This is a genomic window from Bacillus sp. FJAT-22090 (genome assembly GCF_007676755.1).
GTDB lineage: Bacteria > Bacillota > Bacilli > Bacillales_A > Planococcaceae > Psychrobacillus.
The window spans coordinates 1-57,671 of the sequence record NZ_VEBK01000018.1 but is presented as its reverse complement, the minus strand read 5'-3'; the positions used below and the strand labels follow the sequence as shown (position 1 = coordinate 57,671).

46 protein-coding genes and 1 pseudogene are annotated in these 57,671 nt (G+C 38.7%); 8 read left to right on the top strand and 39 right to left on the bottom strand.

The annotated features are described in order from the left end of the window. Nucleotides 1-312: 312 nt before the first annotated feature. Together FS486_RS17690 and FS486_RS17685 are read left to right on the top strand one after the other, a co-directional pair. Nucleotides 313-2,007, top strand: a complete 1,695-nt coding sequence (locus tag FS486_RS17690; protein WP_144513394.1) for a methyl-accepting chemotaxis protein — start codon at nt 313-315, stop codon at nt 2,005-2,007. Between the two features lie 838 nt (nt 2,008-2,845). Then, entirely contained in the window at nt 2,846-3,967 is a 1,122-nt protein-coding gene (locus FS486_RS17685) for a Fic family protein (RefSeq protein WP_260858149.1), read from the top strand. A gap of 135 nt (nt 3,968-4,102) precedes the next feature. On the opposite strand, the gene FS486_RS17680 is transcribed toward FS486_RS17685, so the two are convergent. The 6 genes from FS486_RS17680 to FS486_RS17660 form a co-directional block, all read right to left on the bottom strand. Further along, nucleotides 4,103-5,059 carry an Rpn family recombination-promoting nuclease/putative transposase gene (locus FS486_RS17680; protein ID WP_260858148.1) on the bottom strand — a complete coding sequence of 319 codons (957 nt, stop codon included), beginning with the start codon at nt 5,057-5,059 and terminating at the stop codon, nt 4,103-4,105. Between the two features lie 463 nt (nt 5,060-5,522). Further along, nucleotides 5,523-6,173: a hypothetical protein gene (locus FS486_RS17675; RefSeq protein ID WP_144513390.1), complete on the bottom strand. Its 651-nt coding sequence runs from the start codon at nt 6,171-6,173 to the stop codon at nt 5,523-5,525. 109 nt (nt 6,174-6,282) lie between these two features. Beyond that, a complete protein-coding gene (locus tag FS486_RS20345; protein ID WP_222122605.1) occupies nt 6,283-6,807 on the bottom strand; it encodes a hypothetical protein in 525 nt (174 codons plus the stop codon). A 291-nt stretch (nt 6,808-7,098) separates the two neighbouring features. Beyond that, nucleotides 7,099-7,356 (bottom strand): endonuclease NucS domain-containing protein, encoded by a 258-nt coding sequence (locus FS486_RS20340; protein ID WP_222122604.1) that lies wholly within the window; start codon nt 7,354-7,356, stop codon nt 7,099-7,101. Nucleotides 7,357-7,738: 382 nt separating this feature from the next. After that, nucleotides 7,739-8,512 (bottom strand): creatininase family protein, encoded by a 774-nt coding sequence (locus tag FS486_RS17665; protein ID WP_144513388.1) that lies wholly within the window; start codon nt 8,510-8,512, stop codon nt 7,739-7,741. A 14-nt stretch (nt 8,513-8,526) separates the two neighbouring features. After that, nucleotides 8,527-9,945, bottom strand: coding sequence for a purine-cytosine permease family protein (locus FS486_RS17660; protein WP_144513386.1), 1,419 nt, complete (start codon nt 9,943-9,945; stop codon nt 8,527-8,529). A 305-nt stretch (nt 9,946-10,250) separates the two neighbouring features. Between FS486_RS17660 and FS486_RS17655 the strand changes: the two genes are divergently transcribed. From FS486_RS17655 to FS486_RS17645, 3 genes are all read left to right on the top strand, one after another. Then, nucleotides 10,251-10,568, top strand: coding sequence for a hypothetical protein (locus tag FS486_RS17655; RefSeq protein ID WP_144513384.1), 318 nt, complete (start codon nt 10,251-10,253; stop codon nt 10,566-10,568). A 157-nt stretch (nt 10,569-10,725) separates the two neighbouring features. Continuing rightward, nucleotides 10,726-11,850, top strand: coding sequence for an IS4 family transposase (locus FS486_RS17650; RefSeq protein ID WP_144513382.1), 1,125 nt, complete (start codon nt 10,726-10,728; stop codon nt 11,848-11,850). A 914-nt stretch (nt 11,851-12,764) separates the two neighbouring features. Then, nucleotides 12,765-13,049 carry an RloB domain-containing protein gene (locus tag FS486_RS17645; protein ID WP_144513380.1) on the top strand — a complete coding sequence of 95 codons (285 nt, stop codon included), beginning with the start codon at nt 12,765-12,767 and terminating at the stop codon, nt 13,047-13,049. Here the strand turns inward: FS486_RS17645 and FS486_RS17640 are convergent. The 9 genes from FS486_RS17640 to FS486_RS17600 form a co-directional block, all read right to left on the bottom strand. Next, the gene (locus tag FS486_RS17640) at nt 13,046-13,246 is read right to left on the bottom strand and encodes a M20 family metallo-hydrolase (RefSeq protein WP_144513378.1); all 201 of its coding nucleotides are present in this window, start codon (nt 13,244-13,246) and stop codon (nt 13,046-13,048) included. The genes FS486_RS17645 and FS486_RS17640 overlap by 4 nt on opposite strands. Nucleotides 13,247-13,559: 313 nt before the next feature. Beyond that, nucleotides 13,560-14,831, bottom strand: coding sequence for a M20/M25/M40 family metallo-hydrolase (locus FS486_RS17635; protein WP_260858147.1), 1,272 nt, complete (start codon nt 14,829-14,831; stop codon nt 13,560-13,562). Between the two features lie 69 nt (nt 14,832-14,900). Further along, nucleotides 14,901-16,307: a serine hydrolase domain-containing protein gene (locus FS486_RS17630; protein ID WP_144513376.1), complete on the bottom strand. Its 1,407-nt coding sequence runs from the start codon at nt 16,305-16,307 to the stop codon at nt 14,901-14,903. A gap of 21 nt (nt 16,308-16,328) precedes the next feature. Further along, nucleotides 16,329-17,324 carry an ABC transporter ATP-binding protein gene (locus FS486_RS17625; RefSeq protein ID WP_144513374.1) on the bottom strand — a complete coding sequence of 332 codons (996 nt, stop codon included), beginning with the start codon at nt 17,322-17,324 and terminating at the stop codon, nt 16,329-16,331. Continuing rightward, nucleotides 17,308-18,321 (bottom strand): ABC transporter ATP-binding protein, encoded by a 1,014-nt coding sequence (locus FS486_RS17620; protein WP_144513372.1) that lies wholly within the window; start codon nt 18,319-18,321, stop codon nt 17,308-17,310. Before FS486_RS17620 ends, FS486_RS17625 begins: the two co-directional genes overlap by 17 nt. Before the next feature lie 17 nt (nt 18,322-18,338). Then, nucleotides 18,339-19,244 (bottom strand): ABC transporter permease, encoded by a 906-nt coding sequence (locus FS486_RS17615; RefSeq protein WP_144513370.1) that lies wholly within the window; start codon nt 19,242-19,244, stop codon nt 18,339-18,341. A gap of 11 nt (nt 19,245-19,255) precedes the next feature. Continuing rightward, nucleotides 19,256-20,206, bottom strand: a complete 951-nt coding sequence (gene nikB, locus FS486_RS17610) for a nickel ABC transporter permease (protein ID WP_144513368.1) — start codon at nt 20,204-20,206, stop codon at nt 19,256-19,258. A 120-nt stretch (nt 20,207-20,326) separates the two neighbouring features. Continuing rightward, nucleotides 20,327-21,892 (bottom strand): ABC transporter substrate-binding protein, encoded by a 1,566-nt coding sequence (locus FS486_RS17605; RefSeq protein WP_144513366.1) that lies wholly within the window; start codon nt 21,890-21,892, stop codon nt 20,327-20,329. Between the two features lie 24 nt (nt 21,893-21,916). After that, complete coding sequence (locus tag FS486_RS17600; RefSeq protein ID WP_144513364.1) at nt 21,917-23,212, bottom strand: CapA family protein; 1,296 nt, start codon at nt 23,210-23,212, stop codon at nt 21,917-21,919. A 380-nt stretch (nt 23,213-23,592) separates the two neighbouring features. Here FS486_RS17600 and FS486_RS17595 point away from each other — a divergent pair, with 380 nt between their 5' ends. Continuing rightward, nucleotides 23,593-24,486, top strand: coding sequence for a LysR family transcriptional regulator (locus FS486_RS17595; protein ID WP_186321505.1), 894 nt, complete (start codon nt 23,593-23,595; stop codon nt 24,484-24,486). A 327-nt stretch (nt 24,487-24,813) separates the two neighbouring features. Here the strand turns inward: FS486_RS17595 and FS486_RS20735 are convergent, their stop codons facing one another. From FS486_RS20735 to FS486_RS20335, 4 genes are all read right to left on the bottom strand, one after another. After that, nucleotides 24,814-24,972: a transposase gene (locus FS486_RS20735; protein WP_144513360.1), complete on the bottom strand. Its 159-nt coding sequence runs from the start codon at nt 24,970-24,972 to the stop codon at nt 24,814-24,816. Continuing rightward, nucleotides 24,973-25,485 (bottom strand): transposase, encoded by a 513-nt coding sequence (locus tag FS486_RS17585; protein ID WP_144513358.1) that lies wholly within the window; start codon nt 25,483-25,485, stop codon nt 24,973-24,975. A 391-nt stretch (nt 25,486-25,876) separates the two neighbouring features. Then, on the bottom strand, nt 25,877-28,129 hold the full coding sequence (locus FS486_RS17580; protein WP_144513356.1) for a hypothetical protein: 2,253 nt from the start codon (nt 28,127-28,129) through the stop codon (nt 25,877-25,879). Nucleotides 28,130-28,971: 842 nt separating this feature from the next. Next, complete coding sequence (locus FS486_RS20335) at nt 28,972-29,082, bottom strand: putative holin-like toxin (RefSeq protein WP_260858146.1); 111 nt, start codon at nt 29,080-29,082, stop codon at nt 28,972-28,974. A 370-nt stretch (nt 29,083-29,452) separates the two neighbouring features. On the opposite strand from FS486_RS20335, the pseudogene FS486_RS17575 reads away from it, so the two are divergent. Beyond that, a pseudogene (locus tag FS486_RS17575) lies at nt 29,453-31,021 on the top strand (YifB family Mg chelatase-like AAA ATPase); the annotation flags it as partial. Nucleotides 31,022-31,180: 159 nt separating this feature from the next. Next, nucleotides 31,181-31,288, top strand: coding sequence for a hypothetical protein (locus FS486_RS20730; RefSeq protein ID WP_144513352.1), 108 nt, complete (start codon nt 31,181-31,183; stop codon nt 31,286-31,288). A gap of 593 nt (nt 31,289-31,881) precedes the next feature. Here the strand turns inward: FS486_RS20730 and ltrA are convergent. The 20 genes from ltrA to FS486_RS17470 form a co-directional block, all read right to left on the bottom strand. After that, nucleotides 31,882-33,210, bottom strand: coding sequence for a group II intron reverse transcriptase/maturase (ltrA, locus tag FS486_RS17565; protein WP_144513350.1), 1,329 nt, complete (start codon nt 33,208-33,210; stop codon nt 31,882-31,884). Nucleotides 33,211-34,155: 945 nt separating this feature from the next. Further along, on the bottom strand, nt 34,156-34,290 hold the full coding sequence (locus FS486_RS20510) for a hypothetical protein (RefSeq protein WP_260858145.1): 135 nt from the start codon (nt 34,288-34,290) through the stop codon (nt 34,156-34,158). Next, nucleotides 34,287-34,628, bottom strand: a complete 342-nt coding sequence (locus tag FS486_RS17555; RefSeq protein ID WP_186321503.1) for an Rpn family recombination-promoting nuclease/putative transposase — start codon at nt 34,626-34,628, stop codon at nt 34,287-34,289. Before FS486_RS17555 ends, FS486_RS20510 begins: the two co-directional genes overlap by 4 nt. 232 nt (nt 34,629-34,860) lie before the next feature. After that, nucleotides 34,861-37,965 carry a hypothetical protein gene (locus FS486_RS17550; RefSeq protein WP_144513347.1) on the bottom strand — a complete coding sequence of 1,035 codons (3,105 nt, stop codon included), beginning with the start codon at nt 37,963-37,965 and terminating at the stop codon, nt 34,861-34,863. A 573-nt stretch (nt 37,966-38,538) separates the two neighbouring features. Continuing rightward, on the bottom strand, nt 38,539-39,417 hold the full coding sequence (locus tag FS486_RS17545; protein ID WP_144513346.1) for an ROK family protein: 879 nt from the start codon (nt 39,415-39,417) through the stop codon (nt 38,539-38,541). 123 nt (nt 39,418-39,540) lie between these two features. After that, nucleotides 39,541-40,161, bottom strand: a complete 621-nt coding sequence (locus FS486_RS17540; RefSeq protein WP_144513344.1) for a LutC/YkgG family protein — start codon at nt 40,159-40,161, stop codon at nt 39,541-39,543. Beyond that, nucleotides 40,158-41,582, bottom strand: a complete 1,425-nt coding sequence (locus tag FS486_RS17535; protein ID WP_144513342.1) for a LutB/LldF family L-lactate oxidation iron-sulfur protein — start codon at nt 41,580-41,582, stop codon at nt 40,158-40,160. Before FS486_RS17535 ends, FS486_RS17540 begins: the two co-directional genes overlap by 4 nt. A 2-nt stretch (nt 41,583-41,584) precedes the next feature. Further along, complete coding sequence (locus FS486_RS17530; protein ID WP_144513340.1) at nt 41,585-42,310, bottom strand: (Fe-S)-binding protein; 726 nt, start codon at nt 42,308-42,310, stop codon at nt 41,585-41,587. A 212-nt stretch (nt 42,311-42,522) separates the two neighbouring features. After that, on the bottom strand, nt 42,523-44,571 hold the full coding sequence (locus FS486_RS17525) for a bifunctional aldolase/short-chain dehydrogenase (protein WP_144513338.1): 2,049 nt from the start codon (nt 44,569-44,571) through the stop codon (nt 42,523-42,525). Next, nucleotides 44,568-46,163, bottom strand: a complete 1,596-nt coding sequence (locus tag FS486_RS17520) for a ribulokinase (RefSeq protein WP_260858144.1) — start codon at nt 46,161-46,163, stop codon at nt 44,568-44,570. The genes FS486_RS17525 and FS486_RS17520 overlap by 4 nt, the downstream gene beginning before the upstream one ends. Before the next feature lie 14 nt (nt 46,164-46,177). Then, nucleotides 46,178-47,962, bottom strand: coding sequence for an L-fucose isomerase (locus tag FS486_RS17515; protein WP_144513336.1), 1,785 nt, complete (start codon nt 47,960-47,962; stop codon nt 46,178-46,180). Between the two features lie 15 nt (nt 47,963-47,977). Continuing rightward, nucleotides 47,978-49,414 carry a rhamnulokinase gene (locus FS486_RS17510; protein ID WP_144513334.1) on the bottom strand — a complete coding sequence of 479 codons (1,437 nt, stop codon included), beginning with the start codon at nt 49,412-49,414 and terminating at the stop codon, nt 47,978-47,980. A gap of 12 nt (nt 49,415-49,426) precedes the next feature. After that, nucleotides 49,427-50,068, bottom strand: coding sequence for a class II aldolase/adducin family protein (locus FS486_RS17505; protein WP_144513332.1), 642 nt, complete (start codon nt 50,066-50,068; stop codon nt 49,427-49,429). Nucleotides 50,069-50,400: 332 nt separating this feature from the next. Continuing rightward, complete coding sequence (locus FS486_RS17500; RefSeq protein ID WP_144513330.1) at nt 50,401-51,402, bottom strand: Gfo/Idh/MocA family protein; 1,002 nt, start codon at nt 51,400-51,402, stop codon at nt 50,401-50,403. An 85-nt stretch (nt 51,403-51,487) separates the two neighbouring features. Continuing rightward, nucleotides 51,488-52,471, bottom strand: coding sequence for an ABC transporter substrate-binding protein (locus FS486_RS17495; RefSeq protein WP_144513328.1), 984 nt, complete (start codon nt 52,469-52,471; stop codon nt 51,488-51,490). 56 nt (nt 52,472-52,527) lie between these two features. After that, nucleotides 52,528-53,514: an ABC transporter permease gene (locus FS486_RS17490; protein ID WP_144513326.1), complete on the bottom strand. Its 987-nt coding sequence runs from the start codon at nt 53,512-53,514 to the stop codon at nt 52,528-52,530. Nucleotides 53,515-53,532: 18 nt separating this feature from the next. Then, nucleotides 53,533-55,035 (bottom strand): sugar ABC transporter ATP-binding protein, encoded by a 1,503-nt coding sequence (locus tag FS486_RS17485; protein ID WP_144513324.1) that lies wholly within the window; start codon nt 55,033-55,035, stop codon nt 53,533-53,535. Nucleotides 55,036-55,174: 139 nt separating this feature from the next. Beyond that, complete coding sequence (locus tag FS486_RS17480) at nt 55,175-55,942, bottom strand: DeoR/GlpR family DNA-binding transcription regulator (RefSeq protein ID WP_144513323.1); 768 nt, start codon at nt 55,940-55,942, stop codon at nt 55,175-55,177. A gap of 18 nt (nt 55,943-55,960) precedes the next feature. Further along, nucleotides 55,961-56,386, bottom strand: coding sequence for an RbsD/FucU family protein (locus FS486_RS17475; protein WP_144513321.1), 426 nt, complete (start codon nt 56,384-56,386; stop codon nt 55,961-55,963). A gap of 155 nt (nt 56,387-56,541) precedes the next feature. Beyond that, nucleotides 56,542-57,504 carry a nuclease-related domain-containing protein gene (locus FS486_RS17470; RefSeq protein ID WP_186321502.1) on the bottom strand — a complete coding sequence of 321 codons (963 nt, stop codon included), beginning with the start codon at nt 57,502-57,504 and terminating at the stop codon, nt 56,542-56,544. Between the last annotated feature and the right edge of the window lie 167 nt (nt 57,505-57,671).

Here is a 57,671-nt window from a genome sequence, read left to right as displayed (position 1 = left end):
GTGTGAGTGGGTATTTTGGAAGTTCTGTGATTGGTACTTCTTATTTACCATGAAAACAATGGTTTTTAACTTTGTTGTCTATCTATTTAACATAGTAGGGACATAATAATTACTTGCTCAATAGTGAAGTTTCTCCTATAATCATATAGTAAAATGAACCTAAAAATGATTACTTTTGGATAGTAGTTTGTAATTACACCCATCTCTTTATCATCAGGAATCTATTACTAGTATTAAAATATTATTTTTATCTTCTTTTACAACTTTGTTTTAAGGAACAAATTAAATATAAAGCATATCGAGGTGTTTTTAGTGAATTGGACAATTAACAAAAAATTGCTAGGGGGATTTTCTGCGGTTCTACTATTGCTACTTATTACAATTAGTATTAGTTACATACAAATCACAAAGTTAGACGATTCGTATACAGACCTATTGCAAGATAAGGCAATGAAAGCAGTCGAAATAAGGGAATTACAAGTGGCGGTTAAACAAGAGATGATCGCCATGCGTGGATATTTAATTGTAGGGGATGACAAAGCTTTTCAAGACCATACACATGCAGCTTCGGACTATAAAGAAGCCTATAGTTTATTACTTCCAAAATTTAAATTACCGGAAGCAATTAAAATGTTGGAGGGTATTAATCAGGCCCATGATGAATATCTTCAGTTCTCAGAGAAAGTATTTGACCTTAAAAAGCAACAGCAAAACAAGGAATATGAAGCACTAGTCTCTACAGAGGGAAGGGATATAGTAGGTAAATTAGATGCTGAGGTAACTAAACTTTCAGAGTTTCAGAATAACCTATTAGAAAAAGGGAATGTTGCAAACAAAGAAAAAGTTCAAAGCATTACCCTTCTTGTTTTAATTATTGGTATAGTGTCCGTATTGATAGGAATTGCTATTGCACTATTTATAGGAAGGCTAATTTCTAAGCCTATCGTCTTATTAGCAACCTCTGCAAAAAGGATGGCTGATGGAGACCTTACTGTGAATAAAGTATCGGTTAAAAATAAAGATGAAGTTGGCGACTTGGTCGATTCCTTTAATCTCATGGCTAAAAACCTTCGAATGGTCATTGAGCAAGTTAGCACAAATGCCGAGCATGTCGCGTCATCTGCTGAAGAGTTGACGGCAAGCGCTGAACAAACTTCTCTTGCGACTGAACAGATTGCAACGTCCATTCAGGATATTGCAAGTGGATCAGAGACACAAGTGGTAGGAGCCAATGAATCTTCTTCAGCGATGAAAGAAATGGCAACTGGAATCCAACAAGTTGCGGAAACCTCTTCCTCTGTGTCAGAATCAGCAATCGAAACAAATAAAGAAGCAAATTTAGGAAATGAATCCCTTCAACAAATGATTCATCAAATGAACAAGATTGACGCTGCTGTTTCAGATTCTGCTATAGGCATAAAAAAGTTAGGTGAGCTTTCTAAAGAAATCGGCAATATAATTGGCGTTATAACTGGGATAGCTGATCAAACAAATCTTTTGGCCCTAAATGCAGCGATTGAAGCTGCTCGTGCTGGGGAACATGGGAAAGGATTTGCGGTTGTTGCAGATGAGGTGAGAAAACTCGCTGAACAATCCAAGGAATCTGCAGATCAAATCGCCGGATTAATCACCCAGACACAAGAAGATACAACGAAAGCTATACAAGTGATGGAAGTGGGCACGAAAGAAGTTGCTGCTGGTAAACAACTCGTAGATGAAACAGGAGAACGCTTTGAAAAGATTCTACTCTCCATTGAACAGGTTACCGCTCAAATTCAAGAAGTATCCGCTATTTCAGAAGAAATGTCCGCAAGCGCAGAAGAGGTTAATGCATCTATAGAAGAAATGGCTTCTATCGCTCAATACTCAGCTGAAAACACTCAAAATGTCGCTTCCGCTTCAGAGGAACAGCTTGCTTCTATGGAAGAAATCACGGCTTCAGCTAATAGTTTATCTAAAATGGCTGAAGATTTACAGGCGATTGTTAGACAGTTTAAGTTGAACTAGGATTTTAATAGTAGAACTTTGTGGTCTAAATGTATTCTGATGACTCCGCTATGATCGGAGTCATCTTTTTTTAATTTTATTTCATTTTCATAGAGGATTTAGAGCTTTACATCTAGGAAAAACTTCTCATAATTTCTTTAAAATATGCATAGAACACCTTTGAACTAATTCGGTACATAGGATGATACATTTCAATGAAAAGCATATCGTTATGCCTTCCTACTCTGACTCTAGAATCGCATGTAGTTATCTCGAATCCTAATAAAAATCGTGTAGGTACCCATCAGGGACTTTGATTGAATAGATGAGATTTTAAGTAAAATGTGGATATAGTTTTTAAAAAGCCAATCTGTATGTTTCATACAAATCGGCTTGATTGTTAGGTTGGTCTCATTTTATCTCTAATTTCTTCTACATGTATGTTTCATTAATTTTTCGAATGGGACATTGCTATTTACACAAGTTCCTCCATATCGTTCTCTTTAAATATCCTTGCATTTTTCGTTGATACAATAATAAATAGGGAATAACTAGTATCTCTTATACATAAATTCATATGTAATAACATAACAAGCTCTCAAACAGTTCGATTTTCTTCTATTAATATATGTACCTACATATGGGGAAATTATTTTATTCCTTTCAATTTAACCCTTAAAATTTCAATCAATTGTACTGGTCCACTTAGTTAGGTGGTTAATAGTTAATTTAAGAGTACAACATACTTTTAAGAGTGCATATTGTATATTTCACTCTTAACATGTTAATGTTAATAATTATAAGATCAATTTTAACTGTTTTCACATCTAATTTTTAGGAGGCGGACAATATTAGTGCAGTGCAAGGAGTCAAAAAGTTACCTATCTCGATCAAACAAACGGATGCCTATGAATTATTTATGAAACTAGCTGATATATCAGGGAAAATTGGTCGACTAGATGAAAAGTTTAAACGTTCTATTTTAAGAAGTGATTTCATTAATACACTTGCATTAAAGGAATCCGTTCAATCCACCCGTATTGAAGGTACTCAAGTTACCTTTACAGATATGGTTGAACAGACACATAAAGCAAACCCTAAATGGGAGCATATTGAAGTTAACAATTATCAGCAAGCTTTGATTTCAGGACATGAGCGTATTCGTAATGGTTACCCTATTACAACTCGCCTTATATTAGAACTTCACAGTAATTTAATGGAGGGTGCACGCGGTACAAACGTTGCAAATGGGGAGTTTCGTAAAATTCAAAACTTCATCGGACCAACGAACAAAATAGAAGATGCCGTTTATATTCCTGTTGGTGCAAATGAAATTGAATCGTACATGGAAAACTGGGAAACTTTTGCAAATAAGCATCCCTACGGTGAAAAACTGCCAGTAGAACATCTTAATAAAAATGAAATTATTTTAGATGAGGATAGTCATCCACTCTTGAAAGTTGCCATACTGCATGCTCAATTTGAATCCATTCATCCATTCTTGGATGGAAATGGTCGTCTAGGGCGCATTTTATTAACACTATATATGGTTCAATCTAAACTCGTTTCTAGTCCCATTTTCTTTGTAAGTGAAGAGTTAGAAAAGCAGCGTTCACGTTATTATCATTTGTTGAATGGAGTCAGAGGTCAAAAACCAGACTGGAGTAGCTGGTTAAAATTCTTTTTAAATGCTTCTGATCGAATGGTTGATAAGTTGACTGACCTACTTGATCGTGCAGAATTAGTTGCAACTGTAGGTCTTAAGAAATGTGAAAGATCAATTCAAAAGGATGTATACTTATTTACTTTTAGAGAACCCAATACAACAGCTGTTCAAGTCTCTGCCCGTTTCAACATTGCAGCCTCAACAGCCCGCAATGTATTAAATGAGTTAGATGAGCTAGGATTAATTTTCAAGGATACTAGCCAAAAACGTAACATTGAATATTATAACTACGATGTATTAGATTTGTTAAATTAGATTTCCTGCTTCAATGAGGGGTGCCAGGTTCTCAAACAATAGAAAAGTCTCTTAATCGATTTCCCGATCAAGAAACTTCCCCATCCTCACAACGAAGCTTTCTCAAATCAAATTGTCAAATTGTTTTATAACCTGTTACTCAGTCCCATTTTTTTCTTTAAGCGATGCTACATGCTCCACTGATAATCCCGTCGCTTTAGAGATATCCTGAATTCCCATCTTCATTTCTAATAGATTACACGCCGTGTTCTCATTAGCAGTTTGAGTGCCTTGTTCTACACCTTTTTCTAGAGCTACTTGTTCTCGTATTTTCGCCTCTTTAACAGCTGCTTCTTCATCCATGACCTGTTTTAAACGTGTCCTATATGCCAAGAGACCATCTGGTGTAGAACTTAACTCTTCCCAGCTTGTGAATGCACCAAGTAAATGTTCATCCTTCATGGCGATTTCCTCCAATTCTTTATAGATATCTTCATATACCTGCCCTTTGCGATGGTCGACAATACCGAGCAATAATAACCAACGAGCTAATACATCATTCAAAGGATCTAATCGTTCATCTTTCCAGTGTTGAAGCAACTTCGGTATCTCGATAAAATGGAACTCCATCATATCATCCATTCGAAACTTTTCCTCATCCTCATATAAATGATACGTTGTATGAAATAAATCCGTTTTCGGAAACAAAATGAAATTTAAAATATTTACGGTAATGGTAGCATTTAATTCAATGTAACTCATACTTTTGATAAGTTGATCGCTATATAGTTGTGACCAATAATAAATGGATCGTTTAACCATATCGTATTTATTGGTAAATTGAATTTCCACATTTACTTGTTGATTGTCCTGTGTTTGAACTAAAAGATCTAATCGTGATTGCTTATCGCCATAATATTCTCCACCAATTTCTACATTTTTAAATGTAATTTCTTTTACGTTATCTCGACCGGTACGTTTTAATATCGCATTTAGAAACACAACCGTAATTGCTTTATTCTTCTCACTACCAAACAATTGTTTGAATGCATAATCAATTTTTAAATCCATAAGCTTTTCTAATGGAATACGCTTTAATGCTTTTCTATTCAAGCGCTTCACCTCAAACTGCTTCAATTTATTATACCATTTTTTCTAAAAAGACTTTGAGTATTCTATTCCGTTTCAGTAACATGGAAAACCATTACAAGGTCTTTGGAAAATATACCTGTATTTTGTAGCTCAGAATATTCATTTGGCAAAGCGAGCATTCGCTTCTACAACTCCTTCTAGCTTAAAAGAATCATTAGAGGAAGTAAAATGTCTAAAAAAGCGAACTATGGCATTTTGAAGGTCAAAAAATGACAAAAAATATGCAGAATTCATTTTTGAAAGCAAAAACGTGCTTAAAATTTAATTATTACAAAATGAATCATTACAAAATAAAAAAAGAATAGAAAAGCCTCCTAATCGACTACTCGATCAGGAGACTTTCTATATTCCTTCAAACCCCGTCCTTAAACCTAGCTTTCTCAAACTAAGTTATCAGAATTGTTTTAGAACCTGGTACCCCAGATTATTTATACCCCAATGCAATCATAGTTTCTTTAAAATATGCATAGAACACCTTCGGACTAATTCGGTACATAGGATGATACATTTCAACGAAAAGCATATCGTTATACCTTCCTACTCTAGCTCCAGAATCGCATGTGGTTATCTCGAATCCTAGCAATTCTTGAACGATTGAAAATGTACCTCCACAAATAACAACATTGGGACCTATTATTTCAATTTCTTTCAGCCAAAGTTCTTTGTTTGCAATTGCATGTGCTTTTATTATTTCCATATCGCTTTCTCCAGATCCGCCTGTCTTTTTTAGGTTTGTCATTGCGATATTCAGTAATCCTTCTATTATATTTGCCTCTTTCATATAGGTTAATTTCTCATATGCGGGAAAACCTTGAAGTAAACCGAAGCTCCAAAGCCCTACCGTTTCCCAAATGCGATAAAACTTCATTCTTTCTATTTGATCTTTCATGAGTTGAACTAAAGACCAATTCTCCAGTTGTTCCATATCATTAACTTCTTTTAATAGAAATAAAATTCTCACATCACAGCTAGCAAACATATCCTCATCCACAACACCGCCAGAAACAAAATGTCCGGGATGTTTTTGGTTCCAATCATTATACAGAACTTCTAGTTTTTCATTTATAGTCTTCATATTTGGCTCCTTTGTTAACCTAGTTATCGTCCAAATGGGAATTCATTACTTCCTATTAATATTTGAAAATATTCCCCACTCTTGCTAGACAGCTAGCTTCAATATATCTCTAATGAAGTCCAAAAAACTCAGATACTTTATCAATTGTGTATTGGTTTCTTAACTTATACGCGCTATTCTGGTTAGCCATTAAACCTTTTTCCCAATATGCGTCCCCTTGCAAAGTATGCTTTTCCCACTCTATCTTTACGACATACTCACATTTTTCAGTGTCGTCTTCGTCATGTAGCATATTTGGAGCTTTTAAACTTAATTCTGATATTCTTTTTGGCTCATCATTAATAATGAATGTAATATCTTTTATTGGTTTGGCAGTTTCAATGACTTTTCCTATTCCTACATATCCACTTTTCGGTATCATACAAAACACTCTTGCACCGACAAATAACTGATTTAATGTCCGACTATACCACTGGCCATTCCCAGCCGATATAAATCCGTATTTAACAGCGTCCTCCCACTTTCTGTACTTTCCTTCTTCAAAGTTAACGACAAAATCTTGATTGTTCCACTTTTCTTTTTTACTAGCTACTTTAGTATTGCTAGATTTTCCTTCCACAATATTTGGATCCAACAACCAGCTTCTAGTAATATACTCCTGATCCCCATCTTTAAAATATCGAAAGAACACCGCATTAATTGGAACATCATAATTGTTCGAAAGGTAATTTATGATTCTTTCCGTTTCTCTATCCAATTGAGAAGAGACAATCATAATTTGATGTGATTCATTTATCTTCTCTGGTAAAGGACTTTCAAACTTCTCCGCAAACGCTACTTCTAATTGACTTCCGTTTTTTTCCTCATAGATTTTTAGTATACGATCATATGAAAGATTTTGTACCCATGATGCATAATCTAATGCTTATGCTACAACATCTCTTGGTGTCTGATTTTTCTTTAACTCAATAATATAAAGATTCCCTTCTTCATCAATTGTTAGCATATCTATAAACTTTCCGTAATCCGTTTGAATCTGATTACCAATCAGTAAAAAATCTTCTGAAAGAATGGATAGATCTTTCACCAGTGTTTCCTCGAGTTTACGTTCCGATTCTATTGGTGAAAATGTCACTTTTTTAATAGAATCGTTTATTTTCCATATTCCGACTTCAATTGGCATACCACATTATCCCCTTTCCCATTCCAAAACTTGATCCATGCATCCACTATCAAGGCGACAACCATAGTGGATTACATAACTTTATTCCTTATATACTTGATCTCCAAACAATTTCCTAATTATTATATCGGTAAACTAATCTTTACTTACACAGGGACCTTATAACAGTGAATTATATTTTTTAAGAGTGCATTTCAACTATTTTCAAATTTATAAGAATATAATCTGTTTAATAATAAAAAAGGTCAAATAATGCTCACCTATTGAGTGGCATTATTTGACCTTTTTATGTGTTTTACATTTTGGCAAGTCTAACAAGTTAGCTTTTTCAACCATATTATTAAAACCTATTTAAAACTAATTTTTAATAAGAAGGGAAAAGTTACTTCCTATAATCGTATTTCCACTCCGTTTTTTCCAACTCTGTTATTAACCCAACTAAATAATCAACAACAATGTCCAACATTTTTTCTCCCTTTTCCACAGTTGCTTTAGTAGGATCTCCAATTGCACCAGTTCTTGTTATTTCCTTAATATCGAATATGACTGATGCATGTTTGCTCAAATTAATCATATCGTGAGGAATTTCACAAATAGCATCCTCCATATTTACCAATTCTGGTCGAACCGCCATCGTGATAGAAGTTTCTCCTTCGCCCCCATGCCCTAATCCATTCCAAACCTCAAAATCATCCTTCATCTTCTCTCCTGTGATTTCCCACCAAGCAGGAATATAAATAATGGATGCTTCTCTAAATTTATTCTTCACGTTTCGGGCTGCAACCTCTAAAGCTGGTATATTTCCATCATGACCATTTAATATAAGGATATGTTGAATACCATGATTTATTAAGCTTGTAAAAATATCTTCCGCAATCGAAACAGTAGTCGTATATTGTAAAGAAACGGTTAATGGAAAATGATCATAATGAATGGATGTTCCAAACGGTATACCTGGCACGACCACCGTTCTTTCTAATCGTTCTGCAGTTCTTTTAGCTATTTCAGTTGGCACAAAAATATCAGGACCAAGCGGCAAATGCCATCCATGACTCTCGCATGCACCAAACATTGTAATAGCACTATCAATTTCTTTTTTAGCTAATTTCTCTTTTATCTCTTTTGCGGTAAATTCATTCAAAAATACTTTTTTCACAAAATCAGCCCCTTCTACAGTCTTTGCAATGTAGGTTTATCGAATTTCCCATCGTTTGTCACTTTATAGATAATCGGATATAAAATCATTGTTATGACCAATGCCACAAATCCTGAAGGCAATCCGAATGGCGATGAAATACCGTACTCAAATGTTAATCCTAAAATTGCACCTATAATAAATGAAATAATACCGGCAAGTCTATACTTAGGCTGAGAATTCAATTGGTCTAGATCATATTTCCTTTTCTTCACTATAAAATAATCTGCAATGAGGGGACCCGCAAGAGGTAGAAACGCCGCTCCTAATATAGTAATGAAATTAGCAAAGAATATTTGATAGAAGGCTAGAGATCCAATAATAGTTCCTAGTACCCCTACTACTAAAACAATTTTTCTTCGATCAACCTTTTTATCATAAGACGAAATAACGGGACCTACATAAAGAGAATTACAATACAGCTCTGCATTATTTGTAGTCCAGAGCGATGTTGTCCATGCTAAAACGCCAATAATGGCTAAAATAATTCCTTTATCCACCATCCACTCGACATAGTTAAACTGACCTACTGATACTGCCCCTATATAGCCAACAATATTTAGTAACGGATTAGTTAAAACAAAACAAGCAAAGGCGCATACAATGACTGCCTTAACGGACTTATTGAATCGGAATAGGTCGACCCCCATCACAACTCCTGCGATCCAACTTCCCATAACAATAGTTATCGCGCTTCCAAGACTTAAGCCATCTATTTTGTTCGCTTCCGAAAGAAAAGCCTCTAGCCCCCCACCTTCTTTCAACATACCAAAACCAACAATTAAAGCGATAACTAAAATAATAGGAGCAACAGGAATTGCAACTGCTTCAATTGCTTTCATGCCTTTATATGCTGTAATTGTGAAAACAACGCCGAAAACCATACAGGCAAGAAAGTTCTCCAATGTAATAGGTGGTATCCCTTCATAACCTAATGATGCTGGATTCAGTACGGTAATGCCTGATGGATTTCCTATAAACGAAGCCCAAATTTGCCCAACCATCCCTGTAATACTAGCAAACCAACCAAGCGTTAAAAGTGCCATTACAACAAGAGGAATATTACTACCTAATAGACCATACGAATATCTACTGATTAGAGCTAGGCTTAAACCAGTTTTTTGCGCCATTATTCCAAGAAGCGTAGTCAATATCATCAAAGTTCCCATGCCCAAACCTATTGCCCATAAAGCCATTCCCGGAGAGACACCTGGTTGGCCACCAAATCCCGCTAACACTCCTCCAACAAATAGGCCTGTCACCACATACCCGAATCCAACCCATACCATTACCTGTTTCCATGTTGGTCTGCGTGCTGAATGTGGAACGGCGGTAAGCATATACTCATCGTCTTCGATTGGCTTATCAACATCTAGATCTACACGACCCGTCATTTAATACCTCCTTCTTTTTATATATTTGAAACTTCGGTATTTAACAAAAGGAAATCAAATCCCCTTATTAATATATTTGGGAATATAAAAAATATGCTTTTGTTCCTTCTAGCATGTAGATTTGTATTATTTCCGCTAAAAACAGTTAATCTTCAATGGGAAAGAAAATAAAAAATCCTGCATCGCTCTGCAGGATTTTTTATTTGTTATTGTGGAGTTACTTCTTTTTCCAATCAAGTCTGGATTTTCTTTTTTGAATACGTCTTTCTGGACGAATAGACTTTGTCAAGCGTATGTTCAAAGAGATGAATACTTATTTCCTAGATGAACCAGAGTATATCGAAGGGATAAATTCAGTACAGGTCATTTTGAAGAACAATATTCTTATGCGAAGAATACGTAGGCATGAAAGAATTACTACTTTGATTTCAAAGGAATGGAAATCATTGTCAAAAGAAGAACAAACGGCACTTGAATATATCTATAGTAGAGGACAAATCACAACTAAACAGTTATCATCTCTAATAAATAAAGGAACTACTTCTTCTAAAAAAATATTACAGCAATTATGTGAAAAAGGAATTTTGGAATTAATACGAACATCTAAAAATGACCCAAATTAATATTATATATATAAAACAAACCACTAGCGTCGCATTAAAATAATTTAACACAAAGTTTTAATCTGAATTTTCTGCAATATTATTTCTCCATAAAAAAATCCTTTATAATGGTTTGGTGGTAGTAACCTATCCAAATCCACTAAAAAGGATCAATCTCATGGATAAGATTACAGGAAAAACTTCATTTGAACAATGGTTTTCTCCAATTTCCGACGAATTATTTGCGGAACAAGTGAAAAACCTCCATTTAGACTGCTATACAAAGAAACTTCATATGGCTTCGTTTATGAAATTACTGTTATTTGCACAACTTCATGAAACAGAGAGTTTGCGCGCTTTAAGTGATTGTGTATTTTCGGAAGAACTGCAACACACAACGAACCTAGATTCCATCAGTTTTTCTCAACTAGGTCGTCGTTTAAATCAAGTACCGACAGATTTCTTTCAAACTATCTTTCTTGATTTAGTTGCTCAAATTCACACGAAGACAGATTTTGAAACAAGGCGAAAAACAACCACACCACTTAAAATCATTGATTCGAGCACCTTACCGCTAAATTTAACGAATCACAAGTGGGCGAAATTCCGAAAAACCAAATCAGGCGTCAAGCTTCACTTACGGCTAGTGTTCATGGAAAAAGGGTGTTCCTACCCTGATAAAGCAGTTCTGACGAATGCGGTCGAACATGATCGTGGTCAGTTAGAAGTGCTCGTTGACGACAAGGAATGCATGTACGTATTTGACCGTGGTTACCTGGATTACGAACGTTTTGAGCGTATGACAGATGAAGGTTATTTCTTCGTCTCCCGCTTGCGTAAAAACGCCGTCACACGTCTACTGGAGACATTCCAATTACCGGAAAATTCATCTGTAATATCGGATGAAATAGTGGTCATCGGTACGATTCAAAATCGCGCGGAAAACGTTTTTCGTTTGATCAAAGTACTCGATTCCAAAGGGAATGAACTTCATTTACTAACGAATCGCTTTGATTTGAGTGCGGATGAAATTGCTGAATTGTACAAATCACGCTGGGCTATCGAACTATTTTTTAAATGGATGAAACAACATCTGAACATTAAAAAGTTCTACGGTTACAGTGAGCAAGCCGTATACAACCAAGTATATATCGCGATGATTGTCTACTGTTTGAATGTACTCGCTCAGTTAAACACCCAAAGCAAGCGAACGTACTTACAAATTAGTCGATACTTAAAAGCAGCTTTATGGAAGCCAGCAAAAATCTGGTTACGCAAAATCACCGGAAAGACGGTACCGTAAAGTTATCTAGTCACTGTCGCCCCCGCCTTAGGACATAGTCAAAAAATGGATGTATACTACCTATACTTGAGTGTCTTCGTTTTTATTCAAAATTAAGAAAAATAAATAACGGAGTATTCGGAATCGATTTATGCGACGCTAGTGAAAACAAACGAATAATATTTAAGGTCCACAAGATATAACCTCTCCTGTGGACTTTTTTATAGGAAAATTAGAAACAATTTTGCACTTGAGGTCCTCACTTTTACGCTTGAGGTTCGCACACAAATAAGAATGATCTTAATTTAGAAAACGAGGATTTATAGCCTTTTAAAGCATATTTACTTAAATATGCTTGCAAATTTACCATCCAAGGTTCTCAATTTTGCACTTGAGGTCCTCACTTTTACGCTTGAGGTTCGCACACAAATAAGAATGACCTTTTTCTAGAAAACGAGGATTTATAGCCTTTTAAAGCATATTTACTTAAATATGCTTGCAATTTACCAGCCAAGGTTCTCAATTTTGAACTTGAGGTCCTCACTTTTACGCTTGAGGTTCGCACACAAATAAGAATGACCTTTTTAGAAAACGAGGATTTATAGCCTTTTAAAGCATATTTACCAGCCAAGGTTCTCAATTTTGAACTTGAGGTCCTCACTTTCATCAGAGGATTATGAAAATTATCAAAAAGAAATAATTATGAATTCCAATGGGATAAACTTAATATAAGGTAGGAGGAAATAAGTTGTTAATAGCTGAAATAAAGATTTTTCAAAAACTGTCTAGGATAAAGAAAAGTCCCCTAATCGATTAAGAGACTTTCCCCATCCTCACTGTAGTTAGGAAAGATAGCTCCATCCAAAATGAGTATTTTCAAGGGAAATTTGAAGCAATCCCATTTATTCAAGAATAACTTTGTGGTGGTGAGTTGAATGAGTTCGGATAATTTATTTAAAAAGAATAAGCTAAAAAGAACACTTGCGACAAAACAATTAGCACCTTCCGAACACAAAATTCAACTAGCCTATTCCATTGAAAGCTTTGAGTTATGGTACATCCTGCATTTTGAATTTTTAAATGTAGCGCTTGATCGCAATCAATATATAAATAAATTAAAAAGATATCTTGGGAAATATGAAAAAAATGATCCGAAAGTTTATGATAAAATTCATCAAGCGGGCGGAAGTGAGAAGCAGGCATCCTTCAATTATTGTTAGTTCTTGATTATTCCCAGAACTCCTAGTACCCCGTCAAAGTGTCTTCCATTTGGAACACTATCAACACGGGAGCCTGACATAACAGCTGGAAGTTCATCTTGTTTTCTAGCCATTCTACTTATAACATATCCCGCGCCATCTTCCTTGACTGTAAGTCCAGCTTTCCTCATCCATTGCTTGATCATTTCTTTTGCCATTCTCTCTTAATCAGAATAGCCTAGTCGACATGATCCCATTTCTATAGTTAATCCAATCTTTGCTATATCCAAAAGTCTTGATGCTAGTCTTTTTTCCTTAACTCCCGAATGATCCAAATGAAGATTATAATCTTATAAAAGGAGTTCTTCTATTAACTTATTAACATAAGCCATATCTCCTCCCCAAGAGTTTAATAAAACACTAGAGTCTATTCACATGAGTGTAATTATCCATGAACTTGTTCCGAGAAAAACGGAAATTCCTCCTAAGATGTAAAAAGTCTTGGAAGAGTTTTTATTATGGTGAAATTTCTTAACCTTTGATTTTAGTAAGTAGCGGTTCTGTAATCCCTTTCACTCCAAGAAGCCCCAATACTGTTAAAAGTAATTTCTGTACTCCAAAATACGCATCTGTTGGGTCATAATATTCATTTAACGTATGATATCCACCTGAGTCTCCACCGCCATAAAGGGTGACTGCTGGAATTCCAAGATAAATTGGAATATTTGAATCGGTACTAACTGCACCTGTTAGGGTTGGGTCAATTTCTAATGCTAATGATGCTGCGGCCGATGTTTGTACGATGATTGAATCAGGACTTTGCAAGCCGGCTGGGCGATCCCCTACTTTTACTGCATCTACAGTAATATCATCTAACTGATTCCAGCGTTGATTCTCTTCCTCAGCAGCTAATTTAATAATACTTAGTAATTTCTCTTCTAAATTTACTAACTCTTTCTGACCATTAGAGCGTATATCAACAATCATCTCACATTCTTCAGCGATGGTATTCACGGAAGTTCCCCCGCTGATAACACCAACATTAAAGGTTGTTTTTGGATTAGAAGGGATCTGAATATTTGCGAGTTTACTAATTGCTCTACCCATTGCATTAATAGGGCTTGGTGTTCCAAAGTTGCCGAAACTATGACCACCCGGGCCCCGATAAGTTATTTTATATCTTTTACTGCCAGTTCCAAGATAAGTAATCCGACTAGGTTCTCCAGGTTCAACAGATATAAACCCATCAATATCATCCCTATTTTCGAATAAAGCCTTTACTCCTCGTAAATCCCCAAGCCCTTCCTCTCCAACAGTAGCACCGATAATCAAATCACCTTTTGTTTGTATATTAGCCTGATTCAAGGCTCTTGTAAGGGAAAGAACTGACGCCAATCCTCTCCCATCATCAGCAATGCCAGGCGCAAATATTTTACCATTCATCCTTTTTGCCTTCGTATCTGTTCCTGCAGGAAAAACAGTATCCAAATGAGCACAAATAACTAGTTTCGGACCATCTCCACTACCTGGGCGAACCCCAAATACATTCCCTATTTCATCTATCGTAATACTGTGAATATTAAGATTTTCTAGTTTTTCTTTATAATACAGCCCTCTGTTTTCCTCAAAAAAGGTTGGTGCCTCTATAGCTGTAAGTTCAATTTGCTCGTCAGTAGTATAGTCATTATCATTTTTCAAAAAGGAAAGTCCACTTTCTACTTGGGAGTTGGCAAGCAGTGTTTTATATACTGCTTTAACTGAATCAGAAATAATTGATTTTTCCATAACTTGTTCTTCAAACATTAGCTAATCCTCCAAGCAATCTATTATTTTTTTCTAAGCATGCTTCTAACGGCATTATTTTTACTATCTTTAAATGCGAGATATTGTCTTTGGGATAAAGCGGTTGCCTTTGAATAACCCTATAACTTCCCCTATATCATCAGTAATAAACTTTATTCTTTCACCCCCGGGGGTCATAAAGCTATCTATCGTATAAGGCCTCAAACGGAATAGATTCCTTTGCACCTTCATCTGGATGCCATTATCACACGGTAAGACCTCAGCGTTTTGTCCCTCATCAGATAGATACATACCTATGAAAGAATTTAATTGTTCTTCGGAAATTTTGTATTCTGCAAATTCCCTATCGGTTACATCAGGAAGCTGAAGTCCGTGGTTTAATGATGTAACGGCCAGTTTCTCTGCATCAGCTTCCGCTATATTAATAAGAACAGAAACAGTGATGTCTTGTTCTTTAGCGACCTTAATATGGGAAGAAACGCCCTTAATGCTGCCACCATGCCCAAAAATTCTCATTCCCGAAAGACAATCCACTTTTAAGCCATACCCATAACGGTCACCCGTCGGCATTGTCGCTTGAGCTGAAGTCATCTTTTGTACACTAGCTTTAGAGACAATTCTTTCTCCTTTTACTGTTCCATCAAGGCGGAAAACATCTAAATACTTCATTAAATCAGAACTAGATGTTTTAAGAGACCCATTTGAATAAATATCCCCTACATCCCACCATGCTGGTGAGTGGAAAACAGTATCATCTTCTCTTCTGTATGAATAGAGCTCTGTAACATTCTCTATATTCTTTAGGTCGGATGTTAAGAAAAAGGAACGATTCATCCCTAAAGGCTGTAACGTATTTTTCTGTACATATGTAATGAAGGTCTCTCCACTAGCCCTCTCAATTATTTCTTGAAGTAATGCATAACTTTCATTTGAGTAATTAAACATTGAACCGGGGGGACCAAGTAGTGAATATTCCGCCTCGCTCATAACCCCCATTAATTCTATTACGGTTCTAACCCTTTTATAATTAGATAATAGAGACAATCTATCAGATAGGTACTCTCCGTGCGGATCATCCAAAATACTATTTGCTCTTGCACAGTTAACTGCACTCATCCCTGGTAAACCGCTAGTATGTGAGAGCAAATGATGGACTTTTATTTTTTCCCTAAATTGATTGTTAGGCAGTTTGAGTTCAGGTAACCACCGAATGATTTGATCATCAACTGAGAGCTTTCCTGCATCCTCTAGTTGCATAACGGCTAGAGCCGTTAATGACTTTGTGATAGAAGCAACTCCGAAAACAGTGTCCCCATTGACCGGAAGCTTATTTTCAACATCGCGGTAACCATAATATTTTTCAAAAATTGGATGGCCATTTTGCGACATAATCAAAGCCATCCCAGGAATATTAGCCTGCACACATTTATCATTAAGCACCTTATCAAGTGTGGATACTATCTGTTCTGGTATCATTTTATCTGTATCTCCTTTAAATTAATTGTATAAATGACAAGCAACAAAATGTTGTGGTGACACTTCCCTTTTAACAGGAACCTCTTGTTTACACACATCTTTTACATACGGACAGCGTGTATGAAAAACGCATCCCGAAGGTAAATTAAGAGGAGAGGGAACCTCACCCTTTAGAATAATACGTTCCTTCTTAAACTCTGAATTTGTACGCGGAATGGCTGATAACAAGGCTTCAGTATAAGGATGAAGTGGCTTTGCATATAGGGCCTCCGTTTTTGCTACCTCTACCATATTACCCAAGTACATGACACCTACACGGTCAGAAATATGGCGTACAACACTAAGGTCATGAGAAATGAAAAGGTATGATAGGTTTAATTCGGCCTGTAATCCCTGTAATAAATTGAGGATTTGCGACTGAATAGATACATCAAGAGCAGAAACAGGCTCGTCACAAACAACTATTTTCGGATTGACAATTAATGCTCGAGCCAACCCAATACGCTGTTTTTGTCCACCAGAGAACTCATGTGGGTAACGATAATAATGGTCTACCTGCAATCCAACTTTGTATAAAATATCCATTACCTTTTCGGTACGTTCCTTTTTATTACCAATACCATGAATGATTAAAGGTTCTTCTAAAATTGAACCAATTCTTTTCTTAGGATTTAATGAGGAATATGGATCTTGGAAGACCATTTGTAATTCCTGTCGCATATTATTAAATGACTTCGATGGCAATCTAAAAACATCATTGTTTTTATATATTGCTTTTCCTTCCGTTGGTTCCGTAAGTCGTAAAATTGTTCTTCCTAATGTGCTTTTCCCACACCCAGATTCTCCTACCAACCCAAACGTTTCACCTTCAAACAGTTCAAAAGAAACATCATTGACGGCTTTAACATTTCCTTTTGTCCCTCCTAAAAATCCTAGAGAGCTTTTTACTGGAAAGTGTTTCTTTAATCCTTGGATTTGAAGAATAGGTTGCTTTTCGTTTTTAGTTTGTATTGACATATTCTCCCTCCTTTATTTCGGCAATTTTCTCATAGTGCCAGCATCGAACCTTTTGGTCACCTTTATATTGCTCGAGGTCAGGGGCCTGGTTCCTACATAATTCATCAGCAAACTGGCAACGTGGTGCAAAACGACAGCCCTTAGGTACATTATTTAAAGATGGGACCATTCCCTCGATTGTGAATAACTTCTGTGAACGATCCCCCTCAAGTTGAGGAATAGATTTTATTAATCCTTTCGTGTATGGATGAAGTGGATTTGAGAACAAACTCTTTGTATCAGCCTCTTCAACTATTTGTCCAAGATACATAACGACAACCCTTGTACATATTTCAGATACAACACCCAGGTCGTGGGTGATAAAAATAATCCCCATACCCATTTCTTTATTCATTTGCATGATTAAATCTAAAATCTGAGCTTGTATAGTTACATCTAAAGCAGTTGTGGGCTCATCCGCAATCAATAATTTCGGCTGACAAATTAGAGCGATAGCAATCAAAATGCGTTGTCTCATTCCACCAGATAACTGGTGAGGATATTCATTTATTCTCTTCTCTGGGGATGGAATTCCCGTCATTTTTAACATTTCAATCGCTTTTTTGTAAGCTTCCTTTTTGGAGACCTTTTGATGTAAAAGAATGGTTTCAACAATCTGATCGCCTACCGTATAAACAGGGTCAAGCGCACTCATTGGATCTTGGAATATCATCGAAATTTCATTTCCACGAATTTTTTGCATTCCGTTTTCCGTTAAATTTAATAAGTTTTTACCGTTAAAATTGATTTCACCTTCATATTGAACTGCCTCTTTTTCATCATATAGTTTAAGAATAGATTGAGCAGTAGCACTTTTACCGCATCCTGACTCACCAACTACACCTAATATCTCATTCTCGTTAACGTTAAAGGAAATTCCATCTATTGCTGTGACACGCCCACGTTCAGTATAGAAATGGGTCTTTAATTCTTTTAACTCTAAAGTAGGTTTAGCCATATCGTTCCCCCTCTCAATTATTTCTTCTTTTTACCGCCTTTAATATGCGGATCTAATAAGTCACGTAATCCATCACCTAATAGGTTTAATCCAAGGACTGATAAAACAATCATAATCCCCGAAAAAATAACCATCCAAGGTGTATTAAATATAACCATTTTTCCATCGTATAAAATATTCCCCCAACTTGGATCAGGTGTTGGTACTCCTGCCCCTAAGAAGCTTAGTGATGCTTCATTAATGATGGCATCAGCAAATATAAAAGTAGCCTGTACAATCATTGGGGATAGTATATTCGGTGTAATATGCCGCCATATAATACGAAATGTGCTTGCCCCCTGTGCCCTCATTGCTTCAATATACGTTTCTTCTTTTATTACTAAGGCTGCTGAACGCACAACTCTAGCAATATATGGTGTGAATACAATAGTAAGGGCCAATATGACATTTCCAGTTTTAGGTCCTAATGCCGCCATTAAAGCAATAGCCAATAAGATGCTCGGAAAAGCCATTAAACCATCCATTATTCGCATTAATATACCATCTAAATATCGAAAATAACTTGCACATAACCCAATAACCAATCCAATAATGGATGATATGATGGAGACCGATAACCCAATTCCCATCGAAACTTTCGCTCCATGTACAATTCGAGTAAACAAATCCCGACCATACTCATCTGTTCCCAAAAAATGCTCTGCACTAGGTCCTTGAAGCTTGTTAATTGGTTCCATTTGATATGAGGTATACGGTGTAAACAATGGTCCGAGAAGGGTTAGTGCTATTAGGAAGACTAAAATAATACTTCCTATAACAATAAGCTTATTTGATTGGAACTTTCGGAAGAATAGATTTCGCTGTTCCTTTTTTAAAGTATGTTTTACCTTTGCTCTTTCTATATTTACCTGGCCAATTTCCATCTTCATCCCCCTTATTTCTGTTCTAATCGAACCCTTGGATCAACGAACCCATATAATAAATCCACAACAAAGTTAATGAAAACAAAAGTAACCGTTGCAAACAACACTGTTCCTTGAATAATAGGCAAGTCCCGACGTTCTACTGAATTAATAATCAATTGACCTATTCCTGGGATGTTAAAAATAGTCTCTATTACTACTGCACCGGTAATAAGGCCACCTAAACTTTGTCCAATAACAGTTAATATAGGCAATAGGGCATTTCTTAGCGCATGTTTATATAACACTTGTCTTTCCTTAGAACCCTTGGCTCGTGAAGCTTTTATAAAATCCTTTTTTAATACATCTAACATAGATGATCTCGTCATCCGTGCTAGAAGTGCAGCCTGCATGGCCCCTAAAGCAAATGCTGGCATAATTAGATATTTAAAATAATTCAATAAACCATTATTGAGTGATTGATACCCCGCTACTGGTAACCACTGCAATTTAACGGCAAATATAAGCATCAAAAATAGACCCAACAAAAAACTAGGTACCGATATTCCCAATAATGAAACTCCCATAAATGATTGATCTATTAAGGATCCTCGATGCTTTGCTGCCATAACCCCTATTGGGATAGCAATTAGGATACAAATAACCTGGGCTATTGCAGCAAGAGTCAATGTGGGACCCAGATGGTCAAAAATCGCTTCCATGACGGGTTGCTTCAAAAAATAAGATATTCCTAGGTCCCCCTGAAGTGCGGCTATAATCCAGTTTATGTATTGTTGATATAAAGGAACATTAAGTCCTAATTCCTCTTTTAATCTTTCAATTTGTTCCGTCGATGCCTCTGGGCCAAGCATTACTGTAGCTGGATCCCCTGGAGTTAAATGAATTATAAAAAAAACAATCGTGGAAACAATAAACAATATAGGAATAAGTGAAACAAATCGCTTTAATAAATAAATTCTCAATAAAGACCCTCCCCATTATTTAATAAAGCTGATGCCCCTAAATTTACCTTAAAGTAATGAAGAAGGGCATCAGCTTAGGTATCCAAAGATTATCAGTATCCTTTATTTCCTAAAACATGATTATTTAGAGACCTTTGTATTCCATAATATTGCGCCATTTAGAACGGTGAATCCGTCTACCTTATTCGTTGTAGCTGCAATATGATTGAATTCTCCAATTTGTGTAATTGGTAAATAATCCTCCCATGCTAAACGCTGGGCTTCGTCCCAATATGTCTTTGCTTCTTCCTGAGAGGTAGCACGTTCACTCTTTACTAATAACTCGGAAATTTTCGGATCTGCCCCATAACCTGGTCTATCCACTCCTAAAGTAGAAAGTTGGGAAGGAGATGTAACAAGTGTTATTCCGAAAGTTACCATGTCGTAATTTGATGGGTCTTTCATAAGGCCAGAATAAGAAGCCCAATCAACTGTTTGAAGCTTTATATTCATACCTATTTTTTCCAATTGTTCCTTTATAACTACAGCACCCTTGTATTGATAAGCATCATCACGAGTAGTTAAAAATTTAATTTCTTCGCCATTATATCCAGCTTCTTTCAATAATTCTTTGGCTTTTTCTGGATTTGCTTGATTATACATTTCTTTACCCGCGTCACTATACCATTCAGGTTGGGATTCACTCATATATCCAGAATTCGCTTTGTATAAATCCTCATTACCAAATGCAACTTCTAGAATCTCCTGTGCATTTATTGCAGCATTAACTGCATGTCTCATTTTGTTATCTGCAAAAGCTCCTTGTTTTTTGTTATAGGCTAGGATTGTGTTTCCAATTGGGTAAACATAAACATTTTCATTTTTGCTACTTTTTAATTGTTCATAGTTGTTCGTGTCCATTGCGAGACCGACATCGTATTGTCCTGTTTGCAGGCCCGATAGTCGTGTTGATGGATCGGTAACAATATCAAAGTATAAGTCATCGACTAATGCTTCCTTTTTACCAGCTAATCCATCAGCAGGAGTGTCTACAGATTTATAATCTTCATACTTCTTTAAGTGAATATATTGGTCTTGTTTCCATTCAACATATTGGAATGGTCCAGTTCCAATGAACTCTGTAACACCTTCTGGTTTTGCTGAATCAATAATTTCTTTTGGCATTATTGCCGGGAATTGTTTATGTGTAGCCATTACACCTAATGTTCCTAATGCCGGTTCCTCTAACACCAATTCAACTGTGTATTCATCAACCTCTTTAAATATCGCATTATCACCCATAACATTTCGGGCGGCATCATAAAGTTGTATCCAGCGATTCATAGAAGCTACTACGTCTTCCGCTTTCAGTTCTTTTCCATTTTGAAATGTCACGCCTTTTCTTAGGTTGAAAGTATACAATCTACCATCTTCGCTCATATCCACAGATTCAGCTAACATTGGTACTGGCTGGAATTCTGAATTTAATGTAACAAGTGTCTCGAAGACATGTCTCATGACAATCTTTGTCGGCGATCCCGTAATCATCTGTGGATCAAGTGTAGTTGGCTGTGCCTCCAAGGCAACCCTTAATACATCTTTATATTCTTTAGTTCCAGATGTTTGTGTGCCTTCATTACTGCTGCATCCTGCAAGTGCAAAGGCTAAGATTAACGTTAGCACCAATATCCCAATTTTATTTTTCATTTCGTCTTCTCCTTTTCCTTAATCTCAAATAGTGATTTTCCCGATACCGTTATCAATTTTTATTTCAGTTCCAAATGGTTTAGACAATTCTTGTAACTTTGCTAATATGTTGGTATCATCTGTAAGAGCTGGCCACCCTCTTTGATAGCGTGAAAGCCCGTATCCTAATTCAACCGGATACAGTTCAATTTCACTTAACTTTCCATCCACCATCTTCCACACCGGGACAAAGGACGACCAAATTTTAGGGTTAGTTCCAAATCCCCTGGTCTCATTTTTACTTCGAACATCTAATGCATCCGCAACACTATGTGTATTGGTTAATCCATACTTTTCATAAAAATCAGCTGGCAAGTGGGTAACTGTTTCGTTTTGGAAGATAAAGTTACCTAGGCTATAAAAAATCGGTCTTTCTTTATAAATTTCTATTCCTCGAACAATATGTGGCCCATGGCCAATCACAGAATGGGCCCCTTCATCAATACATCTTCTAGAGAAAGCGGTTAAAAATTCTGCTGGCTGACTTAAATCCTTCCCTTGCATCTCATGGGCATGGATACTAACCAATACATAATCTGCCTGCCGACTAGCCTCCCGGATAGATCTACTGATTCGCTCTAAATCTACTTTGGAAGGAGTAGTACTTTCTCCCTCATGGACACCCTCTTTAAAATAATGTCCGCCAAAGTAAAATAATTCGTCATCTTCCTCCACAATAAACCCATCTTTAACTGACAAATCATACTCAGCATTAATGTTTACAGCTTCAGCAATAGACTTAAGTTGTTTCATTTTTTCGGAAGTAACTGTGTAAATCGTATGATAACGCAAAGGATTTACACCTGGTCTTCCCATCATATCTGGACGTTCATTACCGGCTATCCAGGATTCATGGAAACTCGAGGTAACTGATATCAATGCCACTCTTCCAGAAGCTGTTTCTAAATATCTTGGTTCACTTGCTTTTGCTAAATTTTTGCCCGCTCCTGCATGAATGAATCCATACTGATTTAAACTTCTCTCAGTTGCGTGCAACCCACCAAAAGAGTAGTCCAATGTATGATTGTTTGCCCATGCTACTAAATTAAATCCATAGTCCTTTAGGTCCTCTAAAACGGTTGGTTCAGCAATAGCCCATGTCCCCCCGCTAACAGCACCAGGTTCTCCTTCAAAGTTATGGGTTGTCACCTCTAAATTCGTAAATCGCACATCTGTATTCTTCAAAAGAGAAGACAGTTCTTGAAATGGCCCATCTTTTGAAGGCAGCCGCCTTGTGATAAAACTATCACCTGTCGCAGAAAATACTATTTGTTTATTCAAAATAATCACCCTTTTCAAAGATTAATAAATGGACCCTACTTCAACTTCATTCCCATTTACGCACATTAGCTTCTAAAACAGTTTTAATAGAATACATACTCTAAGATAAAATACTTATTTAATAACCCCCTACTCCCGATTTTGAATTATCAAATTAAAAAGGTATTTCAATACTCCTTGTAGAGGTCTTTGTGCCAAGAAGTCACCATTAAATTTAGGTAATAGTGAGGTTAATACACTACGCAATTTAATATTATTGAATTTTTCAACTCTTTTGAATTCAACTATTATATTAATTAAATTTAGTGTAAACTATTTCGTAAATCAAATTAATCTTTGTAATAATGCTTATAAACAAATTTTATATTAGGGGGATTACTGTGAATACTGAGCAAGTTGAGGCGTTCTTATATGTTGCTATTACGTCAAGTTTTAGCAAAGCTGGAGATATTCTATACACGACACAACCAACAATAAGTTCACGGATTAAATCTTTAGAGAGTTTATTAAATTGCCAGCTCTTTGACAGAGGAAATAGTATTTCGTTAACAGAGGAAGGTGTGGCTTTTCTACCACATGCAAAACAGGTGCTTCATCATTTGCAAGCAGGGAAATACGCAGTTCAACGAAAGAACTTTGAATCGGGTGGTCTGATTGATATTTCGGCAGTTTTTACTGGTGCTATCAACTTGCTCCCGAATTTAATAAAAGAATTTAATATAGATTATCCTGATACGAAAGTAAACGTACGGACAGGACATTCAAATCAAATTTTAGATATGGTGTTAAATAATCAATCGTCCTTCGGCATCTCAAGGTCTATTTATCATCCGAAAATTGAAACGATACATTTATTTAATGATCAAATGGTTCTAGCGATATATCCTGACCATCCTTTCAAATCACAAAAGACCATTACAATAAAGGATTTAACAAACGAAAAATTCATTCAATATGCTAGAAAAACAAAGGATTGGGCTCTTGTTCAAAATGCTTTTGATCGCTTAAATTCTTTACAAAATATTGTTATTGAAATTGATAATATTGAGGTTGCTAAGCAAATGGTTAAAAACAAAATAGGGATTGCTATTTTACCAAGATCGGCTATTAAAGAGGAACTCACAAGAGGCTGCCTTACGGAATTAATAGTATCTGATCTACCAGACATCCAAACGAATTATGATTTAATTTTCCTAAAGGATAAAACCTTTGATAGTATAACTGACACTTTTTTTAATTTTATATTGAAACAAGGCAGTGACTATCCGCAATAATGCTTTGTCAAAATACCAGCTTCGTTAGTTTTAGTGAAAGGTTTCACAATTTCCTTACAATTTGAATTCACTAATATTTTTTGCGAGTTATAGTCCTGCTAATAATAGTCATCCTGAATTATTCATAGAAACTTAAATCAACTAATTTTTCATGGAAAATCAACACGAAACACCTTTCGATTTTTGTTAGTAACTTTTTATGTAGTGTAAGTTTCGCATTCACACATAAGGTAAATATCCATTATCTTACTTGTTGTCATAAAAAGTGCGCACTAAAACGAGGGACTATCATTCTGTTTTTTTCGGATTGTTTTTCAATATATAGGGTTAGCCAAACCGGGGAAGTGCTTGTATTCTTCTGAGTGCTTCAAAAAATTCCTTTTGATAAACACAATGACTGGATAATTTAAAAGTTAGATAGCGTCCGGAACTAATGACTTTCCCTGCTACTTTTATGAATTGTAATCGGATGAATAGGTTACACAATCATTCGTCCTCGTCGTCCCGCCAAATCGCTTGGGCCTTTTTTCTAAGAAGTAGTAGTGCTGCGGCTTCAGCCAATGCCTTCTCCTTCTTTTGAAGATCTTTTTCTAACGCTTTTGCACGTTTCTGCTCTTCTTTTAACTGACCATTCAACTGCTTGGATTGATCAAATACCTGTCCATTTGCTTGAAGACAGACGTTTTTCCATGCTTCAATCTGCTCTCGATATAGCCCTTTTTTGCGGCAATATTCCGCAAACTCCACCTCATTCATCGCAAATGTTTCCATCCCAATTAAAAATTTATCTTGGCTGTTCCATTTGTCGCTTGTTTGTCCATTGCCGGGTGTTGGATTGCCCGCTCTCCGCGCTTCCTTCCGCCACTTATATAGCGTTACCTCGGAAATACCTTCTGCTTTGGAGATTTGAGCTACCGCTTCATTATTCGGTGGCATCATACGTCTAATGATTTCTGTTTTTCGTTCTTGAGTGTAGCGTGTTCCATGTTGTCTTGTCATATCGATCGACCTCCGTGTAGTTTACTTAATCATATCACGTTAGCCACGTACGACATCTATCCTAACAGAGGGTGAAATGTTCAAACTTACTTATAAAAACTAAACTTAAAAACGCAAAAGAAGAATCCATTTTGATCAATCTTTTTTCAAAATGGATTCTTCTTATTAATCGTAAAATAAAGATTTACGAGGTGTTTTCTCAAACTTTATTTCAAAGTTTTACATATATACAAATACAAAGTTTGATTATATATAATCAAACTCAAAACCTCTAAATATAAAGTCTGGTTTTATTTTATTATACTATTTACCCTATATTAATAGAATCATTAGTTGTGCTTTTTATATTAGGATTAAAAGTGTTCACAATAGCAGATAGATTACCCTCCACTCAATAACCTGTAATCACATCTCTTGCATTAGTTTGTAGGTTTAACCCATATTCATTGGTAATACCTTCAACAGAAACGACGTTTAATGTTCCAGTTAGCTTACCGTCTTTTCCTTTGTCTAAAATCGTACCAACAGCCTTGTACTTATCTTTTTGATCGAACGTAAGAGTAAAACCATTTTTCACTGTTTTGATGTACGTTTCTCTTTGGTTATTTGTTAACTTGACCTTTGTTCCATCAGAATCTTTTACAATAATCGAAGCTTGCTTGGAAACATTCACTTGGTCTTGAGCTAGAGTCGAACCATTTTTGTATTTAATGGGAGCTATTGTAAAGGTTATTGCTTCGTTGGCTAGGTTATTATCATCACTTGTTCCTTCACTAATATTCGCAAGTTCAAATGGTCCCTCTATTACCCTTAGTGTCGTTACACCCCAACCAACATAGGCGGGAATGGCCATACCTGCATTTTGTTGAACTAATGAAAAATCCGTCATTGCATTTTGCTCTATGTCTGTAGTAAATGTCCAGGTTCCATTCGATTTCACTTTTGTTTTTCCAAGAGATACTCCTGCATTTTTGAACAAGTATATCTCATAGTTTGGTTGACCTGTGCCAAATAACTCGATTTTATTTCCATCCATGCGATATCCAGATGTTCCAGGTATGGTTGAAAATTTGGAATCTAGGTTCATCGAAGCAACAACTTTATTACTTAAAATGTTGAATGAAGAGGCAGACGAAGGGTTATAGGTTCCATTTACAACGTCTTCTCTGTCCAATGCAGCCTTAAACGAATCAAAAGAGACATAATCCCCTTCATTTCGGAAATTATCGACATTCCCTTTCATATTATATTTTACCCCGTCAGTTGTGACGAAGTAGTTGTTATAACTGTCTATGAAATGCACTGTTTTTTTGGAGATGGTACCTGCTTTGGCAGCTACATAAAAATTCAAAGAACTAGAAGTTTGAGTTTCTATCACTTTGTTTTTCTCCATTTTGTTAAATGAAATGTACTTATCTAGCACTGCTGTATTTAGGTCTTTAGCTGTAAATAAAATCGTAACTGCACCATTTTTATCTGGAGTTACATTAACTGATTTTGCTCCAACCGTATTATTTGCTGCTCCATTCACCGACACTAACTTCAAACCAGCGGGAATATCAACACGAATTGTCGCTTTAGAAGGCTGCCCATTCGAATCATAAAAAATTGCTGCTAAGGCAATCACTTCAGAAGTTTCTTTATGTTGAATTGTTTTATCACCTACATAAATAGGCACAACACTTCCAGGAACAGTAAATCTAACCGTATTTGTTTTATATCTCAACGTATAAGTCGATCCCGGTACTTGATTGGACGTAGTTAAGGTAATCGTTAGCCCATCTTTACTTAATGAAGCGTTCGTTACCGTTAAACCATTATCAATAGTAAATTCAGAAGCTTTGACTGAAGAAATGGACCTGTTAAGTTTAATAGACAAAGTAGTGTTATTTACTATCGAACTTGAGATAATTTGTAATGGCAAAGATGAATTAATACCATTTACCCTAGATTGCAGAGCATTTTCCCATCGTAAGGCATTTGCATTAAGAATTGCTTGAGCTTCATATACTTTACTAGCTGCCTCCGAATAGTTCCCCCTTCTCATATCTGCTTCAGCACTTTTCACTAACATATGAACGGTTACATCATTTTTCAATTCAACGATTAACTTTTCTGCTGGTCCTTTTACTGCATTACGGATTCTATCGCGAGTTGATTGACCATATACACGATCCAACAAAATTGTTTGTTTACGAAATTCTGCTGTCATTTCGTGATACATCTTTTCAACCTGGTCTAAGTTATTAGAGTTAACCGCTTTCGAAAGTGCTGTCGTCTTAGAATGGATTTTCGTACTTGCCGTAATTGCATCAAGATATGCTTGAGCTCGTTGAATTTGAACTTTCGTATCTACCAATTGGGCTTCATACCTCAATTTATCAGAAAAGCTCAGCCCATTTAGAGCTACTTCCACTTTTGCAATTGCCATTTTTGCATTGTTAAATTGTTCCCATGGCTGGGTCACTCCATCTGCAGAACCCTCTACAGAAATTGCCCACTTTAAAACATTTCCTGCATTTTGCACGTCCATCATAAATTGGTCTATATTTGTTGCAGCATACCCTTGTTGACTCGGAGTAGTTGCAGCAATCACAGATAATGCCACCATTGATGAAACTGCAATTTTACTAGTTTTTGCCATAAACTTTCCCTCCCTTTTCCGCTAACAATCTTTGTTAGCATATGTATACATGGAGCAATTTTATGTTTATATGTTTAATGGAAAACAAAAAATCCCTTACCTGAATTTCGATTAAGGGATTGGTGATACAAAATAAGCTGACTGTATTGAGAAAAAGGTTCTGGTATATTTGAACACCCCTTAATCTAAGGTACCAGGTTCTAACACAATTCTAATGAGTTTTGGTGCCAGGCACACAAACGACTCTGACAATATAGTTTGAAAAGCTAGATTGTGAGGCTTTTCTATTTGTATACAGGTTCCTAGTTTTGCTGTCCTCTAGCGTTGAGTCTAGGTGCCAATGTTTCGGCACCAAGGTACCCAGTCAATACTGACAACGCGGTTTAAGAAAACTAGGTGAGAAGTTTAGGGACCGCCTAGCACCAAGTTTCGATTAGTCACACAAAACGTTCATCAAAATTATTTAAAAATGGGCTAATACATCATTCCAGGGATCTAAACGTTTTTCTTTCCAGTGCCAGGAACCCGAGTAATATTCCAACCAATCTAGTTGTTTTTGTAGTTTGTTCAAGATTGATTTTAAAACTTGTTTGTGTATCTGGTACCGTTCACAAAAATACCGGTGTTAATACTTTGTCGAGAAAAACTTGACACATACGGGAAACGTTTTTATATGTATTTTTCGTATGAGTGTGATAAACTTGACATATACTAAAAAAAGACTGAGCGTCGGCTAAACGCTCAGTCAAAGCAACTAACATACCGCTTTAAGAGCGGTTGACCACGTTGTTAGAGTGTTTCTAAAAAAGTAACTACCCTGCACTTTTGGCGAGCGGAGGGGGTTACTTTTTTCTATTGGTGTATAAAGCAATCATGGCAACAACTGCTGTTGCCGTTGTTACTAGGAATACACCAAATTGAAATAGCATATTCATTGCTTCGTAAGTCACCATATATAACACCCCCTTTCTCAAGGGAGTGCCAACCGCCCATCCGCTATATGTAGCTGCTCTAATAAGTTTACCATTTTCAGAAACAATAATCGACAGAAAGTGACAGCCCCTATTTTAATCTGGGGTACTAGGTTCTAAAAAAATCCGACAATATAGTTTAAAAAAGCTGATTGTGAGGATGAAGAAAGTCTCTTGATCGAGAAATCGATTAAGGGGCTTTTCTTTTTGTATCCATTCTAAAAAATTCGAAATTTTAATTTTAAGCCCATTTTTACATTTAAAATTGAATTTTGGATATACTTTTGGCCACCAAAATAACATTGTTCGATTTTAGGGACATTTTACTTCTTGTAATGATTCTTTTAAGCTAGAAGAAAAGGAAGTGATTTGTTTGGTAGAACAAGTGATGAGTGTTGGATTGGAAGGGATGAAAGGGCATCGAGTTGTTATTGAGGCAAATGTGCGAGATGAAAAAGAAGCATGTATTATCATTGGGTTGCCAGATGCTCCGATGAAGGAGTCGAAGGAACGTATATTGAGTTGTTTACATACACTTGGGATCGATGTGTCGATGAAAAAGATTACCATTCATCTATCCCCAGCAGATAAACGCAAAACGGGCACAGGCCATGATTGTGCAATGCTTATTGCTGTGTTACAAAAAACAATGCTTGAATCAATTCCAGTTGGTAAAAATACATGTTTTTTATCTGGACTTTCTCTAACCGGAAATCTTGTTCCATTCCACGGATTGATACCCGCTATTCAACAGGCGGTTTTACTTGGGTTCGAGCGAATTATTTTGCCACCTATTGATATTGGATTTTTGGAAAAAATAGATGCTGTTGAATTTGTGCCTATTCACACCGTTACAGAGTTGATAAACTATCTATGTGGGCAACAAGTATTGGATTTGCCAAAAGAGGTGTTCATTTTGTCAAATGACTATCCCAAGCAAGAAACCTCGGATATATATACAGACTTTGCAAGTATTCGTGGACATAGAGAAGTAAAACGAGCGCTGGAAATAGCAGCAGCTGGCAGTCACCATGTATTATTAAATGGTCCGCCTGGTTGCGGTAAAACAATGCTCGCAGATGCTTTTCAAACGATTTTACCAGATTTATCGAATAGTGAAATGTTAGAAACCTATGGAATCTATCATCTCGCGAAAGAAAGTCGGGGATTTTCCAAAAGACCCCCTTACCGCCATCCACATCACTCCGCGTCTGCAGTTTCCCTCGTCGGTGGAGGAACATTTCCAAAACCCGGAGAGATTTCGCTTGCTCATAAAGGGGTATTATTTTTAGATGAGTTAGGTGAGTTTTCTAGAAAAGCATTAGATATGTTGCGGCAGCCGATGGAAACGGGAGAAGTTACCATCAATCGAGTAAGGCAATCTGTTACATATCCCTCTTCTTTTACATTAATTGCTGCGACCAATCCATGTCCTTGTGGCTATTACGGATCGAACGAGCGCTATTGTACCTGTACGTCACTCCAAGTGAAAGCTTACCAATTAAAAGCTTCTGGACCTCTCCTAGATCGAATCGATATTATGATGACTTTACAAAGTGTTGGACTTACGGAATCCGGAATGGAGGAAACTTCAGAGGTGATTCGAAAACGTGTGGAACAAGCAAGATGGATGCAAAAAGAGCGGTATACAGAAGGTGGATTGAATGGAAATGTACCGTTTGCTCTTCTACTGAAAACATCTATGATAACTGATGAAAAAATGGGAAAGTTACAGACCATCTGTTTTGAAGAGAAATGGAGCAACCGGACACAAGCAAAACTTATTCGACTTTCTCGGACAATTGCAGATTTATCCGGCGAAACTAAAATAAGTGACAGCTCTATAGAAGAGGCTATAAAATGGAAACGAATAGCTAGCAGTATCCAAAATACAACCAATGAGAGAACACACAATGGTTAGAAGAAAAAGAAACTGGCATCCAAATGGCTTTTATCATATCATTATGCGTGGAAACAATCGCCAAAATATATTTAATGGGGAAAAAGACGTAAAGGAATACTATCGTAATTAAATTTTGTCTATGACAAATATCCCTTTGAAATAGCCGCCTTCTGTATTATGACAAATCATATCCACCTTTTACTACGATCACCTATCGTCCCTCTGGGGAAACTAATGACACCTATTAACAGAAGATATAGCGACTATTATCGCAAAAAAACATAATTACACAGGACAAATCTATGAAAACCGCTATTACTCGAAAGAAATCATCGATCCGATTGGATTACTAAACGTGAGTAGCTACATCCATCGCAATCCCATCGAAACAAAAAATCCAATGGTACAAGCTTTAGAGCACTATCCGTACTCGTCCTACCCATACTATTTTCACAACATAAAAAGCCCACACCCTTTTCTAAACCTACAACTACTACCTTCCCTAATGCTGGTGGGAGGAGAAAAGACAGCACAAGCATACGCAAAATATTGTATGGAGTGTGAAGAAACAGCAAAATTCAACAAACCATAATTGGACCATAAAGTATTGTCAAAAACACGTATATCTAGTGGAATACAAAAAGTCCTGTAGACATCACTCCACAGGGCTTACTTTATTTATATATAAAAAGAAAAGCCCCCCAATCGATTTCTCGATAAAGAGACTTTTCTCATTCTGGCAATCTAGCCTTCTCAAACTATATTATCAGAATTGTATTAGGTCGAGTAGGTTGGGTCCTCTCACATTTAAGATTGGACTCCTTCCCCTCACAGAACCGTGCTGGCGCTATTACGCACACGGCTCTTCCAGTTATTATTTACTGAATATAGCTAATCTCTTTTCTCAAATCATAAATATTCACTTTTACCGTTGGTATGGGGAGTGGATTTTTATTCAGAAACAGTTGAAACTTCTCCCAATTGAAGGATTTCTTTTGGCTCCGTTTGTTCAACCATTTAAAGAGAAGTCTACGAATTTTATCCTTGAAATTACTCACATGGGGTGTATTGTCCGTAATGCAGTAATAGTTGTAGTATCCTTTGAGCGAACGAATGAATCTATCCATAATAATCTGCGTACTTTCATGTCTATTTGCTCTTAACCATTCCTTGCTTTGTTTTAGCTTTGCTTGGAACTTCTTTCTGCTAGTTTTACGCTTCACTCGGAATTGTCCACTTTGACTTTTACCGCAGTAATGAGTAAATCCCAAGAAGTCGAACGTGGGAGGTTTTCCTTTGCCTACTTTCTTTGAGTTAGCCTCTGCAAATTTTCCGAAAGGAATGATTTTAGTTTTATCTTCAGCTATTTCAAGATTAAATTCCTTCAACCTTTCTTTTAGTTCTAGATAAAACCTATCTGCATCACTTCTTAGCTGGAAACAACAGACAAAATCATCCGCATATCTTACGATATAGGCTTGTCCTTTACATTCTTTGCGGATTTTCTTTTCAAACCACAAGTCAAGAACATAATGGAGATAAATATTCGCTAGAATTGGAGAAACTACGTTACCCTGTGGAGTCCCGGTCTCTGTTTTGAACTTCTTTCCTTCTTCCATGTACCCTCCCTTTAGGAATCTACCAATTATTCTTAGTAGATTTGGGTCATTAATACGGTGATTTAGGAACTTCATCATCCATTTGTGGTCAACGTTATCAAAGAAGCCTTTAATGTCTGCGTCTACTACATAATTGACATATTTATGTTCTATGTAGTGGTTCAGCACTTTCAGTGCATCATGACAGTTTCGCTTCGGTCTGAATCCAAATGAGCAGTCAAGGAAGTCATTTTCGTAGATGGCATTTAGAATTTTAGTTATTGCCTTCTGAACAATCTTATCTTCATGTTCTGGGATGCCTAATGGTCTTTTCTTGTCTGAACCTACCTTTGGAATATACATTCTTTTTACCGGGACTGGTCGATAACTTTTCTGTTTCAACCTACCTATTAAGTCTCGAATATTTTCTTCTAGACTTTCTTGATATTGCTCTTTGGTTGTTCCATTGATTCCCGTTGCCTTCTTGTTAGGCAGTTCATGATGGCATCGTATTAATGATTCTTCATTTAATAAATGCACTAGGGATGTGAACTTCATTTTTGGTTGGGATTTAGCTAACTCCGCTATCCTCGTTAGTTTTGTTTCCATTTAATATTTCTACCTCCGTGTGTAGTAAATGTTTCCCTATTGAGGGCAATAACTGGTGAGAGCCTTTCCTCCATCGGCATTACCCAACTTCATCGGTACTACGCTCTCATCCGACTTCCTAACAGGCGTTTGGTTTCCTCACTTTGTATCGCTTGTACGCCATACTCTTCAGAAAAAAAATGAAAAGACCCATTAGGATCTCCCGAGTTGCCGTAACATATCAATGTCTAACGTGCCATGGTCACCGACTCCGGAGAGGCTTCTATTATCTTGCCTTATCGATAATAGAAATTTTGCTTTCTGCACAGGTTAACGCATCAGCCCTCTCAAATTGGGTATTTCGGAGCTCAATCCCTTCAGCCTTTGGCTTACGGCCCATCATCTAACTGTCTACGCTTAAAGATAGAAGTTACCCCCTATCCTCCAAGACTCGCTACGAGTGACTGGCTAGTTCTTGCTCGACGGGATTCACACCCGTTATATGTTACGACCTAGGCTCGGTCGCTCAACCTGGTACCCCAGATTAAGTAGCTACATCCATCGCAATCCCATCGAAACAAAAAATCCAATGGTACAAGCTTTAGAGCACTATCCGTACTCGTCCTACCCATACTATTTTCACAACATAAACAGCCCACACCCTTTTCTAAGCCTGCAACTTCTACCTTCCCTAATGCCGGGGGGAGGAGAGAAGACAGCACAAGCATACGCAAAATATTGTATGGAGTGTGAAGAAGCAACAAAATTTAACAAAACATAATTGGACCATAAAGTATTGTCAAAAACGCGTATATCTAGTGGAATACAAAAAGTCCTGTAGACATCACTCCACAGGGCTTACTTTATTTATATATAAAAAGAAAAGCCCCCCAATCGATTTCTCGATCAAGAGACTTTCCTCATTCTTACAACCTAGCTTTCTCAAACCATATTGTCAGAACTGTTTTAGAACCTGGTACCCCAGATTTCTTCTTCATCCATGACCTGTTTTAAACGTGTCCTATATGCCAAGAGACCATCTGGTGTAGAACTTAACTCTTCCCAGCTTGTGAATGCACCAAGTAAATATTCATCCTTCATGGCGATTTCCTCCAATTCTTTATCCCTTTGCGATGGTCGACAATACCGAGCAATAATAACCAACGAACTAATACATCATTCCAAGGATCTAATCGTTCTTCTTTCCCGTGTTGAAGCAACTTCGGTATCTCGATAAAATGGAACTCCATCATATCATCCATTCGAAACTTTTCCTCATCTTTATATAAATGATACGTTGTGTGAAATAAGTCTGTTTTCGAAAACAAATCGAAATTTAAAATATTTACGGTAATGGTTGCATTTAATTCAATGTAACTCATACTCTTGATAAGTTGATCGCTATATAGTTGTGACCAATCGATATAATATTGAACCAATTGTATAGTATATTGTTATTCCCATGGGTCAATTTCAATAAGCTTGTCTATTGCTTCTTTTGAAATACAATGTGTTTTTAATTTCCAATTTATATTTAAAAAGAAAAGTCCCCCAATCGATTTCTCGATCAAGAGACTTTCACCATCCGCACAATCTAGTTTTCTAAAACTAAATTATCAGAATGCTTCATTACTTCGTACGCCAGATTAATTTTAAATCTAATACTTAAAGTTATTTAGAAATAGTTGTTCCACCAGTTTTTGCCTTAAGTACTAGGTTATCTTGGTTAGTAATACCTTGCACGTCAACAATAACATGAGAGTTTGTTACATTAAAGAAGCTAGCTGGAAGAGTAGTATTACCTACAGGTTTCACATCAACAACTTTAACCGTACGTCCATTAACACTATCCACAGTTAATTCCGCTTTATTAGCACCATGTTGAATAGTAATAGTTGCTTTTTTAACATCTTTAATATCATTATTAGGTAATGCGTTAAAGTTAGTGAAGTCAAATACAAGTGTATCTCCTAAACCAATTCTACCATCAGCACCAGTACCAGGGTTTACAGTTGTACCAGCGTTTACTACTGCATTAAGTGCACTTACTAACGCAGCTTGATTAGCAGTTGTTACCACTGTTTGTTGTAATGTGTTAATTACTGGTTTAGCTCCATTAGTTGAATCCTTGAATACCACATCTTTAGCAGCAGTAATCTCATTAGTTAAGCCTGTTTCATCTACCGATGTTCCAGCATTAGTATCTTGAGCTACACGGGCAGCTTCTAGGTTTCCTAGAACTGTAACCAATTGTGAATAAGTTGTGTCGATATCTTTTAGTAAGTCGGATGCTGCTTTAACATCAGCAGTTGCTTTAGCAAAGTCAACAGAATTTAAAAGATGTAATTGAGCTTTTGCTTCATCAGCTGGTGTAACTACTGCTCCAGTTACAAGTGTACTACCATCTAAAGTTGCATCATTAGGTGTCAGACCAGCAGCAATACGTTTCGCCACTAATGTAACTGTTGCAGGAGTTGTTGCAGTAACTAAACCATTTTTTACATTTGAAACAGATAGTTTAGCTGCATCTGCTAGATTTTTATAATCAGAACCGGCTGCAATACCATATGTTTTAGTTAATGAGTCTGATAAAGTTTTTAAGTTCTCAATAGCAACTGCATTATTATTATAGAATGCTTTTTCTCCCGCTGTAGCTGAAGGAGCATCTTTAGCGGCAATAATTTTATCATATAAATTAGTTACAACAGCTGTTTGAACATCAGAAACTAATTTACCGCCAGTAACAACTGTAGTTGCAGGGTCAGCTGATTTCGTAGCTAAAGTAGCAGCATCGATATTAGCTGTCTGAGCTACAGTTGTTAAAGCAGCTTTAGCTTGCTCAGCTTGTGAAACTAGTGCTGCCAATGAAGAAGTAGGATTTTGTGAACCTGCAACTCCACCATCAATTAATCTAGCTGAAGCAAGTTCATATTTACCAACATAAAGTGTTAACTCATCTACTACTTCACCTTTTGAAATTGTTCCAGTTGGAGCAACTTGAACGATTGTAAATTCTTGAGTACCGTTCGCTAAGCTACGTACGTCTACAGCAAATGTCCCATCAGAATTAGCAACAGATTTACCTAGGATTTGTGATCTGCTAGTGTCGTTTTTAGCGAATACATATACAGTATACCCTGGGTTTGCTTTACCTTTTGCAGTGTAAGTAGAACCTTCATGAGTAATTTTTCCGTTAGCAACGCCAGAAACTACTTCATTTGAGTTATCAGTGATGTTGAATGTAGAAATACCTTTTGCAACATAGTTCACTGTAATTTTATCTTTATGAGAAACAGCGTTAGCGAATGCAGATTCATCTGCGCCTCTGCCCTCGATGTAGAATAAGCTATTAGTTTGAACTTTAAATGCTCTTTGCAATTGATTGCTGAATAAGATTTTGTTTGTTTTATCGTAAGAATCTTTATTAGCATCAATAGTCAATTTGTACTCGTTATCAGAAGCTTCTGGATAGAAAGTAGTTGTAGATAATTCTTCAGTACCAGCTGAGTATTTAACAGTTGGTTTTACTTCATCATATCCACCGTTGTTAGTGATAACAAAGTCTAAAACTCCATCAATACCAACGTTTACTGTAGCTTCTTTTCCAGACCATTTTACTAATTCAGCGCTAGAAATTTGAGTTGAACCCGTATTGTTTAATTTAATAGTTACTTCACCAGTGAATGGTGTACCATCAGTATTAGTCATTTTTACTGAGTATGCACGTGAAGTACTAGCTAGTACATTTAAATCAGCTTTTTTAGCTTCAACAAATGCATCATTAGGAGTGCTGTTTACTTGATACTTAATTTTTGTTGCTTCGCCTTTGTAGTATAAAGTATATTCTACATCTTCAGTGAAACCAGTTGTTTGTAATGTAACTGTTTTCCCTTCTAATTTAGCAGATTGAACTGTTACATCGTTACCCTTTGTAGCAACAAATACGAAGTGGTTAGCTGCAACTGAATCTGGAACTTTTGATAATTCAACTACTACTTTAGAATCATCACCTTTAACTGCAGACACAGAAAGTGGTGTTAATGGTAGAGCTGCTGCTACGTCAGAAGCACTTTTTTCAAGTTCTTTTTTCCAATGGAATGTAGCATCTTTAAGATTTAAAAGTGCAGTTGCTTTTGCTAATTGTTCAGCAGCTTCTGCGATTTTTCCATCTTTTGTTAAAGCTGATGCTTTGTCTAAATGCATTTTAACTGTTACGTCATTTGCATATTCACGTACAGATTTTTCGATTGGTGCTTTGTATAATCTAAGAATTTCAGTACGAGTTGATTCACCATATACACGGTAGTTAAGAATTGTTTGTTTACGGAATTCTTCAGTTACCACGTGATAAGCTTTTTCAACTGCATCTAAATCACCTGATGCAACTGCTGCATTGAATGTAGCGTTTTTATCAATGATTTTGTTACCAGAAGTAATTGCATCAATGTATGCCATAGCACGGCTGATTTGAGTTTTCACATCTACTAATTTAGCTTGTGCACTTAGTTTGTCTGCTGCTGCAAGTCCAGAAATTGCTTTTTCTGCTGCTGCTAATGCTTTTTTAGCTGCATTGTATTCTGCAGTTGGAATTGTTTTGTAATCAGCAGTACCTTCTTGTGAGATAGCCCATTTTAATACTGTACCTGCATTTTGTGCGTCTGTTACTACTTGGTTTACATTTGATGCTGCGTCAGCTTGGTGTGCTGGTGCTGCTGCAACGAATGCTGAAGCTGCTACTGCAGTTGAAGCTGCAATTTTGATAGCTTTTTTCTTCATAAACTTGTGATCTCCCTTCGCTTGTGTGTTGCAATTTTTGTAGTGTGTAACGCCGGTCGCTTGATAGCGTCCAATATCATCACCCTAACTAATATATGAGTATACAAAACTCTTATGCTAAAATCAACTAAAAACCTAAAAGATTACCAGTTAATTTTTGAGGATGATGTTTTGAAAGCACCAAGGACTCTATTACATATTCCATATTACAGGAATATTACTTTTCGTGCCACCTTTTTTTCTGAATAATTATTACTATTTTTAGAATGATAGATTTGCCGTATTTATTTTTTCGTTAAAATTGATTTTCTCTTATAATTTTCTATTAATTTAGATGTACAGAGTATTTTTGTTTATTAAATTAATTTTTTTTTATTTTCTTGTTGTTAATGCGTGCATTTTTTAAAATTTATGTTATGATGTACAGTATAGAAGGTTACTTATAGATGTGTAACGCCGTAAACTTGTTTGTACATTCATTAGTGTGCAGCCTTCTACTTCCTTCGTTTTATCGCTCAAGAAAAGAAGCATCTGAACATCGGATGCTTCTTTTCTTATTTTAACGCCTTCTGCTTAAGCAGAAGGCGTTTTTTCTATTTGCGCCGCAAACACAAGCCCTCCGACTAGCCCTGCGTTGTCCCCTAGTGCTGGTAAAACAATTGTATCATCGAGGTTAGCGAGTGCTTGATAGTATGCGTAGCCGTTTAGCTGTGCCTTTATATGTTGTTTTATTTTCGGGAGAAGCTGGGGTTGCTTCATGACTCCACCACCGATGATGATGCGGTCGGGTGCGTGGGCTAGCATCATTTGGTAGACTCCCTGTGCGATATAGTTTGCTTCTATCTCCCATGCTGGATGGTCTGCTGGGAGATTTTTTGCGTTCGCGTTCCATCTCTTTTCGATTGCTGGGCCGGATGCTAATCCCTCGAAGCAGTCGGTGTGGAATGGACAGTTGCTTGGTGCTGTGTCATCCGTTGTTCTTTTGATCCAGACATGGCCCATTTCAGGATGTTGAGCATTGGGCAGGAATTGTTTGTTTACGACTACACCACCACCGATTCCTGTTCCTATTGTAATGTATAAGACTGTACGGTCTTGTTTACCGCTACCGTGTACTGCTTCCCCTAGTGCTGCTACGTTGACGTCGCTTTGCAGTTCGATGGGGATTTTTAAGTTATCTTTTAGCGTTTTTAGAAACGGAAAGAAGCGCCATGCTAGTTTTGGAGTGTCTAGTATGGTGCCGTATAGCTCACTGTTTCTATCGACATTTACTGGTCCAAAAGCGCCGATTCCAATTGCTTTTACTCGATTCTCTATGAAGAAGTTGGTGAGCTGCTGCATGTTTTCTGTCGGTGTTGTTGTTGGGAATTGTGCTTGTTTTATTATATTGCCGTGTTCGTCACCGATTGCGCAGTTCATTTTTGTACCACCAGCTTCGATGGATCCTAGCATTTGAATACCTCCCTTTTAATTGAGTAGAAAAGTTGTATATTATAGATAAATTGACTCATCGTTGATTTTGTTAAACCTTTTTGCCATATTAAGCTTTGATTACCACGTAAACAAAACTTAATATTATTTTTCATTACCAATAATGACATATATTGTGCGTAATGGTCCATGTACGCCGACTACTAGATAGCTTTCGATGTCGGCAGAGTTGCTTGGACCGGTTATATAATTTACACAGGAGGGGATAGGTTTTCCTTGTTTTACTCGTTCATGTAGGTCTCGCATGCTTTCTCTTAGGCGTGGGACAATTACTTCTACCGGGATGAGTACAATATGGACTTCAGGGAGAAGGCTGACGGACCTTCCTTTGTTATTTTCGTTAAGGAGCACTACTGTGCCGGATTCTGCTAGTGCTTGGTCGCAGTAGGTGATACCATATTTTGCTTGTTCGGCGTTTGGGATGTTTTGACTGCCTAAGCTTGGGTTCCATTTGGTTGTGTTTTCGTTGAGCCAGGTTTCTAGTGTATCGGTTGCTCCATTTATGGATGATAGTATTTCATTTGCTGGAGTTCCTTCTATTAAACTATTTAATGTGTTTATTAGATCCGATGAGGTTGTTTCGATGATTTCTGCTCGGATTAGTTTGGCCGATTCAATAAACACTTGTTTTAGAGAATTCGTTTCGATTGCAGAGTATACATTGGAGACGGGAAGTTCGATTTGTTTTCTTTCTAGTTTGTTCATTTGCCTTCCTCTCTTTCTTTCATCCAGTCACGGAAACGGCTTTGTTTTGGTGTTGGGAAGTCTCGGCTGTTCGTCCATTCTTTTAGGAGTCCTGGGCCGTTTGAGATCGTTTGTTTGTTTTTTAATAGCATTTTGAGACTGACTGCTGCCATTTTGGAGCCACCTGTATATACGGCGTTGGTGGATGCACCGAAGCCAAATGCTTTCATCACGAGACGTTCACTGATTGGTGCTTTTCCTTCTGTTTCTACGATTTTTTGGCGATGTTTTAATAATAGATTGTGTAAAGGTATTTTCACTGGACAGACGTCTGTGCAAGCTCCGCAAAGCGTGGATGCGTATGGTAAGTCTTTATGTTCTTCGTAACCATCGAGTAGTGGTGTAAGTACTGCTCCAACCGGGCCCGGGTAAATAGAGCCGTAAGAGTGACCTCCGATATGTCGGTAAACTGGGCAGACGTTTAAACAAGCCCCACAGCGGATGCATTGTAGAATTTCTTGAAAGTCTGTACCGAGTATTTTCGAGCGTCCATTGTCTACGATCACGACGTGTAATTCCTCTGGTCCATCTACTTCCTCTTGCTTTTTTGGTCCAGTGAGTAACGTGAGATAGCTTGTGAGGCGCTGCCCGACGGATGCTCTCGTGAGAAGGCTGACCATCACGTCTAAGTCTTCGAATGTCGGTACGAGCCGCTCCATTCCCATTACGGTAATTTGAGTTTTAGGGATGGTTGTGACTAAGCGGGCATTTCCTTCATTTGTAACGAGACAAATAGTACCACTTTCGGCCACTCCGAAGTTACACCCTGTGATACCTACTTCCGCTTCTAGAAACTTTTTTCTTAATGTGTAGCGTGCGTGTTTGGCGAGTTCGTCTGGATCGGCGGATTTCGTGTAGCCGAGTTTTTCGACGAAGACATCTCGGATTTGTTCTTTCTTTTTATGTAATGCGGGTACGACGATATGTGACGGTGGGTCGTGATCATCGATTTGCAGAATGTATTCTCCTAGGTCTGTTTCGACTACCTCGCAGCCTATTGCTTCAAGTGCTTGGTTTAGGCTGATTTCTTCGGTGACCATCGATTTGGATTTAACGATTTTCTTGGCGTTCTTTTTTTGTACGACCTGTTGAATGTATTGTGTAGCTTCTTTATCGTCTTTTGCGAAGAAGACATGACCACCGCTTTTTGTTACTTGCTTGCTGAATTGCTCTAAGTAGTGTGCGAGGTTATCTATTGTGTGTTTGCGGATTTCTTGTCCAGCTTCTCTCCATTTTTCCCATTCGCCGAGTTGTTCGGTTGCGAGGTTTCTTCGTGCACCAAGACCGTCTTGTGCGCCGGAGACGGCTTTTCGCATGAAATCATTTTGGAGTTCGGATTCTAGACGTTTTTTGAATGGTCCTTGTTTTATTTTGATGGACATTGTTATTCCTCCATTCCTCGATTTAATACTTCGGCAATGTGAAGCACTTGGACGGGTTGGTTTTCTCGTGATAGTCGACCACCTATATTCATAAGGCAGCCACAGTCTGCTCCTATTAAGTAATCGACGTCTTCGTTCATGATGTTGGTTACTTTTTCTTTTACCATTTCTGCAGAGATATCCCCCATTTTGACGGAGAATGTGCCCCCGAAGCCGCAGCATTGTTCCTGTCCTTTTAGTGGTTTTATTTCTAAGTTCTCGACGTTGTTTAGAAGTGTTTTTGGCTCTTCTTTTGCTTTAAGTAGTCGAGTCATATGGCAGGATGTGTGGAATACGGCTTTTCCTGATAGTGATGTGTCTACTTTCGTGACGCCGAGCACATGGACGATGAATTGGGTGAGTTCGTAAGTTTTGTCTGCTACTTGTTTAGCGATTGTGTGCCATTTGGGATCATCTTGGAAAATATGTTCATATTCTTTTAGCATGAGTGCGCATGAGCCGGATGGTGTGACGATGTATTCGGCGTGTTGGAACGTTTCGAGTAAGTGTTTCATCGCTGGTTTTGCTTCTTGTACATAGCCGCTGTTGTAGGCAGGTTGGCCACAACAGATTTGGCCGGTTGGATAGTCAATTTCGCAGCCTAGTTTTTCTAGTAGCTCCACGGTGGCGATGCCGACGTTTGGCTGGAATAGGTCGACTAGGCATGTGGAGAATAGGGTTACGCGCATGTTCTTTCATCCTTTCTGAAAAAAGTCGCTTCTGGTTGGAAGCGACTTTTTTTGTGGTTTGGTGGACTCGTGAGCCTGTTTGGGGGACTCACGTGTTGCTTTGGGTAACTCGGCGTCCTGTTTGGGGAACTCACGAGTTGCTTTGGGTAACTCGGCATCCTGTTTGGGGAACTCACGAGTTGCTTTGGGTAACTCGGCGTTCTATTTTTGTCTTATCTCGTAAAGGCTGCGGCTACTCCGCCGTCTACTGTTAGCATGCAGCCAGTTGTTTTGGTTGCTTTGGATGATGCGAAGAAGGCGATTGCTTCGGCTATGTCCCTTGGATAGATGTTTTCTTTTAGAACGGTACGTTGGCGGTAGTGTTCTTCTAGTTCATCTGGTTCGATGCCGTAAGCGGTTGCTCGTTCTTCGCGCCATTTGGACCCCCAGATGGCAGAGCCTTGGAGGACTGCGTCTGGCAGTACTGAGTTTGCACGGATGCCGAAGTCTCCACCTTCTGTAGCGATGCAGCGTGCCAGATGGACTTCAAGTGCTTTTACTGCGCTGTATGCAGATGCATTTTTGCCGGCATAGATGGAGTTTTTGGAACCAATGAATATCATGCTGCCACCTGTGCCTTGGGTTTTCATCAGTTTGAATGCTTCTCTAGAGACGAGGAAGTATCCTGTTCCAAGTACGTTCATATTGAGATTCCATTCTTTTAATGTTGTTTCTTCGAATGGACTAGATGTTGCTAAACCCGCGTTATTTACGAGTATGTCTACTCCTCCGTATGTGCGGGTTACTTGTTGGAATGCAGAAATGATTTGCTCTTCACTTGTCACGTCCATTTGCACTGCGGTAGCTCTACCTTCGCCGTAAGCTGAGTTTATTTCACTCGCTACTTTTTCTGCGCCTTCTAGGTTTAAGTCTGCAAGGACGACATGGGCTCCCTGGGATGCTAGTAAGCGGCATGTTTCGCTTCCGATTCCCCCTGCTCCTCCAGTGATGAATGCCACTTTTCTAGAAAACTCGGCTTCTTTTGGAGCAAGTGATAGTTTATAGAGCTCTAGCGGCCAATATTCAATGGCGAATGATTCTGCCGCAGAAAGGGATGTGAATCCTCCTAATGCATTTGAACCCTTCATAACAGCGATTGCTCGGTGGTATAGCGCTCCGCTTATAAGAGCAGATGCTTTGTCTTTTCCTGTGTTGATCATACCGATTCCAGGAATTAAAATGACTCGTGGTGATGGGTTGAACATATTGTCTTCGGATGAAGCATGTTCATCAAAATACTGTTTATATGCTAGTTGATAGTTTTCGATACTCGTTTTTATTGTTTCCAGATTGCCGTCCCAATTGATGAAAAGGGGGACACGTTTTGTATGAACTAGATGATCAGGACAAGCTGCTCCTACTTGAGAAAGTTCTTCTGCACGCTCGCTGTTGACGAATTCCAATACGTCCTCTGTGTCATCAAAGGTAATGATTTGACCTTGTTCTTTTGATACTAGCCCACGGATATATGGAAGGATTTCGTTTACTAGTTGTTCGCGTTTTTCAGCTGGAATTCCTTCCTGTAATGGACCACCGAAAGCAGGTTTCTTTATTAATTCGTTATCAATATATGCTTTTGCTTCGTTAATTACTTGTATCGTTTTGTCATAGCTTTCGCGAGCTGTTTCTCCCCATACAACTAAACCGTGTTTTTCCATGAGAACGAGCTCTGCCTCTGGATTGTTTTTTACACCGTCTGCAATCATTTTGGACAATAAAAACCCTGGGCGTATGTATGGCACCCATACAAATCGATTCCCGAAGATTTCAGCTGCGATTTCTTTACCGTTTGGCGCACAGCAGATGCTAATAATGCTATCTGGATGTGTATGGTCGACGTGCTTGAATGGAAGAAATGCATGCAAAAGTGTCTCGATGGAAGCACGAGGATGCGATTTGTTGAGCATACAGTGTGCTAAGTAATCGACCATCTCTTCGTCGGACATGTCTTCCCGTTCTTGGAGTGGAAGAATATGCTCTAGCTGAAGCGCAGTGAAATTCGCTTCTTTCATCGTTGCAAGATCAGAGCCGCTCCCTTTCACCCACATAATGTCGACTTCTTCCCCTTTGAAGTCGAGAGCTTTTGTTTTGAAGGAAGTGTTTCCTCCTCCCCAGTTACAAACGCGTCGATCTGCGCCGATTAAATTGGACCGGAATGTGAGTTCTTCTAATGAGTCTGGTTCGACGGTTTTATCGGATGATGCCCATAGATTTTCAATCATTGTAAGTGCTCCCCTTTCAGCTTGTGTAAATCGTGCATGACGGTGGAATCATGGACAAAGTATTTACTGACGTTTTGATAGATGTTGAATAGCTCGTTATATATTTGTTCATATTCGTTGTTTGGTTTATATGTGATCGCTTTTTTGCATGCCATTTTTTCGATTGCTTCTGGGAATGATGTGTAGGCATTTGCTGCAACTGCTCCTAGGATGGCAGCTCCGAGTGCTGGTGCTTGGTCATTTTCTACGACGGTAATCTCTTTTTGCAGAATGTCTGCGTAAATTTGCATAAGCAATGTATTTTTCTTTGGTATACCACCAGTTGCGACTACACGGTTGATCGGGATGTCGTTGTTTTCAAAGAGCTCGATGATTACTCGAGTACCAAAAGCAGTTGCTTCGAGTAGAGCTCGGTAAATTTCGTGTGCTTTGGTGGAAAGTTTTTCTCCGATTAGTACTCCTGAAAGAGTTGAATCTACATATGGTGTTCGGCAGCCGTTATGCCAATCGAGTGCAACTAGACCACTTTCTCCTGGTTTTAATGTTTTTGCTTTTTTCGTAAGCGTTTCAAAATCGGCATTATAGTTTTTCACGAAATGTGCAAATAGATCACCGACTGCTGCCTGCCCTGCTTCGTATGCATAATAGCCGGGTAGAATTCCGTCTTCCACGACACCGCTGATGCCTGGGACGGGTACTTCTTTGTCACTTAGTAATAGATGACAAGTCGACGTGCCCATGACCATGACGAGCGTTCCCGGTTCGCTTACGCCTGCTCCAGGGAGTGCTGCGTGTGCGTCGATAATGCCTACTGCTATTGGTGTTCCTTCATTTAGCCCTAATTGTTCGCTCATTTCTTTTGTTAAGTTACCTGCTAATGTACCAGTGGATTTGACTGAGCCAGCGAGTTTTGTTTCGTATATATTTTCTAGTGTTGGATGAATCTTTTGGAGTGTTTCATTTGGTAAATAGCCGGTTTCTTTATGCCATGTTCCTTTGTACCCTGCGGAACAGCTGTTTCGAGTAAGGTTCCCGGTTAACGTGGACACGACCCAGTCCCCAGCTTCAAGGAACAGATCGATTTCATCGAATAGAGCTGGGTCGTCGTTTGCGATTTCCATTATTTTTGGAAGCATCCACTCCGACGATATAGTGCCTCCGTATCGTGCTAGCCATTTTTCGTTTTGCATGATGCTGTTTAATTGCTTAGCCTCGTCTTCTGCTTCATGGTGTTTCCACAGTTTGACGTATGCGTGCGTGTTTGTTTCGTATGCTTTCATCGTGCTTAATGGTTTTAGCTTTTTATTTACCGGCAAAATGGTGCAGGATGTAAAGTCTAGGCCGATACCGATGATGTCGGCTGGATCTATATTTTTCATTACCTCTGGGATGGATTTCGTAAGTACGTCCAGATAATCTTGCGGAACTTGAAGTGCTGTTTCTTTCCCCAATGCCCTGTTGTTAAGGTGCCCAGTGATGACGCCATGGGGGTAGGGCGTCACACTAGTAGCGACGATATCGCCATTTTCGATGTTCACTAAAATTACACGGCCCGATTCAGTCCCGTAATCAATGCCAATTGTGTACTTCACTGTTTTCACCTCATTCATTTGTACAGTGGGCCAAAGTTTTGACAAGCTCGGAAGTCAGCCGCTTCGCTTTGCTCCGTCCCAAACATGCTCCAGGCACTCGGTCTGAAAATGCGTGATGATTCTACGTTATGCATATTCACCGGAATGCGTAAAATGGATGCGAGTGTTAATAAATCTGCACCGATATGCCCGTAACTGACAACACAGTGATTTGCTCCCCAATTATTCATCACGGAATAGACATCTGCGAATGCCCCTTCACCAGTCAAGTTTGGTACAAACCAAGTTGTCGGCCAAGTTGGATCTGTGCGAAGATCGAGTGTATCATGCATTTCCTCATCGAGCTCGATTGTGTGCCCTTCTGCGATTTGAAGAACTGGACCTAGACCTTTTACGTAGTTGAGACGAGCGATTGTTACTGGCATATCGCCTTTCGTCGTGAAATCGCTCGAGTATCCGCCTCCTCTAAAGTATTCAGTTGATGCGGGACGGAATTGCACGTTTTTGAGTGTTTCTTCGACTTCTTCGTCTGTAATCTCCCAGAACGGCTTCATGACTGGATTGCCGTCTTTCGTTTGACGACCTGTTCCATCAAGAGCTGCGGACCCAGAGTTGATGAGATGGATGAAGCCGTTTTCTGCTTTTCCTGTGAGTTCTTTTCCTGTTACCCGTTTTACCGCATCTGGACTCCAGTATGTTCGCACGTCCGCAAAAACTTGTGCGGTATTAGTGAGCAAGTGGCCCATTGCCATTGTGACACCGTTTAAGCTGTCATTTTCGGTTGCCAATAAATACGGAGCACGCTTTCCGTTCCAATCGAATGAGGAATTTAATATTGTTTCCATAAAGTCGCCATTCGGGAAGTAGTCCGTCCATTGACGTTGCCCTTGAAATCCTGCGATAAGTGCATTGCGGCCATTCGCTTCTTCTTCAAAGCCCATTTTCGTAAGCTTTTCATTGCCAACCATCAAGTCACGCGCAATCAGCGTCATTTTAATAGAACGTTCCCAATCGCTTTGTTTTTCTTCGTCTGTGCGTTTAAATTGTTCTTTGTTACTATCTTCTCCACGCGTCAAGTTTTCGTTTGCCCATGCGAGTGCTTTTTCATATTCTTCTGTATCGTAAATTTCAAGATCCATCCGACGAACGAATTCACTCATATCGATATACTCGTTGCGCATGCCTAAATATTCTTGGAAGAAATCGTCTTTTACAATGCTTCCCGCGATACCCATCGAGACAGAGCCCATTGCAAGATAGGATTTTCCTTTGAGCATTGCTGCCGCAAGCCCAGCTTTTGCAAAGCGGAGAAGTTTTTCTTGTATGTCTTGCGGAATATTCGGATCCCCTGCATCTTGAACGTCTTGCCCGTAAATTCCGAAAGCAGGAAGCCCTTTTTGATTGTATCCAGCTAGTACTGCTGCGAGGTATACCGCCCCAGGACGCTCAGTTCCATTGAAGCCCCAAACCGCTTTTGGCAAATGCGGATCCATATCCATCGTTTCACTACCGTAACACCAGCAAGGGGTCACGGTGATCGATACGCCGACGCCTTCTTTTTTAAATTTCTCTGCCGCATGTGCTGCTTCCGCAACGCCACCGATACAAGTGTCTGCGATGACGCACTCTACTGGTTCTCCGTTATAGTATTGGAGATTTTCTGATAGGAATGCTGCGACGTTTTTTGCCATGTTCATCGTTGTTTCTTCCAGCGATTCGCGAACTCCTTTTCGTCGACCATCAATTGCTGGGCGTATACCTATTTTGGGTAGTGTTCCGATATAACGTTCTTTTGTCATGTTAGTATCCCTCCGTTAAGTATGTAATAGTTTTTGAAACGTTTCGATTGCTTCTTGCCATACAGCTTCGTCTTGTGGTTCGTAGCTAGTCATCCCAAAGGAGTTTGCAACGAGTTGACGTCCTTCTTCGATTGAGTGGATTTCCCCTAGAGCCCGAAGCTGAGATAGTCCGTTGCCGATAGAGCTTGCTTCAGTTGGTCCAGTATGAACTATTTTTTGGGTCGCATTTGCAATAAATTGACAAAGTGTTTTATTTTGCGTTCCACCACCGCCAATGTGAATCGCGGTCGTCTTAGTGTTAGTGATTTGTTCGATTTGAATGATTGTGTATGCGTATTTTAGTGCTAAACTTTCTACGAAGCAGCGTATATATGCCCCAGGTGTAAGTGGAGCTTGTTGATTTGTTTTGATGCAGTAGGTTTTCATCGCCTCTGTCATGGATGTCGGATTGAAAAAGAGTTCATCGTCTGGGTCGATAAATGTTTGAAACGGTTGAGCTGCTTGTAGTGCATGAATTTCTTGTTCATATGTGAAGTGGAGTCCTTGTTGCTTCCACTCTTCTCTCCATTTTTGTAGAATCCAAAATCCCATTGCATTTTTTTGGAATCGGTAATGCCCTTCACTCGTTCCTTCGTTTGTAAAGCCTTTTTGGAAGGCTTCTATTGTAGTAATTGGTGTATTTACTTCTTTTCCGATGAGCCCCCAAGTGCCGATGCTTGCGAAAATGGCGTTTGGCGTGTGAATCGGTAAAGCAGATAGCGCACACGCTGTGTCATGTCCCGGTACTAGTGCCATTTGGATATTTGGATGATTCGTTAAGCTGCCGACGATTTGGTGCGGCATTTCGATTGGTGCAAATGGTAGTGTTTGATTGAAAAAACTGTGTTGGATGTCTTTGTCCCATGTTTTGTTTGCATTTACTAGCTGTGATGTAGATGCGATCGTGAATTCGTTTATGGTGCTGCCGGATAATGCGTGCATGAGTAAGTTTGGTGTCATGAGTATGTTGTTCGTTTCTGTTAAATAGTGCGGATATTGGTCCTGTATTGCCATCAGTTGAAACAATGTGTTGATTGGCGAGATTTCATTGCCCGTTTGTTCGAATAGTTTTTGGGCTGGAATTCGATTGGTTGCTTGTTTTACGTACGGGACGGAGTGCGTGTCTCGATAGGAAAATGGTTTTGCTACGAGTTCTCCGTTTTTACCTAGTAAACCAAAGTCGACGCCCCATGTATCGATGCCAAGTGATTCTGCAAGAAAATCCACTTTGTTTAAGCCTCTATCTAGTTCGCGAATTAAGTGATCGTAATCCCAATAATAGTGATTGTTTTCAGCGATTGGCTTGTTTGTGAATCGATGAATTTCCTTTGTATTTAATGTATTTCCGCTAAAGTGTAGGGCAACAAGCCGACCACTGGACGCACCTAAATCATAGGCAAGAACTGTTTTCATGGTGTTTGCCTCCTATTCTTTCAGCAATTTCGAACGATATCTTTCTGCAGAGAGATTTCGAAGGTCATCACATTCCTCGTCAGTAAGAATCCGTGGACCACCAAAAATAGAGCTAATCGTATACACTTTCGCAGATTCCTCCGTTAGCTGCATAAAGAAAAATGCTTCTTTCATCGTTTTTCCTAATGTGAGCACACCATGATTTCGCATGATGATGACGTCTTTTGTGACGAGCTCCGCCACTTTTTCTGCGAGTAAGTGAGTGGTCGGAATAACATAGTCAATATAGCCGACGCTTTTCACCATTGCTGGAAAGTCTGGAAAGAGCGGCGGGATGTCTTTGCCAGCCGATGACACGCCAACTGAGTAAGTTGGGTGTGCATGAAGCACAGCTTGGATTTCATCGTTTTTGCGGAAGCATTCTAAATGCATAAGTACTTCAGATGAAGGTCTCAGTGTCCCTTCTACTTCCCCAGTTGTAATGTTTACTTTGACCCATTGATGCGGTTCGATTTCCTTGAGGTCGAAGCCACTTGGGGAGATGTACATATTGTCTCCGTCACGCATACTTAAGTTGCCGCCTGCTCCTACGACTAGGCCTTGGTCTACTAATTTATGCGCGTATTTTGTTAGATCCTCGATGACTTTGGACATTTGGTCACTTCCTTTCTCATGTTACGGGCGATTGGTCTGGATTTAGGATCGGATAGCTCGGTTTTAGGAGCGGATAATCCTGGGTTAGGATCGGTTGGCCGCTTTAGGAGCGGATAGCCCCGGGTTAGGATCGGTTGGCCGAGCTTTAGGAGCGGATAGCCCCGAGTTAGGATCGGTTGGCCGCTTTAGGAGCGGATAGCCCCGAGTTAGGATCAGTTGGCCGAGCTTTAGGAGCGGATAGCCCCGAGTTAGGATCAGTTGGCCGAGCTTTAGGAGCGGATAGCCATGGGTTAGGATCGGTTGGTCGAGCTTTAGGAGCGGATAGCCCCAGTTTAGGATCGGATAGCCGATTGTTGCGTTTGGGTAGCTGTTTTTATTGCTTCGTTAATTTTTTCGAGTTCGGCTGTTTGTTGAAGCATTTGTGTTTCTGTATAGATAGGTTGTTCGTTGTTTTCAATTGCTTCGTGGAATGCTTTAATTTGTTCAACGTATGCGTTTGCTGTTATGGTTAGTGTTTTAGTTTCGTTGTTTGATACGTATTGAATGATGCCCTCGTGATTGTTTAAGTCAGTGCGAAATGCATAGGACAGGTGCATCGTTCCGTTTGTGCCAATAATGTCTATAGTTTGTGTCATTGGACCATGGAAACTGGCATCGATTTGCGCTAGAATTCCAGATGGATAGCTTAGTTGGACTGCGATATGCGTGTCTACTTGATGGTTGGTTTTGCCTTGGGAGGCTTGGACAGTTCTCGGACTTTCTTCTATTAAATAGTGAATTGCATTAAGCGGATAACAGCCGATGTCGTTTAGGACACCTCCACCGAGATCCGGATTGAGACGGATATCGTTTTGCCAATCCTCGATGGTGAAATGGAATCGGGAGCGAATCGTTAGGATATCACCAATTGCCCGTTGTGCTAGCAGTTCTTTTGCTTTCGCCATTTGTGGATGAAAGCGGTACATGAATGCTTCCATGAAAATGACGTTGTGTTGTATACTTGCTTGTTGCAGTTCAATCAGGTCGGTTGCGTGTAGCACGATTGGCTTTTCACAAAGGACATGTTTGTTCGACCGGATTGCGGCAAGTGCCCATTTTTTGTGATGCGTGTTCGGTAGTGCTATGTACACTGCATCTATATCAGGTGAGTCGAGTAGTTTCTCGTATGTGTCATAGTTATTTGGAATGTTGAACTGCGTTGCGAGTGCTTTTGCTTTTCCACTTTGGCTTGCGATTGCGATGATTTCGGCGTTAGAAGTTTGCTGGATTGCCGGAATGACTTGTTGTTTTGCGATATTTGCTGCGCCAATAATGCCCCAGCGAATTTTCTGCATCTGATCTTACCTCCTTTATAAGAGTGAATTGTTACAAGAGTGTTACTGGTGCCAGGCACCAGTAACATAAGGACCAAAACACATATTACTCGTAGATTGCTGCTTTGATTTCGTCGCTGTCGATGTTGTCTTTGTCGTACCAGTAGAAGCCAGTGTCGATTGTTTTTTCTACTGTTTTGCCGTTCATTGCATCTACTGCCGCTTTTACTGTTTCGTAGCCGATGCCGACTGGGTTTTGAGTAACTGCTCCGGCCATTAAGCCGCTTTTGATTGCGTCGATTTGCTGTTTACCAGAGTCGAAGCCTACAACTACTAGATCACCTGATTTGTTTAGCTCTTGTACTGCGTTTACTACACCGATTGCGGATCCTTCGTTAGAACCGAAGATTCCTTTAAGGTCGCTATGTGCGGAGATGATTGCTTTTGCAAGATCGGTTGATTTTAAGTGATCTCCACCGCCGTATTGGATGTCGACGATTTCAATGTTTGGATATTTGGATTCGATTTGCTCTTTAAAGCCGTCACGACGTTGTACACCCGTTACCGATGTTTGGTCATGTACGATTAGGGCAATCTTTCCTTCTTCTCCGATGAATTCAGCCATCTTATCTGCTGCTAGTGCCGCAGCTGCTTTGTTATCTGTCGACGCAGTTGCTAGAGGGATATCGCTATCTACACCTGAGTCAAAAGCGACGACTGGAATTTTTTTATTTTGTGCTTCTTCTAGTAATGGAGTTGCTGCTTGTGAGTCAAGTGCCGCAAATCCTAGGGCATCCGGCTTTTTGTCGAGTGCCGCTCGAAGCATTTCAATTTGTTTGTCTACTTGTGATTCACTTTCTGGTCCTTCAAATGTAATTTTTACGTCAAATTCGTCCGCAGCTTGTTCTGCTCCTTGTTTAACAGCTTGCCAGAATTGATGTTGGAAACCTTTTGATACGATTGCTACGTAAGGCTGATCGCCTTCAGAGCCTGTGGATGAGGCACTAGATTCTGTGTCATCTGAGTTACATGCACCTAAAATCATCGATACAGCTAGCATACTTCCTAAAAACCAAGATCTTTTCTTCATTTATTACTCCCCATTCCCTTTTTTATATTTGACGTCACGAGGACGAAAAACCAGGTTTACTCCTTACGTCTTCTTAGAATATCCATATATACTGCTAGAATAATAACTAACCCGACAACGACGGTCTGCCATTCTTGCGGGATCGACATGATACGAAGACCGTTTGTAAGAACACTCATGATTAGCGCTCCGATCACTGTGCCTACAATCGTGCCTTTACCACCGCTAAGGGATGTTCCGCCGATAACTACCGCGGCAATCGCTTCTAGTTCGTACCCTTGCCCAAGTGCAGGTTGCGCCGAGTTTAAACGTGACGCCATGATAACACCGGCAATTCCTGTAAAAGCACCCGCTAATGAATAAATCGTTACTTTCCAAAAATCAACATTTACTCCCGAGAGTTTCGTCGCTTCTTCATTGCTCCCGATCGCGAAATTATAACGACCTAGAATAGTTTTCGAAAGAATAACAGCCCCGATAATCGCTGCAATAAAAAATATAAGAACAGCATTTGGAATCCCAGGGATAAGTGTGCCAAGCGCGATTTTCGTGAATGCTTTAAAATCTGTGAAATAAATAGGCGCTGCTCCCGAAATAACAAGTGCCAGCCCTTTTGCAATCATCATCATTGCAAGCGTTGCAATAAATGGAGGAATCTTCAGCTTCGTGATTGCAATCCCACAAAGGAATCCACAAAATGCACCCGTTGCAATCCCTGCAAAGACCCCTGCGATGAGTGGCAGCCCAGCATTAACGATAATAACTCCCGTCAGTACAGAAGATAGTGTCATCACCGTACCTACCGATAGGTCAATCCCACCTGTAATGATGACGAATGTGGCACCGAGTGCTAGTATTCCGATTACAGCAGTTGATAATAAAATTCCGATTATATTGCTCCATTGCAGGAAACTTCCCGATGCAAAAGAGAAGAAAACGACTAGTACGATTAAGCTTCCGAAGGCGAGTGTCTGTTGTATTGCTCCGGGCGGTATTATTTTTTTCTTTGTTGGCTCTTTTTCCATTAGTGTCTCGACATTCATTTACTTCACCCCTATTTGTTAGTGGAGCTGTGTTGCAAACTCCATTATTTTTTCCTGGGTCGCTTCTTCCGATGAAAGCATCCCTGTAATTTTTCCTTCTGACATGACGACGATTCGATGACTCATTCGTAGTATTTCTGGTAATTCAGATGAAATCATTATGATTGATTTTCCACTTGCAGCCAGTTCATCGAGCAGTTTATAAATTTCTCCTTTTGCCCCAACATCGATTCCCCTTGTCGGTTCATCGAATATGAGTATGTCGCAATCTCTTCGAAGCCACTTCGCGATAACTACTTTTTGTTGGTTTCCTCCTGATAGGAATCTAATTTCCTGATCTACAGATGGCGTTTTTATTTTTAGTTGGTCGACGTATTCAATAGCCGTTTTTTTTATTTTGGAATCGCTTACAAAAAGCGCATTAGATTGATATTCTTTTATTGTTGCGAGTGCTATGTTGGATTTTACATCCATATTGACTAGTAGCCCAAATTGTTTGCGGTCTTCGGATAAATAACCAATTCCTTGTTTTACTGCATCTGCCGGTGATTTTATCTTTACTTCTTTGCCATGTAGTGTGATGGTTCCTTTTGTTGTTGGATCAGCTCCGAATAAAACACGTGCAACTTCGGTCCGTCCAGCACCCATCAGTCCGGCAAATCCGAGTATTTCTCCTTTTTTTAATTCGAATGAAACATCTTTTAAGAGTGATTTGGTGGAAACATTGTTCACTTGGAGCACCGTTTCCTTTTCCCCTTCTGCGATGTTCGGCTTCGATTCTATGTACACATGTCGACCGACCATAAGTTGGATGACTTTGCTCATTTCGGTTTCGGCAGTCGTTAGTGTGTCGACGTACGTCCCATCTCGCATCACGATTATTCGGTCAGAAATACGCTTTAGCTCATCCATTCTGTGTGAAATGTAGATGATTCCAACGCCTTTTGCTCGTAAGTTATTAATAATTTCAAAGAGAGTTTCTATTTCGGTTTCGGTTAATGCTGTTGTTGGTTCGTCCATGATGAAGATTTTGGAGTTGAAAGAAAGTGCTTTTGCGATTTCTACCATTTGTTGCTTGGCTACTGTCAGATCTTGCACTTTTGTCTTGGGGTCTAAGTCTAGGTTGAGTTTTTCAAAAAGTTCTTTTGCTTGGTTATTAAGTTGCTTATCGTTTACCAAAAGATTGAGAGCACCTTTTGGCTCTCGGCCTATGAAAATATTTTCAGCGATGGAGAGATCCTTCATCAAGTTGAGCTCTTGGTGGATAATTGAAATTCCAAGTTCCTGTGCCTGCTTAGGCGATGTGACATTGATTTCATTTTCTTGCAGCGTGATAGTTCCCTCGTCTTTTTGGTAGATACCGGTCAATATTTTCATGAGCGTGGATTTCCCTGCTCCATTTTCACCCACAAGTGCGAGAACTTCGCCGTATTGGAGATCAAGCTGGACATTGGAGAGCGCTTTCACGCCAGGAAATGACTTTGATATGTTTTCCATTTTTAATAGAGGCTCCATCTTCATTCCTCCTTTTAGGTTTTATTTTTGTTTTTCTGTGTTTTTGTTGATTATAAAGCAAGTATTTTAATTAATCAATAGAATATTTGATAATTTCTGAATATTTATTTTGTATTGTCGTTATTATATGCCACGCAAATGTGCTTCAACCCATTTGCGCGAATAAAATGGTTATGTCTTTTTCTTCGAAATACTGTAAATATGTTTTGTTTGCTTGGCTATCTATCACAATTGTGTCCAGCATATCTTCTTTCTCAATATGAGCGAACGCTTTTCTCTCTAGTTTCGTATGATCTAATAAGAGTATTTTCTCGTCTGCCATTTCAATCATTTTACGCTTGACGATTGCTTGTTGCTCATTGGAATCACTAATTCCCCACTGTTTGTGCAACCCTTTGCAGGAGAAAAATACTTTATTTACATGGTAACGCTCCAATGTGTTGACCGTTAGAGGACCGACGAGCGACAACGAGGATGGTGACAGATTTCCACCTACGACAATGACTTGGACATTTGGCAGATTGGCAAGTTCCACAGATACTCGGATAGCGTTTGTTAAAACAGTTATTCTATGATTCGTTAAAAGTTTTGCAAGATAGAGTGCAGTTGAACTGGCATCCAGAAAAATAATATCATCATCTTTGATCAACTTTACCGCTTCTTTCGCGACCGCCATTTTCTCTTCCTGATTCATCACTTCTCGTTGAAAATAAGGAATATCTCCTTCTTCCTCCTGAGTAGAAATCGCTCCACCATGCGTTCGTGCGAGCTTTCCTTCTGTCTCTAGTTTTTCCAAATCTCGTCGTATTGTTTCTTCTGTTACTTTGAGAAGTTTACTCAGCTCCGAAACTCGAGCCGTTTTGTTTTTGTTTACGATTGTGATGATTTTTTTTTGTCTTTCTGGTACTAGCATATTAAACTTCCCCCTTCATTATGTGATAACACCTTTTTTTAGAATTATATTGGCATATAAAGCTTGTTCGCTTGTCGCTATGATCGCATAGGCTTGTTTCGCTTGCTCGTAAAATTTGAAACGTTCTACTTTTGTTGGAACGACATTATTGTTTCCTGTTTTGATTTGAATATCGTTGTACTCGGCCCATATCGGCGGAGTGTCTACTTCTGATCCATGCATCATATAAAAGACGGAAGAGTCAGCATAAGTGTCCAAAGGCATAAGAGTTAGGATTGCTTCGAGTACTTCCGGAATACTGAGTCCATCAAGTCGAATAAGGTTGCGTGCATGGGAAGCTGCAGGGAAATTTCCGTCTGCTAAGACAATTTCATCTCCATGCCCCATCTCCATTAATACTTTTAAAAGATCCGGCGAAAGACATTTCGGTATGTTTTTAAGCATTTTAGTTGGTTTCTCCTTTGTTTGTTTTTGTTTTTATTTAATAATAACAAATAATCAGAAATTTGGAAGAGTTTTTTTGAGGTGTGTGCTTGTTTGGGGAACTCGTGGGTCGGTTTGGGGAACTCAGAAAAACGCCAGTCCCTAGAGACTGACGTTTATGTTAGCTGCTTGGTGTATATGGTCGTTCTGTGGTTACCGGTTTTGGGAAGTTTCATCCTTTTAATGTAATATTTTATTACTTCCCTGGAAGGTGGTTGTAGATAATGTAAGCAGTCTTTCATTGTTATGTTTTGATTAATCAAAATGAATAGGTTTTGAATGTTGTTTTGGATTGGCTGCTTGTCTATTTGTTTACAACTAGCACAGATCCATTTTCGCTCGGTGACTCTGGATAAGTTATTACCGCAATAAATACATAGTATTCCTTTTTTTAACATTTCGGGATCAATGGCGAATCTGCTACATAATGGACGTTCGATGAAGTTTTTGTTCAGATTCGTGAAAGTTTTGGTAAGTAGATGGAATTGGTTTGTTTTTATTTTTGGGGGAAGTTTGTTTAGTTTTTGTAGGAACAGTGGGAGCTGTTGTACAAAAAAGATATTGCGCTGGGGTGGTGCGTTTTCAACAATTAAGTTTTGCGAAGCGAAGATGAGTGCTTCATAAACTGGGATATTTAAGTTTAAGTTGTTGAGTATATTATTTATGCCATCAGTGTTTCTTGCGAGTTGGACGAGCGGGCATTTGAATGATGTCACTTTGTCATCTTTTGTTCGAACGAGATGGGACGGGTTGTTAGGTATGAAACGGATTGTTCCAGTTATATTCTTTATTTCTAAGACAAGTATATAGCTGGTTGTAATGATAAGTGTGTCAATTTGCATAACTTTTTTGGGATGCAGTTTTGTGTGCAAATCTGGAATGATGACGACTTCTTTAGGAAATTGTACTTCTTCGATGAAACGATCTGCCCTACATTCTCCATAGTACCCCGCCTTGAGATTTTCGATATTTTCTAGTATTTGGGGATAGATTCCTTGATCGCTTGGGATTCGATGTTTTAATTGGGTGAGTGCGTATAGACTTGTTGGTTCTGGTCGAAATATTTCTATGATGATCACTCCTTTATTATTAGTATGAATATAGATTAGCAAAGTGTGGGGGAATATTCAATTTATTTGAGGGGGCGTTAAAGTTTGGATAGGTTCTTTGGGGGACTCGGGATGGTTATTGGGGGATTCGTCGGGTGTTTTGGGGAACTCGGAGATGAGTTTGGGGAACTCGATGG

Bases quoted from the DNA above. Each gene is read 5' to 3' on its own strand.
- FS486_RS17675 (WP_144513390.1), bottom strand. From the start codon at position 6,173: ATGAAGACTATAAATGAAAAACTAGAAGTTCTGTATAATGATTGGAAC.
- FS486_RS17660 (WP_144513386.1), bottom strand. From the start codon at position 9,945: ATGACGGGTCGTGTAGATCTAGATGTTGATAAGCCAATCGAAGACGAT.
- FS486_RS17635 (WP_260858147.1), bottom strand. From the start codon at position 14,831: ATGTTTGAAGAACAAGTTATGGAAAAATCAATTATTTCTGATTCAGTT.
- FS486_RS17505 (WP_144513332.1), bottom strand. From the start codon at position 50,068: ATGTCCAAAGTCATCGAGGATCTAACAAAATACGCGCATAAATTAGTA.
- FS486_RS17535 (WP_144513342.1), bottom strand. From the start codon at position 41,582: ATGTCCATCAAAATAAAACAAGGACCATTCAAAAAACGTCTAGAATCC.
- FS486_RS17525 (WP_144513338.1), bottom strand. From the start codon at position 44,571: ATGATTGAAAATCTATGGGCATCATCCGATAAAACCGTCGAACCAGAC.
- FS486_RS17475 (WP_144513321.1), bottom strand. From the start codon at position 56,386: ATGCTTAAAAACATACCGAAATGTCTTTCGCCGGATCTTTTAAAAGTA.
- FS486_RS20335 (WP_260858146.1), bottom strand. From the start codon at position 29,082: ATGGTGACTTACGAAGCAATGAATATGCTATTTCAATTTGGTGTATTC.
- FS486_RS17655 (WP_144513384.1), top strand. From the start codon at position 10,251: ATGAATACTTATTTCCTAGATGAACCAGAGTATATCGAAGGGATAAAT.
- FS486_RS20510 (WP_260858145.1), bottom strand. From the start codon at position 34,290: ATGAAGGATGAATATTTACTTGGTGCATTCACAAGCTGGGAAGAGTTA.
- FS486_RS17515 (WP_144513336.1), bottom strand. From the start codon at position 47,962: ATGACAAAAGAACGTTATATCGGAACACTACCCAAAATAGGTATACGC.
- FS486_RS17580 (WP_144513356.1), bottom strand. From the start codon at position 28,129: ATGGCAAAAACTAGTAAAATTGCAGTTTCATCAATGGTGGCATTATCT.
- FS486_RS17490 (WP_144513326.1), bottom strand. From the start codon at position 53,514: ATGAATGTCGAGACACTAATGGAAAAAGAGCCAACAAAGAAAAAAATA.
- FS486_RS17480 (WP_144513323.1), bottom strand. From the start codon at position 55,942: ATGCTAGTACCAGAAAGACAAAAAAAAATCATCACAATCGTAAACAAA.
- FS486_RS20730 (WP_144513352.1), top strand. From the start codon at position 31,181: ATGACAAATCATATCCACCTTTTACTACGATCACCTATCGTCCCTCTG.
- FS486_RS17585 (WP_144513358.1), bottom strand. From the start codon at position 25,485: ATGACAAGACAACATGGAACACGCTACACTCAAGAACGAAAAACAGAA.
- FS486_RS17640 (WP_144513378.1), bottom strand. From the start codon at position 13,246: ATGGCAAAAGAAATGATCAAGCAATGGATGAGGAAAGCTGGACTTACA.
- FS486_RS17500 (WP_144513330.1), bottom strand. From the start codon at position 51,402: ATGCAGAAAATTCGCTGGGGCATTATTGGCGCAGCAAATATCGCAAAA.
- FS486_RS17540 (WP_144513344.1), bottom strand. From the start codon at position 40,161: ATGAACAAACTAGAAAGAAAACAAATCGAACTTCCCGTCTCCAATGTA.
- FS486_RS17620 (WP_144513372.1), bottom strand. From the start codon at position 18,321: ATGGCTAAACCTACTTTAGAGTTAAAAGAATTAAAGACCCATTTCTAT.
- ltrA (WP_144513350.1), bottom strand. From the start codon at position 33,210: ATGGAAACAAAACTAACGAGGATAGCGGAGTTAGCTAAATCCCAACCA.
- FS486_RS17495 (WP_144513328.1), bottom strand. From the start codon at position 52,471: ATGAAGAAAAGATCTTGGTTTTTAGGAAGTATGCTAGCTGTATCGATG.
- FS486_RS17645 (WP_144513380.1), top strand. From the start codon at position 12,765: ATGAGTTCGGATAATTTATTTAAAAAGAATAAGCTAAAAAGAACACTT.
- FS486_RS17615 (WP_144513370.1), bottom strand. From the start codon at position 19,244: ATGGAAATTGGCCAGGTAAATATAGAAAGAGCAAAGGTAAAACATACT.
- FS486_RS17650 (WP_144513382.1), top strand. From the start codon at position 10,726: ATGGATAAGATTACAGGAAAAACTTCATTTGAACAATGGTTTTCTCCA.
- FS486_RS17510 (WP_144513334.1), bottom strand. From the start codon at position 49,414: ATGAAAACAGTTCTTGCCTATGATTTAGGTGCGTCCAGTGGTCGGCTT.
- FS486_RS17485 (WP_144513324.1), bottom strand. From the start codon at position 55,035: ATGAAGATGGAGCCTCTATTAAAAATGGAAAACATATCAAAGTCATTT.
- FS486_RS17530 (WP_144513340.1), bottom strand. From the start codon at position 42,310: ATGCGCGTAACCCTATTCTCCACATGCCTAGTCGACCTATTCCAGCCA.
- FS486_RS17625 (WP_144513374.1), bottom strand. From the start codon at position 17,324: ATGTCAATACAAACTAAAAACGAAAAGCAACCTATTCTTCAAATCCAA.
- FS486_RS17545 (WP_144513346.1), bottom strand. From the start codon at position 39,417: ATGCTAGGATCCATCGAAGCTGGTGGTACAAAAATGAACTGCGCAATC.
- FS486_RS17605 (WP_144513366.1), bottom strand. From the start codon at position 21,892: ATGAAAAATAAAATTGGGATATTGGTGCTAACGTTAATCTTAGCCTTT.
- FS486_RS20340 (WP_222122604.1), bottom strand. From the start codon at position 7,356: ATGCCAATTGAAGTCGGAATATGGAAAATAAACGATTCTATTAAAAAA.
- FS486_RS17550 (WP_144513347.1), bottom strand. From the start codon at position 37,965: ATGAAGAAAAAAGCTATCAAAATTGCAGCTTCAACTGCAGTAGCAGCT.
- FS486_RS17630 (WP_144513376.1), bottom strand. From the start codon at position 16,307: ATGATACCAGAACAGATAGTATCCACACTTGATAAGGTGCTTAATGAT.